Below are 57,671 nucleotides of genomic sequence, written 5' to 3'. Positions count from 1 at the left end.
TTCATATACATTTTTTACATTGAAGAAATCCTTTATGTCCCTCTCATAACTTTTAGCCGTATTTTCACTTTTTATTGATTTAATTCTTAAAAAGTATTGAATAAAATGAGGTTTTTCTTTTTTTTCTATAATGTTTTTACTATGACTATCTATAACTATATTTTTCTCCAAAAGAATCCCCCTCTTTATACTTTATTTTTATAAATTAAATTACAATGTATGATAACTTGGTAAATTTATTTGTTATAATAAAAATCCTAAAGCCTTATGCTGAGTTTCTATATATTCCTCTAACTCTTCACTGGTTTTTGCTGAAAATTCGTATACTAAAAACTCAGGATTTATTTCTTCCAAGATTTCTTTGGCTCTTTTACTTTTAAAAGGCTTGTGCCAATCTATATTAAAAATATGGTCGTAGGCTAATTTAAAGTTTTCATAAAATTCATCCATATTTTTAGGTTCTTTATATGGCGATGGCTCTTGCAACTTTTTCCTCAAATAAGGTCCTGAGAGAGAAAGGTTAAAATGAATTCCCTTTATATACTTTTTTAAATCTCCTAGAGCTTTAAGATTTTCTAAAATATAATCTATACCCTCTTCTTCACTATTTATGTTTATATTTGTGTTCATTAAATGTGCTGTATCTAGCATAAAACCTTTGTTCTTAAAATTCACTTCATTTATTAGTCTTTCTGCAAGAGTAATATCTAAAAGATTAAGTCCTGGCCACCAAAGGTTTTCAAATAAAAAGTAAAAATCTGCTTCAAATCCATCCAGAACTTTATTTAAAAAGTCTATAGTATATTCTATAACCTCTTCACTACTATATGTAAATTTGTAGTCAAAGGTATGAGGAAGTTGAACATGAGCAACATGAAATACTATGTATTTCGCACCTACTTCCTTTGCAAAGTTCAATTCATCTCTATATGTTTTTATTAATCCTTCCTTGCCACGGTCTCCATAAAAGGACTTTATAGCTTCTTCACTTCCAAATTGTTTTATAAGTTCCTCTTTGTCATCTTTCCAAAAATCAAGCCAAATAGGATAATATCTAAGGTGCACACCCTTAATTAATTTTTTGTCCAAAGCTTCTTGATCTAAAGGACCACATTGAATAAGTTCTACTCCAGTCATCTTGTTTTTATTTAAAAACTCTTCTAAGAGTAATGATTTATTTCCAAATCGTTCAAGATCTGATATATAATTTGATGTATTTATTAACCTTTCCATTTAAATTACCCCTTGATTTCAATTTTTCTTTAGTACAAATACAATTATTAGCTTATCATAATATGATAATATAAACAATTAAATATAAAATAACTTGCAAACAAAACCGAAACTTAAACAAAATTCATTATTTTGTCTAATAACAGCAAAGTTCGCAAGTTAATTATCTTTTGTTATATTTTATTGTAGTTTTTTGATAAAACTTTCTATCCTGTTTAAACCATTTTCTATATTTTCCATAGAGGTTGCATATGATAATCTTACAAAATCATCAGTTCCAAATGCCACACCTGGAATTACAGCTACTTTTTCTTCTTCTAATAAATATTTTGAAAAATCTAATGAACTTTTTATAATTGCTCCATTAAACCTTTTCTCTAAGCATTTAGTTATATTAACCATTACATAGAATGCACCTTTCGGCATTTTGCAAGATAGATTTTCTATAGAATTTACTCTATCCACCATAAAGTTTCTTCTATTTTTAAATTCTTCAACCATAGAATTAACCTCTTTTTGATCTCCTGTTAAAGCTTCTACAGATGCATATTGTGCTATAGAATTTGGATTTGAGGTTGTATGGCTTTGAATATTAGACATTAACTTAATAATTTCTTCAGTAGCCGCAGCATAGCCTATTCTCCATCCAGTCATAGCGTAGGCTTTAGAAACACCATTTATAACTATAGTTCTATTAAAAGCATCTTCTGATATAGATGCTATACTTATATGCTTCTCTTCACCATACAATAACTTTTCATAAATTTCATCTGAAATAATTATTAAATCATGTATTTTTGCAATTTCACTTATTTCCACAAGTTCTCCTTTAGTATATACAGCACCTGTAGGATTGCTTGGACTATTTAAAACTATTGCTTTAGTTTTTTCTGTAATTTTACTTTTTAAATCATCTATTGTAACTTTAAAATTGTTTTCTTCTGTGGAATTCACAAATACCGGAACTCCATCCGCAAGTTTTATAAGTTCAGGATAGCTTACCCAATATGGAACTGGTACTATAACTTCATCCCCAGGATTTAATATAGCTTGAAATGCATTACCTAAACATTGCTTTGCTCCTGTGGAAATAATAATTTGACTATTTTTATAGTTAAGTAAATTATCTTCTTTGAATTTTTTTACTATAGCTTCTTTTAATTCTGCAATTCCCGATGCAGCAGTATACCTAGTTCTCCCCTTTTTTATAGCATCTATAGCAACCTGTTGAATATTCTCCGGTGTATTAAAATCAGGCTCACCAGCACCAAAGCCTATAACATCTACACCTTCAGCTTTCATTTTTTTAGCCTGGGCAGTGATTGCAAGCGTTAGAGATGGTGATATTTGCATTGCTTTCTTTGATAGTAACATTATAAACCCTCCATTTTACATTAGTACTCATTTATTTCTATGTATAATAATTTCATAACTTTATACTAAATTGAATGTAATCCTTCATATTTATAATATCACTTATTCATTTGTCTGTAAATATAATATTATATGCTATACAATATACGTTATATAATGTATATTAAATATATAAAAGCTAGGATGTTACATATCCTAGCTTTTATATACTTTATTATTTTCTCATGAAAAATGCCATTTTTTGTTTTGTTTCAGTCTCTATTCCTATAGTTCTTTTATGAAGAGAATCTTTATTTTCTTCAACTAAACTATCACAAACATATCCTTCATCAGTATTACCTTCTTTTACCCACCCCATAAATATATATACGTGTGATGGATATCCCTCCATATTGGACATATCTGTAGTAAAACATACATCACCTTTTTTTAATTGTTTTGGATCCGTATACTTTTTCCACCCTTTATTAGTTAAATCTTCTACTAAAGCTTTAGTATTTGTAACCTTTTTAGGTACAGATACTTCAGCTTTTCTTAAAAGTTCTGCTATAAATATAGCCGTTATGCCAGACTTATTATTTTCATTTATTTTTATAGATTCTTCTATGCTTTTCTTTCTATTATCATTTCCCACTGCATATGTATATGTTTTATTATTTTGTTCTGGTAAGTTCTCACTATTATTATTCTTAGACTTGTTCCCTTTTACTGCTTCCTCTTCTTTCTTTTCTTGAGCTTCCTTTGATTTTTTTTCTACTTTTGCCTTATCATTAAAAGAAAAGTTCTTTATAGGTGCTTGCATTATCTTAATTCCAAGTCCTACAACTATAGCTAAACCAAGTCCAACTACTCCAACTACTATATAGTTATTTTTTCTTGAAAGTTTATCTTCCATATCTTGCATTTCTTTTATATACTTTTGCTCTTCTAAATCATTTTCCATTCTTTCTATATATTTAGATTTTGCACCAAAGATATCAATATCTTTCATATCATGTAAATGTTTTATAATGTCTTCTTTAGTTTTTTCAGCTTTATTACTTAAGTTGTTTTTTTCATTAGTACCTTTATTTAAACTGTTCTTTTCTTCTTTATCCATTTTTCTCACTCTTTCTATAGCTATTTTAAAAAGAATTTAGTACATATATTTTAATTTAAATTTAAAATTCTTTCAATATGATATTATATATAACTAAATATTTTCTTACATTTAGTTTATTGTATTTTTGGTTAAATTTCAACAGTTTTATACTTTATTTTATTTCTCATTTTTCCCTTTACATGTTTTCTTCGCATATTACATGCATAACTAAATCCTATTATTCCACCAAAAATATTAAAAATAATATTATCTACATTAAAATATCCTAATCCGTAAATAACTTTAGAAAGTTCTATTATGAAACTAAAAATAAATATTAATTTTACTGTATTACTAACCATTCTATGCTTTTTGCTAGCAAATGGAATTAAAAATCCAAATGGAATAAATAAAGTTAAAGGACATATTATGTTTTTAAAAAGATACAGTATATTTAGTGGAGCTTTAAAATATGCTTTAACACTATTTAGTGGTATAAAATTACAATATGTAATTCTATATTTTATATGCTTTATACTAAAGAAATTAATATTATTTTTTATATCCTCTAATGGTGTAAACTTAAACAAAATTAAATTTACCAAAATTAAAATATAAAGAATAAAAAAACACCAAATAATAATTTTTTTTAAAGTAACCTCCCTTTTCATACTCTCCCTCATTTCCCTATATAAATGAAAAATAATATAAAAACCGACATAATCAGCTTTTATATTATTATAACTCATAGAAAATAACATTTCCATATATTATATATAATATATTTTTTTGTATTATTTATTTAATTTAAAATTAAATAATAATAATTTTTTCAGCAATAATACTTCTTATTTATTGAAAAAAATCCTTTAATATGCTTATCATTTTCTCTTTCTCTTCAATAAATGGATAATGTGCTGCATTATCTATATATTTAACATCTGATTTTTTTATATTACTACTTAGATATTCCAAAGAAGAGTGTGGTATAAAATCATTCGTTCCAAAAACGATTAAAGTTGGACATTTTATCTTTTCAATATTAATATCTTTAAATCTTATATTGTACATATACTCATTAATTAATTTAACATTAATATTTAAAAAGTTTTTATAGTGTTTACCTTGAAAATTTAAGTTTTTTGTAAATTCATATGCCCTATGATCATTTATAAAGCTAGATTTCTCTAATATACTTATGTATTGCATAAAAATCTCTTCATTATAATCTTTAAATTTCTTTGAATTTTGTAACTTTATTAGTTCTTTAAAATCCATAGGATGAATTTTATTTCTTTTAATTACATTCATTTGATTAAAATCCTCAAACCTTAAGGGAATTGAGTTTGAAAGCACCAACTTATTAACATTATCTCCATACTTTAAGGCATAGTTTATAGCCAGAAATCCTCCCATAGAATGTCCAAAAATATTTAATCTATCTATATTTAGAGAAGTTCTTATAAATTCAATATCATCTATAAAAGTCTCTAGACTTATTTCATCATCATTACCTATTTCAAAAAAAGACTTACCATTCCCTCTTTGATCATAAAATATAAGAGTGTTTTTATCACTTAACCCCTCTAAATATGGAAGGAAATAATTATGGCATAACCCTGGTCCCCCATGAATAAATAAAATTGGTTCCCCTTTCCCCATTGTCTTAATATATAGTTTATGTTTATCTATATTTATATATCTTTCCATCTAATTACCCCCTATGTTTTTAATCAGTACAATTGTCACTTGTAGATGTACTTTTATCGAATTCTTCCTTCTTAATATTATTATTCTTACTTTCTTTATTATTTAATGAATTTTTATTAGCATCTTCTATAGCAGCTATGGCTAAGAAGTTAGTCCCAACAGTAACCAAAAAGTTTCCCAATACATTAAGTTCATCTATGGTTTTATTTTCCGAGAATGCTAAAGTAACAATACTTGCAAGTATTATTAACTCTTTAGCATTAAGATCGCAAACCCCACTCACTTTGATCACCTCTAAATATTATATTTAACTCTGTGTACATTTATTAATGGATTATAATAAGTTTTTATGTTTATGTTATAATAATTTTATTAAAAATAAAATAGAAGGAGTTATTATGAAAGGCCTTAATTACAAATTTATCTTAATTTATTTTATCACCATAAATTTTATAGGTTTTATTACAATGTATATTGATAAATATAAAGCTAAACATCACAAGTGGAGAATAAGAGAAAACACTTTGCTTTTAATTGCTACTTTAGGTGGAAGCATAGGTTCTTACTTAGGTATGCAAAAATTTAGACATAAGACAAAACATGGTAAATTCATATATGGCATACCATTTATATTATTTCTTCACATTATTATTATTTATATGTTATTTTAAATATTATATATTTATAATTTATTTAATAACTTTAAAACATTAATATATTATTTTTATAGAAAGGATGAGACAGTAATTGATTTTAAATAACCTACTTTCTAATAATATAAAAGTTCCAAAAACCTTCTCCAATATTTATAGAGAAATATTAAGCATACTAAAAAATAAAGCTTTTATTTATACTTTTTTAGCCATTATATTTAAAACCATATTGTTTTTTTCTATTATAGTAGACGATAATGCCTCCAAGGTTAACTTTAGAATTATTTTTTTTAGTATACCACCGATACTTGCTTATATTAGTTTTATTTGTATATTTCTATCCTCAGCATACCTTTTTAAAGGAAAACTTCATTTATTTAGTTTTGTAGTTTTGGATATGTTATTAACCATAATAATTATTGGAGATCTATGGTACTTTAGGAGTAATCGTTCTTTTTTAACCTTTCATATGTTAAAGTATACTGCCAACTTGAAGAATCTTTCAGATAGTATATTTTCTATGTTTAGGCCTGTGGATTTATTATTCCTAATAGATATAGTTATATTATTTTTATATTTCCTAAAAATAAAAAACATTTATAATAACTATAAAAGAAAACTGTCGGGCTTTTTAATTTTAACTCTTCTACCCACAATTTATCTTATATACGCTCATTATAAGGTTGATGTTTATAAAAAAAGCTTTACAAATCAACATATTTTTTACACTGCCTGGGCTCAAAATGAAACTATGTTTAATTTGGCACCCATAGGTTACCATATTCATGATGGTTATACATATTATAAGGATAGTAAAAAATATGAATTAAGTACTAAGGAGATAGATGAAATTAATAACTGGATGAAGCTTAAAGCAGAACTACTTCCAGATAATAAATATAAAAGTCTTTTTAAGGGTAAAAATCTTATTATAATTCAAGTAGAGTCTCTTGAAAATTTTATAATAAACAAGAAAATTGATAACTCTGAAATTACACCTAATTTAAATAAGCTATTAAAAAACAGTATCTATTTTAAAAATATAAAAGAGCAAACTTTTAATGGAACTACATCTGATGGTGAACTTTTAACAAATACATCTATTTTCCCAGTAAGACGTGGAAGCACCTTTTTTAGATATCCTAATAATACTTATAGATCCTCTCTTCCTGAACTTTTAGAAGGTTTAGGATATAATACTTTAGCTATTCATCCAGATAGAGGCTCCTATTGGAATTGGCTACCTTCTCTAAGTTCTATAGGTTTTAATAAATGTATTGATTCTAGCTATTTTAATTTAGATGAAAAAATTGGATTAGGTCTTAGTGACGGAAGCTTTCTAAAACAGCTTGTTCCTATACTTAAAAAACAAAAAGAACCTTTTTACAATTTTTCTATAACCTTAACAAGTCACGCACCTTTTAATATACCTGAAAAATATAAAACAATAGTTCTTCCACCAAATATTAAATATAGTGCTCTTGGGAGGTACTTCCAATCTATAAATTACACAGATAAAGCTATTGGATACTTTGTATCTAACCTTGATAAAAGTGGAATTTTAGATAATTCTGTTTTAGTATTTTACGGAGATCATGAAGGACCTCATAGATTTTTTAAAGATCAGATAGCATCTATGAAAGATATTCCAGAATGGATGAGAGATAATAATTCTAAAGTACCTTTAATAATTTATTCTAAAGGTTATAAATCAGAAGTAATAGAAACCCATGGTGGACAAGTTGACATACTCCCTACACTTTCTTACCTAATGGGAGTAGATACCAAAAACTATGTATACACCTCTATGGGAAGGAATATTTTAAATACTAAACGAAACTTTGTTATATTACCAAATGGAAATATAGAATCTACTAACCTAAGCAAAAACGAAGTAGAAATATTCTCAAAAGCCACCAAATATAGTAATAAAATAATTGAATCTAATTATTTTAGAAAGGAACATTAAATATGTATTTACCCTTGTTTTCAATTCTATTTATAATAATACTTATTTTAGTGCCAGTTTTATCTATTGAGGCAGTGACCATCTGGTCTATTTCCATATACTTTATATACAAAATAATTAAATATTGTAAGGATACAAATAAATCCAATAAAGAAAAGCTTAAAATGTGCATTATAAACACTGTTTTAGGATTATCTTTTAGCCTTATATTTAATATAATCTCACAATACATTAATAAACTATTTTGATAATAAAATATTAAAAATCCATAAATCGAAAAAGGACACTCATAATTATATGAGCATCCTTTTTTATTTACTGTAACTTTTATATAAAAGTTAATGATTAATACATGCTACAATACGTCCTAATTTATATGTACATATAATTAAAAAAGCATTTCATAATCTTTTGATTATCCTTTATATAGCATATTTACCTTATATGATCTTTATTGTTTGATTTTATTGCATAAATGCTATAAAATTAATTTATAGATAAAATTTGCTTAAGGGGCATTGAAATGAAAAAAATAATTTCTTTACTATTAGCATGTATACTTTCTCTATCTTTAGTGGCTTGTTCCGGAAAAAATAATAATGAGACATCTAAGGAAATAAAAACCGTTAAAGAGTTAGTTGATAAATTCCAAGAGGCAAAACTTCCAGTAACTGAACCTAAAAATATGGAGGCAAAAGATTTTGGAATTATACCAAAGCTTACAGATGATGCCATGATATTTAAAATTAATGCTAATGAAGACCAAAATGCAAGAGTATTTAACTTTAAAAACTCTGATGATCTGAATAAAGTAAAAAAGGCTTATAATGAAATGGGTAAGAGTTCTGCAATGTTATTCTCACATACATATGCTAAAGGAAACTTTTTAATACAAGCTAATGGGCAGATTGAGAAGGATACATTCGAAAAATATAAAAAAGTACTGGATGAAAATATTAAATAAAAATAAGACCAATTATAATTTTATATTATAATTGGTCTTATTTTTATTATTCAATGTAATATCAGTATTACAAATTCAAACAAGGAGTAGAAAAAAATAGAGAGTAAAATTAACTTTTTCTCTTTGTCAAATTTAGAAGTATCTTTTGTTACATAATCCATGAATAAATAATATATGATACAAAGTATGTCAACAAAATAAGGTTTCAATAAAAAGTCTTTTTCATTAACCCTGTAAACATGATTTATTATCGTTATACTAATTAAAAATATAGATAAAATATAAGATCCTATTTTAAAAAAGTATTTTTTACTCATTTTAATCCTCCTCTTGAATATGAACTAATATTACTGATTTTACTTACTCTTTAACTTGTTCATATAAAGGTTTTCTATTTTAATTTTCTTAAATTTATGTTTTATTTATAGTATCTTGAATAAAAGGTCCACAACATTTACCTAAAGGGTTGTTAATTTCACATTTCCCATTTTTCATTGCTCCAGTAAGTCTAATTATATCCTTCATATTTTTTGCTCCATCATTGAGAACAGCATTAATTATTTGTTCCTCTGTTACTTGATTGCAATAACATACATATTTAGGATTAGCATTTTTTTTATACCATATTGGTATTTTAATATCCTTATTCCAAAATATTAATCTTTTATCTAAACTATAATAAACAACGTCACAATCCTCGTTCAAGCAAATACGGTATTCATCATTATGTACCTTACTCACTATATCATTAAGAACAAAATGTTTAACGGTTATCTCTTTAACCTCTTGAGTATGTCCTTTACATATAGGACATATAGAATTTTGCTCTACTGTACCAGTAGAACTCTCTTTACTTCCTCAACAAGATATTTTAATATTTTTATTTCCCATACCTTTTCCCCTTTATAACTACCGTTGATTCAAGTTATTCAATTATAAACTAATAATATTAAATTCCTTTATATAGTTTATTATAAATACTATAATAGCACAAACTATATTATATGTAAGATATATTATAAAACACTATTTAATTAACTAAGCTATATTTCTTAAGTTTAAGTATAATAAAAACACCTAATATTTTTACTTAGTAAATTATATATCCTATTTTCTAAAATATTTTGTACCACTTACTAAGATACTGGTAATTTTCAAATAAAAAATACCGTAAAGTTCCTTTATGAATTTTACGGTATCAAGATTAATTATTATCACTTAATATTTTTATTAAAAACTTCCACGTTTCAAAAGTTTTATTCGTCAATAAACTTTACTAATTCTTCATTGAATTTTTGACGTTGATCATAGAATGATGCATGACCACTGTATTTAAAGGCTATAAGTTTTGAATTTTTAATACATTGTTTTTGTACTTCAGCTAATGAAAATGGAACAACTTTATCATGAATACCATGAATAATTAGGGTTGGAACATTTATCATTCTTAAATCAGAAAACAACACTTCATTTATCCAAGTATTTGCAATGGCCGCAGTTGCCCATCCTGCTGCCTGTAACCCCAATTGGAAAAACCAATCAGAGAAGGGCTGTGTTATATATTGAAAGAAGAATATATCACCGAAATCTCTCAACATTTTAGGACGATCAGTATATGTTCCCTGGATGATTTTGATTACCTCTTCCTTTTCTAAACCATATGGAAAGTTTTGACGCTTGATAAGACTTGGAGCTGCTGCAGCAAGAAGAGCAAGTTTAGATACGCCGTGTCCTTTATGACGAGCCATATATCGAATAGCTATAGCTCCTCCAGTTGAATGTCCTGACAATGTAAAATCTTGTAACTTCAATGCATCAACAACACATCTAACATCATCTGACAATCTATTATAGTCATAACCTTCATAAGGCTTATCGGACTTTCCAAATCCTCTGATATCTATTCCAATGCACCTATATCCTTTTTTCGGAAGTTGATCAAACTGATATTCAAATAAGTTATGGTTACCTGGCCAACCATGTATAAATAAGATTGTACGCTTTCCCCCTGGATTTAAATCCTCTACATATATTTTTACATTTGGTTCTACCTTAACATAGTACCCCACTTATAACCTCCAATAATTAAATAGCTTTAGTGATAGTTTATTCACTTTGGTATAAATTTATGAATAACTAAATGGACTCTTAAGCACCGCACTTATCCATTTTAAAAAGAAAAATGCTTAAGTGCTATTGCTATGAAGTCTATGAATTAGCATATTTTCCTATTTTTACAGCCCTTGTATCTCAGAAATATATTGATATTAATGCATCTCTTAATCCTAAATAATTCGATTCCTTTTCATACCTATTAATTTTAGTATCTACCTATATGAAATCTTATGCTATGTACCAAATCTTGATTAAATCTACATCAAAACTAAAATTAGAAACATCAAGCAAAATTAAAAAATGTATAGATGAAAAATATATTTTAGAGTCAGTTAATTTATTAATAATATATAAACGGAGCCTATAAAGACTCCGTTTATATCCATAAATCAAATTATTGTTGGCTAGTAAATTCTGAATTAACTGTATTTATTTCAGTTTGAGTTGCTGGTTGAGCAGGTTTATAATAACCTTTTTGTTTAGCAGTCTCATAAATTGTATATTGACGAATTTCATCTTGATTTCTCATTTGTTGAAGTTGTTGACGTAAGCTTTGGTTATCAGTTTGCGCTATCATATTAGCATAAGTTGATAAACTGCCATTAATCATAGTTAAATAATCATTCATTATATCTTTTTCGTTCATTTTATAACCTCCTATTTTAAGAATGACATTAATTTTTGTTTACTATTTCTTGCCTCTTGAGCATCAGTTTTAAGCATTTGCACTAATTGCTGATCAGTACATTGTTTAGCATAAGCATCTAATTTATTGGCTACTGTTTCGTGTGCTCCAATAAGATGACGAAGATTTTGTAGTTCCATTAAATTTAAATTTGACATAAAATCACCTCTTAAATCATATTTCAATTATATTATTAGAAAGAGCATTAAAAATTATTCTTGATAATGACTAATTTTTATCTATAAGTAATTTATACTTAGTATAAAAATAAATGCTCAACTATGTTTAGTTTCTCTAGAATTTCTCACTAACTCAATCAATATGTGGTTTATATTAATATAATATCTATTTTATATTAAATAAATCATAATAAAAATATAATACCCTATTGCTATACAGTGAAAAATACTATATAATATGATATAAGATATAAGCAAATAAGTAAATCAATAGGATTAGAGATTATAAACAATACCATAAAGTATCAAGGGGGAAATCTATGTCTTTTATCATGTGTTTAGTGGTTATATTATTTTTAATATGGCTGATAAGTTTGAAATTTGCAGAAAGAATAGGAAATTTAACAATAAAATATATAATTAAGCCAATAAAAAATATATTAAAAGGGGATAAATAATATGAAAAGTAAAAGATTAGGAGCAATAGTTTCAGCAGTAGTTATAGGGTTTTGTGTGATTATAGGTGTAAAATCAGCCGAAATAATCAAACCAGGATATGTGGGTATAGTATACAGCATGAATGGAGGAGTTCAAAACAAAGTATTAACACAAGGACTTAAATTTACATCTCCTATAAAATCAGTTAAACAGTATTCTGTAGCCACAGAACAAGCTTTTTTAAGTAAAGACAAAAGAGAGGGTTCAGAAGATGATGATAGTTTCATAATACCTACTAAAGATGGAAAAACAGTTAATGTGGATTTAGAATTTGCTTATCATTTTGATTCAGAAAAACTTCCTAAGACGTTTACTAGGTTTAAAGGCCAAAGTGGTAAAGATATTGAAAAGACTTTTATAAGAGGAAAAATGAAATCATGGGCTTCTGAAGTCTCATCTAATTTCTCTGTTATAGATATATATGGAGAACAAAGAGGTAGATTGAATAAGGAAATGCTAGAATACAGTAAGAAAAAATTTGACGAATATGGTATAGTTATTGATTCTGTTAACTTTCCAAGGATAGGTTTAGATAATGAAACAGAAAAAGCAATACAAAATAGAATAAATTCTCAACAAAAGTTAGAACAAAGTAAAATAGAAAGAGATAAATCTAAAATAGAAGCTGAAAAGAAAAAAATAGAAGCACAAGCAGATGCAGATGCAAAATTGATTAAGGCAAATAGTGAGGCACAGGCTAATAAAAAATTACAAGAGAGTCTAACACCTACAATCGTAGAATACAAAAAAATAGAAAAATGGGACGGTAAAATGCCACAAGTACAAGGTGGAAATGCTATCTTAGATATGAAAAAATAAATTATTAAAAATATAAAATTTTTTCGGAACACTATTAAAAGCAGTAGATTAAATTCTATTGCTTTTTTATTTATAAACATAGGTGCAAATAAATATAATAAAATAAAAATTACTATATTTATAATATAATTATGTTAATTGTTTAAAAATATCATAAATATGAGCCAATAATGGAATTTACTTTTAAACTACATACTATATAATGACTTAATAAAGAATATACTCGACAATTCTATTAGTATAAATAGTACTTAATATCATTAATAAACCACTTATTGCTAAAATTAAAATTATAATTATAACAGTAGCCACTATCTTTTCACGTATTCTCAAAATACTTATCATACTTAAATTTTTATAATAATAAAGTTCATCAACACTAAAATCCATATAGCACACTCCATATATTAATAATTATTTTTCCTAATTAAAATTTAAAATAGATTATTACTTTTATCTAATAATAATTCGTTTTTCTAAAATATTTGCTGACATAGCCCATAATATCCTTATCGTTTAAACTTTCTCCAACCTTAAATAACATTCTTCGTCCTCAATTCTATCATATTAAGAACTTAATTCACATTTTTATTTCTTCATAATATTTTAGCTGCTCACCTCCTTTCATGTAAATTAAAAGCACTCAACCAGAGATACCTGGTTAAGTGCTTTCTTATACATATTTAGTTTATTATATAAAAGGATTTTAATATTTATTTTTCAATCATTGTTATTATTTTCTTCTAACAATCATCATTTGTTCTTCTTAATACTTCAAGTGCTTCTGCTACTTTCCTAGCAAAATCTAAAGGTCTATCTATAGATTCAAAATGAATATACATTAGTCTTGGTTCCTCAAATAACCAATGATTATGAAGTGCAGTAACTAATATTCCCTTCTCTCTTAATATAGATATAAATTCATTTATTTCTTCTTGAAGTATAACTGTTTCACCTAAATTAAGAGTTCTTCCCCTATTATCAGGAGATTCAAATGAAAACAATGCTGATAAAGCTAATGGTGAATGAGTTGTTCTTCCTAATATTTCTGCATCAATATCTCTCATAAATGTTACTGTACAAACATTCTCAGCTGTACTTAGAATTTCAGCTCCAAGTATATCAGCAAACTCATTACAAGTTCTACAAAAATTTCTCATAATCAATTCCTCCTATATTTTTCAGGTTAAATTTCATCGCTAGTTAATATATAGTCTCTCTATTAACATAATATGAAACTTACTTGTAAACGTGAGTAAATATTAGTACCTTACGGCATTCTCATAGAGTTCTAATACCTTATTCATATCTATTACTTTTTTGTTTATAAACAGACCTAGTGTACAGTTAAAATATCCCCTAACATGCCTTTATAAGATTAAAACAAGCCACCCATTTGCGGGTGGCTTGACTTACAGTAATTTTTGCTTAAATATATCAGTTAATTCTAGTCTATCTATTCTCTCTTTTATTTCTTCTATATTTGTAGTATACATTCCAAGCTCCTTCATTCTAGTAAAGTATATGGAACCTGCAAAAGTATATCGGCTCTTCTTATCATTTTTCTTAAGTAGTCTATAATTTGCATAAGATATAATATCTCCAATACAACTTTCCTTTGGAAGAATTAAAAGAGCTTTCTTAGCTAAGCATCTAGCAGCATTGGCTCCAGCTAAAGAACCAGTAGCAATCGCTTCTGCACGGGGAAACAAAGAACAACTTTTACACAAAACTTAGTAATTAATCTATATATAACATTATGTGCTAATTTACCTGAAAACACAATCGGAAAAAGAATTTATAAATCTAGACTTGAACTTAACCTATCACAGAAAGAATTAAGTGTACTTTGTAATATTAGCCGTGGAGCTATAAATATGTATGAAAATGATTATATACATCCTTCAAGAATTGTCCTTTACAAACTGGGGACCGTATTAGATTTAGACTATTTGTGTGATGATTATTCTAAACTACTATTATCTAACTATATAGATCAATTAAAGAAATGGAGAATTAAAAATAACTTCAGCATGAGAAAAGCAGCTAAATTTTTAGAAGTTCCACCTAATACATATATTTCATGGGAAAATGGTTTGTATGACATAGGTATAAATAACTATAATAAAATAAAAGAAAAGTTATTAGATATATTAAAGGAGCCTTAATTGGCTCCTAATTTATTGGTGGGGGTAGCTTAGATATAAAACTAGCATATCCACCGGAATAATATATTAAATTTAGACTATGAAATTGCTTCATGTCCCTTAAATCTTCATATTCATATTCATTTAACTTGGATTTAAAGTGATTAAAGTCATTTTCATTGCAACCTTTTAACAACATATATGAGCTTCCACTAGCTTCTAAAGTATCAAATATACCATCTAGTTGCCTTATATATTGTGTAGTAAATATAAACTTGCTACCAAACTTTCTGCTCTGCGGTAATATATATTCCAACTTCTTCATGCTTGTAGGAGCTTGGAACACTTCATCTATCAATATATTACATCTTAAAGGTTTTTCACTTAACTGCCCTCTTATTTGACTTGCTAACCATATTTTACTTATCCAATAAGTTATTAATATATTTTTTATCATCTTTGTAGGGAAATCGGATTCTTTCATTTTTATTAATAAAACTTTTCCTTCTTCCATGATATTAATTAAATCAATATTATTTTCAGTTGATTTATTATACATAAATTTGAGCTTAAAATCTTCTCTAAGCATAGAAATTCTATCTAATATGTGCTCTATTTTACTGTGTTTAGTGCCTATAATAAGTCCATTTTTATCATAGTCATTCAATTCATTTAAGGTTCTTATGTCATCCTCTAGTGTTTCTTTTAATTCACCATCTAAATTACTAATCATTCTTGACCTTATAATATCATCTTCTAGACAAGATATAACATCTTTTACACTTGTATAGCCTTGTACAAATACCACATTCGCAGCAGCACTTAAAATTCTTCTCATTCTACTAGATAATGGATCACCTATGCTTATACTATCTACAAAATCCATAACTTGTTGTGCTTGTAAACTAGCTAAATTCAACTTATCAAAATTGCTCATATCATCCTTAAGTGTTATTTCATTAAATCCAAACCCCTGAATGTCCTCTTCTTTTGCTAAATCTAAAACAATTAGATCTTCTTTCCTTACTGATTTCTCAATATCATCTGATAACTCACAGTTTTTTATAAAGTCTAATACTATCAAGCTTTCTTTAGCTTTATTACAATACTTAGAGTAGTTTTTTAAATAGCTTGTCTTTCCACTGCCTTGCGCTCCAATAGCAACCAATGGTAAATTGCCTATATTGTATTCATCTTGGAAATAAGCTTTAATCTTATTGCCTCTATAAGTAACTTCTCCTAAGCTCTTGATACCTTGTTGCAATTCCTTTGGTATTAAAGTTTCTGTAGTATTTATATGCTTTATACCATGTTCTTTTAATAGCTCTCTTCCTGGTAGTTGTATAAAATTAGAACATTCATCTACACTGAACTTATTAACCTCCATGGGGAATATAACATCATCTAAATTAAAATCTTTTTTAATTTTTTTATAAGACAACTCATTATCTTCTTTAATAACATTATAAGCTTGGCATATTGATATAGCATTATTTTCTCTTCTAGTCACATCTTTACTTGAACTTATAACTGCTATTTGAGTGTCTATTATTCTATTATCCTTTTTCTTTTTAGTTGTATTGGATAATTCTTTCCTATCCTCATAACCATTAATAAAAGCTCTTAAGGTGTTGTCCTCTTCTTTTTTAATATCATTGCCCATTAGTTCAGATAAGCCATCTTTTGCACCTTCCACAAAATCCAATATAAAATTTGCGACTGATATCCCTATATATTTAGCATTAAACTTCTCTTTATCTACTGACTCACTATTATTTACTTTTTCTATAGTATCTTTATATATTTTTCTCCATCCTCTTTGAGATGCCGGAATAAAATTATATACTATAGATACTCTATCATCATCTTTCATAATTTCGAGTATGTTTAAGATAGAGTTCAGAGGTTCATTGCTCTTTTTATCTACTCTTAAAGATAAAGCATCTTCTTTAGCATACTGTAATTCATATATACATTTATCCGCACTTAACGGATTAATACTATCTGATTTTTCTATGGTAGCTTTGGGCCATGTTTCTTTTACTTTTTCCATAAGTATATTTTCAAAAAACTCTGGGTACATGAAATAAAAAGATATATCATCTTTTGTTATGTCTATAATGTAAGAGATCTTGTGCCTACATTCTATTATTAATTTCTTTTCTTCTTTTCTTATTCTCTTAGTGATATTTTTATAAGTATGTGTCATAGCTTTAGCTATATTGGAACTATTATAGTTTCTTATGCTCTTATGAGGTATTATCTTAATATATTTATAAGTTGGCTTTTGTAACTTAAAATAATCTTTTAGTTTTATGCTTTGCATTTATATCACACCTTTAATTGATTCGCATAGGAAATAAATAATAAAACTAATTGGAATATATTTTCTAGCTTTTTTTAATCCCCCAATATAAAGGATTAATGATAGTAAGCAAGCTGCTAAACATAATGGATAACTACAATTTATAAATAATTTAACCAAAGATTTTAAAATAAATAATATGCCATCTACTGCCTTGTCTTTTATAAAATCCATATAGATCCCCCTTTACTTAAATATGCTTTTTATGATATCAAATATCCAAGGAATAAAATAAAATGCTGAAAAAGCAACTACATATCCACTTACTATTTTACCTATATTCTTTGTATTACCATCAAATAAATGCTTTAATAGATCTATAATACATAAAACTATACATGCCCAATAGCCAAATGTTTGTACTATATTTAAGATTACATTGCCAGCTTTGTTGACCTTAGATAAATCGGCATTGCAAGCCATAACATTTTGACAATACATCAAAGAACCCAACATAAACACGAATACTTTTTCCATGTTTTTATTCTTTGATAAATAAGTTTCAATTTCTTTTACCTTCTCCATTTGTAAAAATTCTTCAACAGTCATAACTTCTTCTTTTTTAAACATGCATATAATTCTCCTTTCATGTAAATAATATAAATAAATTTAAAAATAGAAGGTGATAACATGACTACTCCATTTGTAATAGCATTAGTTTGTATGGGAATAAGTGCCGGAGCAAGAACAGCAGTTATATTAATGAAATAAGTCTTTATTGTTAATTCTCTGTTAAATAAACTTATAACTAATCAATTTATGCAACTTTGGTTTTTCTATAGCATAGACTAGGAGTGCAACGAAGTTAGCGGAGTCTACGAAGTGCACTAATAGTCATTGGACTAAGTCTATTCTTTTTTGGTAGGCTTTATTTTTTTACTCCTTTTGCTTACCTAATAGGTAAACCGTACATAACTATTGCTTATTTTTCTTTACTTAGCTTTTCTAAGTGCATTAAATAATGCTCTATGGCTTTCTTAATGAATTCACTCTTTTCTTCCTGGGCTATCGCTTCTGCGTATAGCTTCATATCCCTAGTGGTTTGCTTAAAGCTTACATTAATCTTAGGCAATTTTTATACCCCCTTTAATCTTTCTTTACTAATACTATATGTATCCATTGCTCAAAAGTTTCTTATTTTTTAAGAAATATCCTACATTTTAAGAAATGAAATTAAAAAAGAGATATGGCTACTCATTGAACCATATCTCTTTAACATCTTTATTTAATTTTTCAGCTATAGTTAGCGCTCTTTCTAAAGTGGGTTTGCTCCTATTGTTTTCCCAGCCTGAATAAGTTTTTATGCTTACTCCTAGGTATTTTGCAAATTCTCCTGGAGCCATAAGATATTCTTTCATTCTAATTTCTTTTAGTTTATTCTTTACCCCATAGAATCACCTCCATATATGCTATGTAAGTAATTCTACATAAGTGTATTTTTCCCTTTTAATGCCGTTTACTTATTTATCTATTAGGTCAACACTCATTAATTTATTTTTTTAATCCCTCATTGATTTTGCAATGAATTTAAAATTGTCATTTAGAACTTTTATATTCACTTTTCTATGGGCTATTAAACTAGTTTTTATATTGTAATTGCATAAACTATTTAAAAATACTATAAACATAAAACAATAAAATCGTTGACTGTTTTAATCATGTTACATATAATAACATTATAGGTAATTTATATAATACACAATGATGTTATAATCAATTGTATAGTTTGGGGTGATTTCATGATTTAAAGATATAGCGTCTTATAACAGTTAATATTGTAATTGGATATTTAATGTAAAGTGGGGGAAAAGATATGTTTAAAAAATTATTATCATTAGTCCTAGCGACTTCTATGGTATTCAGCACGGGAACAAGTGTATTTGCCGCAGAATCAACGCAAACAAATTCTAGACAGGTTGCCCTAAGTCAAAGCGAAGATCTGACAAATCAATTAGTTAATAAAGTTGATCCATTTGTAAAGTTAAACAATGATGGTGAATTCTATATCACCAATGAAGATAAATTATCAAAGCTCATCACTCAAGAAGAGTTGGAAATTGTAAAAAATCAAATTGTGCAAACCAACTCTGGAATTAAGGAATCTTTAAAGACAAGTGATACATTTCATATCAATCAAAAAATTAAAAGTGTAACAGTATCTGAATTTGAATCGAACAATAATCAAACTCTGTACCGTGCCGCATCAAAAGAAGGAGTAAATAAGGTTGAATGGGTTTGGTTTGGCGTAAGAATCTATTTATCAAAGTCAGCAGTTAATCATATCTTAAATGCAGGTGTTACTGCTGGTGCAACATATATAGGTATTAAATTTCCGGGAGTTGGAAAAGCTATTGCCACAGCTGTTTCATCATATTTAATTACTGAATTTGGAACAGGTTATGTTTCTAGAGCTATATACATTGATGTTGGTCTTAAAGTTCCAAGCATGCTCAACCCTGGGGTTGTTGGTATTAGAACTATAGGATTTCAATAAGGAGATATAAGTGATAAAATTCGTACAGTTTTTTTTATTTCCTCTTATAGTAGTACTTATTGCAATAGGACTATCTGTTTTTAATATCAAAGAAGTTTTTAGACCTATTATATATATATTAACCGTTCTCATACTTATCATAGTTGGGCGTTTAGTATATAAAAAGTAGGAAGCTGTGGCAACCATAATATAGAATTATAAAGTGCTAAACTTAATTAAAAAAACGCTCTGAAAAATTAGAGCGTTTTTCTTTCTGCTTAATAAAAGCTACTTATCCATCGTTATATCTACACTTAAAAACACTTACTACAACGTTGAATGTTTTTATTTTGAGCATCTGAAAGTTTTATCTGTCTAGCTTTTTTAGGATCCATATTCCCACAGTTAGGTTTAGAATGATACTTTTTACCACTTTTCGGTATCCAAACCATTCCTTTAGGTTCAGGTTTTGTTTCTTGTGGTTTATTTTTAGTGGTATCTTTTTTAGGTTTAGTTGGTGTTACTGTTGTAGTATTATTACTAGACTTATTAGATGAATTTGTAGTATCTTGTTTTTTAGAATTATTATTAACTGTTTTAGGTTCCGCACTCTTTTCTGTTTTTTTCTGTTCTTTTAGTTTTTTCTCTTCTTCTAGCTTTTTATCTTCTTCTAATTTTTTCTGCTCTTCTTTTTTTAGCTTTGCTGCATTTATTGCCTTTTCTTCATCTGTTTTCTTCTTAGCCTCAATTTGCGCTTTTTTCGCTGATTCTAATTTTTGTTGTTCCAATAATTTAGGATCATTAGCTACTCCTCCCATGCCAAAAAACAAAAACACTGCCGCTAGCCCTAAAGAAGTTAAGGTTTTAAATAACTTTCCTTTTGCTTTAAATGCTTCATTTTTAGTAAATAGATAAAATAATAGTCCTCCGACACCTAACATAGTTAGGATACCAGTAACTTTTGGAGAAATTCCATATAGTATAATGTACAAAATAATAAGCACTGGTATAGATACCTTTTTATTCTTTAAAAAATTCATTAATACAGCCCCCTAATATTAACATTATTCATAACTATTTTACAATAATTTTAAATATTAGTAAAGGCTATGGTAACATTTAGAAATTTCAACATAGGAAATAATTAAGTTAGAGGTGATAATATGAAGAAAAATTTTGTTAGAATAGACCTATGTTTAGTTATTAGCTTGATAATGATAATATTGTTTGTAAAGTAAAAGATGATAGGAAAAAAATTAAGTAGAGCTATGCTTTTAACCATAGTTCTACTTAATTTTTTATATATTTTTTAGGTTCATTTAAACATCTATATGCATTATCCCAAAATAAATTATTAAACGGAGAACCATCTAAATATTTCAATATATTTCGTATCTCCTCCAGGTTAGTATAACAAAGTACAGAAGTTTTACCATTTGGAGTAGTATAAATACTTTTCTTTTTAGTTTTTACTTCTATAGCTAAAATACTATTTATATTCTCTATAATATTAAAATTCCCATAGATCCTTAACCTTAATCTATAATATTTTCTATTCCCAGTATAAGTTGTACAATAATCAAACCTACTATGAATTTCTAAATATGCTCTTAAAAAGTCTTTATATTTTTCTAGGATGGGTAACTTTCTTACATCTGAATTTCTAGCATTCCAATTTAAATTATCTAAAGTTTCTATATTAATAGAAGCCTTCATAACATATTGTTTCCCGCTATGAACCTCTTGTCCATATATAGTATTAGGAAATAAAGTTTGAAGTTGCTCTAAAAAATATCTTTCTTTGTGCCTAAATGTAATCCGCGCATCTTCTTTGTTATAAGATCCTATAGAGAATATTATACCTAATTGATATGCTGTTGCATTATTCATGCATGTAATGCCATTCACCTTCTACTAAAATATCATATACAGTCTGTAAATTCCAATCCGGATGCATTGCCTTTCCTTTAAATGCTCCTGCACCATGAACTGCATTTAAAGCTTCTAGTAAAAATTCTCTATCTTCTTCTACTCCATCATATGCCCTATTTACAACCTTATCTATTATGTCCAATTCCTCTTCTGACATATCTCCTGTACCTTCTACTTGTAGCATTTCTTTAATATCCTCTATAGTAGATATATTCTTCATAATTCTTATTTCCTCCCCATCAAATAATACTTTAACCGCTCTATCTTCTTGACTTATTCCCATTTCTTTCAACCAAAGGCTAGGAAGGACAACCCTTCCAGTGGTACTTCCACTTCCACTCTTGACTAAGCTTACATTCAGTATTCTTTTTTGCATTCTATATCCTCTCCAATTTTTCTAAATATTTTTCGATTTCTTCCTTTGTGTCAAATTATTTTTAATTACGGTTTATGGATAACCGTAAACCATTTAACTCTCTAACTTACCTTAATGATTTTTTATATCCAAAAGCACTTCTCCATAGTGCTTTTACTTTTTGGTCTTGAATCATTGCTGGGCGGATACTTTCAAACATATCCTTATGCCCTCCTATGATTCTTATGTCAGCTTCAACTCCTCGAAGTTGAAAAATAACCTCCTTGTAATTCTCTTCTGTAAGGGCCATATAATATTTTCTACCTGTAATAGTATTTTCTGATACCGCCCCTTCTCTTTTGTTTTTTAGTAGTGCAACTACTAATTGTTCCCCTTCTTTTCTTACCTTTTTCACTTCTTTTACCTCCTTTTTTTCTGAAAGAAGGAATGAAAGGCATATTCCTAATTGAGTCTTGTAATCTACTTCTGGGTATTGAGTTTTAATATCTTTTGTTAATTTGTGAGCTTCTCTTATTACTTTACTTGTTAGTTTCATATCTTTCATTCTCCTTTCCTTATCTTAATTATATTTTAACGTACTTGTTGACGTACGTCAACAGATTTTTTAAATATTTTTGTTTTTTATAATAAAAAGATCAGTAGGAGCTACTCTACTGATTTCTGTATCTGCTTTAACACGATTTTAGGATTTGTATTAGACTTTAAATAAACTACTTTTAAATTATTTTCTCTTGCTATATCTATAACCTTATAATACATAGCGTGGTTAAGATAATTAGTGTAGATAAACACTATATCTGCAGTTAGTAATATATCTGTATCAAAATTTAAGTTTTCTACTGAAATAAAGTTACTGTTTTTAAGGTATTCTTTCATTTTGGTTTGCCACTGCTGATGTCCTCCGATTATTATTGCATTTAGTCCTTCTATCTTGTTATAGTTTATATCTTCTTCTTTATAACCCTCTCTATTATCCATATTGAATATAAACTCTCTTAGAGGTACTATTTCTGACTTATAATCCTCCCTATTTTTTAATTCATTTTTTAATTTTTTATTTTCTCTCTCTAATTCCTCTATCCTTAGCTTAAATCTTTCGTTTTCATCTTGTAAAAGTAAATTAGATTTTTTAACTTCTTTATTTTCTATATCTTTTTTATTTATTTCTTCATAAAGCTCTTCATTAAAGTTTTTGAAGAAAAATTCCTTTGATTTTTTATATTGCTTGCACAAATATCTAATTTGTATAGCAGGATATATATATTTTAAAAACTCATCATAATTAAATTCATCTTTCTTTTGAAATTGAGAATAAGCATATATCAGTTCCTGTGTTTCTTTTGATTTAAGAAGATCCTCTCCTACAATACTAGTCAATGACATTTTTTCAAAGTCATATATATATTCAAAAGGTAAAAAGAATTTATCCTCTTTAGATAATTTATTTAGATTAAGATTAAGCCCATCATGTTGATCTGTTAAAGCTCTATAAGAGCACGGTATACTAGGATTAATATTAGTGTTGTTTTTTAACCTTAGTTCTAAATTTCTTATTAACTGTTTTTGTTCTTTAGTAACATTATTCAGATTTATTCTATTTTCAGTTTTGTAATGTTCAAGCCTTAAGACTAATGTTTCTATACACTTATGATAATAGATATCTTCTTTTATTATATTCTTATCTAAATTATAAGCTAAAAATATAACAATGGTACAATTAGAATTCAGATAATCATCTTGTATATTGTCTATACCTTTATTTTTCTTTATAAATCTATCAAGAAACTCTGACATAATTATTTTTGAATGATTCTCTACATATGTAAAAGTATATCTCCAGCCTTTTTTTAAAATTTTAAATAATTCTTCTCCAATTTCTTGATCTTCTTTAGAAACATTTACAATCCCCAATGCTTTTTTAAAATAATATTCCTGCTCCACATCTCCTTCTTGTGCCATTGGATGTGTATAAAATTCATCTTCTTTTGCTGATTTAATAAATCTAAGTTTATCCCTGTTATATATTTTATCTATATCCTTATATATTCTTTTATTAGTAGATAATGCTTGTACCAATAAAGGTATAATATTTAATTGCATAATATCCCCCACTTTGTTATTTATAGTTAAGTTAATTTTATCATATATTTTAACAAAAAATAAGAAAAAGACCAGTAAAGACTAATCCTTTTCTTATTTTTAACCTGGTATATTGGTATCAGGTACTAAATATCCCATCATTGTTTCAATGTCTTTTTTAAACTGTTCAAAGTTGCCCTCCTTGTAGGCAATTGAATCCAGTGACACATGATTTGTAAACTCTTGACCATTTGAGTTTACGAAACCACTTTCATGGATTCTGAACTTCAAAGTATCTAATGATATTGTTCTAGATACATTGAAGTGGGAACCATAATCTCTATCAATAAAATCTGAATCCCATTTTTCTGAAATATTGCCCCATTTTGTGATAAATCTTCTAGTAATTTTATTTTCCCAAAGTAATTTTCTATATTTATCCTTTGGTTTTTTCATAACCATAACTCCTGGGAAACCTCCCCAGCAGTCAATACAAATTGTGTCACCTTCTTGTACTTGAATAATAGAACTTTCGTCCTTCCATAAAACTAATAAGTTCTTTGTTTCAGCTGAATATATTGCTTCAGTACTCCAACCTATTTCTGTTTCAAAGTCCTTATTCTCAATTTTTATAAAGTGTTTAGCCATGATAATGCCTCCTGGATTTAAATTATTTTTAATTTCCTTAACCTTTAACTGTATTATAACGTACGTCAATAGGTACGTCAATAGGTTTTTTAAAAATATTTTAGAAAAAAATAAAAGCACCTATAAAGGTGCTCTAAACCATGACAAGACATAGTGTATACTTACCATCTTCTATTTTAGTGGATATATTCCACTTGGAGTATTCTATGTTTTGACCTTGTATTTCACGTTCTCCAAACTTAAATAGAAAGCTAAAATATCCATTACCTTCTACAAGTTCAATACTGTCAGCTTTCCTTGAAGACACAGCTTCTATCGGAGTGATTTGTTCACAGAATATTTTTTCTCCTTCATGGTTATTGTATAAATCTATAAACTTTTTAATTTCTTCTAATACAACTGGATCCACTATATTTTTCTTTCTCAATGCTATATGTTCCCCATCAAATATAGCATGAAGGACTGTACCCTTTTCTAAATTTAATGCTCTTGCCCAATCTGCAGGTATCCCAATTCTATAATTAGTACTACCACTACCACTGGTACTTGATAAAACTACTATATCTTTATTTTCCATTGACGTCACCTCTCCTTAGTATAAATAATAACGTACGTTTTTCAAGACGTCAATAGGTCGCTTTATATAAAAATAAAAAAGATAGTTGCAGCATAAGCCACAACTACCCTTTAACTATTCTATACTATTATTTATTTTTCCATCATCCAAATAATCCTTACCTTTAACATATAGAAAATGTACTATTTTTTTCATAACCTCATCTGAAATAAAAACAGTTAATGTTTTCGGTAAAAATTGATACATCTTTTTAACTACCCATTCTTCTTGTTGCTTTCCACTTTTAAGAATTTTATCTTTTGATAAGCTTTTAGCTTGGAGCATAACTCCATATGAAATTCTTTTGAATTTTTCCCACTCTAGAATTATATATAAAACTATTGATATTAATAAAACTATAATAAATCTATATTCCCAAAGTAAATTTGATATATTTTTCATAATAACACTCCTTTTTCTTGTTTAGACTTCTAAAACTTTATATTTTAGCTTGTATTGATTTATTTTTATTTCTTAATACAAAAGGATTAGAAAATTTTTTTATGTTCTCTAATCCTCTACTATGAGCTACTTATTTTTACTATTACATTCTTTTTACATATTTTGAACTTACCCACCCTGTTTTAGTTGAGCCACTATAGGTAGTATAAGAAATCTTATACCAATCTCCATTTTGCTCATGCAGTTGAAGTTCTCCTCCTGGATAAACCACACCTATTTTTTCGAAGTTTGTTCCTGGTCCAGACCTAACATTTAATTCTGATGTTGGAGTACATTTACCACTTATTTTATTTGCGGTATTGGTTTTATTAATAATCTGAACATAATTTTTATGGACATATGCTTGGTTATATCCAGCAACAGGAGAATAAATATGGTACCAATCTCCTTCTCTTCTCCAAAGTGTAATTTCTTGTCCATTCTTCAATGATCCTATAACCTTTCCTCCTGGTGTATGCCTAATATTTAAGTAAGATTGAATGTTAACTATTTTAGCCTTTTTATCTCTTACTGAATCATCAGAAATACTTTGTTTAACTGGACCTGTAGAATTAACATATCCAACTAAAGCTTCAACTATGGCTTTAGCTATAGCCTTGTAACCAACTTTTAAATAATGATTTGCATCTTCTGTATCTACAAAACATACTTCTATTAACATACTCTTAGCTTTAGTCCTTCTTATAACATAAAGACCGGTACCTTTCTTCACTCCTCTGTTAGTAAAGCCTAATTTAGATATATTAGAACATACTTCTAAGGCATCCTCATATTGTCTACCTTCATAAGTATATACTTCTGTACCTCTACCTCCTCCAGCATTAAAATGTATTGATACAAACCAATCTAAGTTAATATTGTTGGCCACATCAGTAATTTTAGACAAGCTTTCTGTTACATTATTTGCATAATCAATTGTGCAATCAATTACTTTATGTCCAGATTCTTTTATTAACTTCATTACTTCATATCCTACAAGTCTTGTATGTTCTGATTCTGAAATTATTCCCACTGCTCCGGATCCATATCCGCTTTTTGTATGCCCACAATTAATACCAAATGTTTTCATAATTCATTCCTCCTAAATTTATTTATTTATTAAAAAAAGCTATCACTGCAGTAACTATACTTGCAGCAATAGCCCAAAATTGCTTTGTATTATAGAATTTTAAATCTCCATCTTTCTTATTTTTATCTGTAAATGTACTTAAAATTTTTAATGTAAATTCATTAAGTGTCTTCTGTTGTTCTTTAGATGTTTCAGAAATCATAGATTTAATTTCTGATTGACTTTTTTCAATGTTAGATAATTGTATTCTTTGTTGTAAATCAGATTCTTCTAACTTCCTTATTCTTTTCTCATGGTCTTGTAATACCTTATTTTCCATGTCACACCTCTCTTAATTTCGAGCACTAAAAAAGACTATCTCTAGTCCTATTCATTACTTATCTGTTTTGGTTGTAGTCCTGTAAATTGTCCACTTTCATTAAAACATAATTTATAGTCAAATATGTGTATACCCATTTCATAAGGTAAGCATATAATCCCTTCACTTTTCCCCTTATAAAATTTAATTTTATTTTCTAAGTCTATATTTAAAGGTAAAACAGGCTCCATAGTGTTATCCTCTGTTCTTTTTATTTCTTTAGTTTCTAAATCGTAGTATATAACCATTTCGCACCTCCTAAAATGCAACTTCTTTATAAATAAAGTACTTAATTTTAACTCTATACTCTGTTTGAACCAAATCGGCTGCCCTTTTCATATCAATATATAGATGTGTATTGTCTGCTCTAGCTCTAATAATAAAGTTAAACCCTACAATACTTGTACCACTAAAATTATCTGTAAAAGCTAGAGCAGGCAAAGGAACCATACTACCACTACCATCAACAATTGAAAAGGCACTGAAAGCAGGCTTATATCCTAAATTATGTTCTACTGATACCGTTCGCTCTTTTATAGTGTTAGATACTGGCATTGATGTGTTTATAACTCCAGAGGTTAGTATTTTATGCATATTGTACTTACCATCAATAACCACTTCTGCATTATTATTCTTAACATTCAAAGCACCATTAATAATTTCAAAGGTACCACTATTTGATAGGTTTACATTAGGTGTTATAGCATTAAATCCAATTTTTACTGAGCTTGGATTTTGCTCTATAAAGGATTTAACACCATTAACATCTACTTTAGACCTTATTTGGTTACTTAGCTGTTTTATTTCAGATTCTGCACTATTTATTTTAGTTGTATTTTCTATTGTCACATCTTCAGGTGCTGGTGTCCAGTCTGTTGCTTTATTACCTTTCTCCAGTTTTATATTTTTTATCCAATACTCGTTTATACCTTCGTTTATTTGAATTCCAAATATAAAGGTTCTAAAATAAGATGCATCTTCACCAGAATTAAACTTTACTAATATCTTAACCCATGTATTAGCAGGTACAAAAGTATCCTCATTTAATAAAACAGCATTACGACTAGCATGAAAAGTAAGATCTTCACGTAATACATGGAAATGTAAAGGGGTAATATTCGTTAATTCCATACCAGTACTACACATAATAGTAGCACTATAAATATAATCTGTGTTTTGTTCAATAGGGATTAGCCTAGGTTGCCTAATTGATTTTTTAGCATGAATAACACTATAACCATTCTTTTTAACAATTTCCATAGTGGCACCAGTAGAATTAGTTGCCCACCCAGTTAAATCTTTAAAATTACCACTATTAAATATTAAATTCTTACTTTTCTCACTTACTTCTACTATCTTTTTTTCTATATCTGTTTTAGATACTTTAGAACTTATCTCACCTTTTAGCATGTTTATAGATTGCTCTGTAGTGCTTAACTTACTTTTAGAGTTTGTGATTTCATTATTTATATTGGCCTTAAAACTTTGAAATTCTGATGTTTCTACCTTAGCTGATATTTGATTTTTTAATAAATCTATAGAAGAATTAGATGAATTTATTTTAGTATCTATAGTATTTATAGCTTGATCTATATCTTCAGGAGCTGGTGTCCAATCCGTTGCTTTATTTCCTCTTTCTAGTTTGATATTTCTAATATCTAATACGTAAGGATCCACCTTTGGTGTAATAAAATTAACTATCCTCTCATTACCAACTTCTTTAGACTTGAAGTTATATATATACCTTTTCCAATTTTCAGTTGCATCAAAACTATCATTTAAGACTGAATTATAACCATCTCTATCGCATATTCTTATTCTAATATTTTGTGCTTTATTTGCTTTAGCTTCAAAAGAGATTGTATAATCCTCGTCAACATCAAACTGTCTATTTTTTAAGGAATGATTTCCTAACCAAGCACCCCAATTAGAGAATTCAGTACAATTCCATGATAAATAGTCATCTATAACTGAAATACTCCCATGCGTAACTTCCCACCCAGTTAAACCTTTAAAATTACCACTATTAAGTATTAAATTCCTTCCACCAACCTGGATACTATTAATAGAATTATCTATATCACTTTGCCCTACTTTAAGCTTAATCTGTCCTTGTAGCATACTTATATCACTTGTGGCCTTAGATAGATTAGTATTTATAGTACTTATATTTCCTTCTGCAGTACTTTTAAAACTATTAAAATCTTGCTTATCTATTTTTATCTTTAAAGCATCATCTAAAGCATTTAATTGCAATTTTTGTTCTTTTATATCCTTTGTATTTTCTTCTGTAGTTATTTTCTGTGTCTTAAGCTCCATATCTAAGGTTCTATCACCTACATTAATTTTAGTACCATTAATCTGTGTAGTAGCACCATTAATATTAACAATAACATCATTAATATTTAGTTTACTACCTGCAATATTTGCATTATCAGCTACTTTAGAATTATCTATAGCCCCATCTTCTAGGACCTTACCATTAATACTTTTAGCTTTTATATTATCTGCAGTTAAATTTTTTACTGTTATAACTGCTGCATCTATAACACCTGCTGTAAGTTTAGTAGCACTAAGAGAACTTATTTGAGCATCTCCTATAGCTCCATCTGCTATTATTCCTGAAGCTGCAGTTATGGTTCCAGCCTTTATGTTTTCTGCGCCTATATTACCAGCAAGTAAGTTTTCGATACTTGCAGCTCTACTTTCTAAAACTGTTATTTTCCCAGTGTTTGCTTCAAGGTCTTTTATAGTTGCTTTAGTTGCGTATAAATCTTCTATCTTAGCACCTTGTGCATCTAATTGAGCTATATTAGCTTTGTTTGCCCTTAAATCCCCTATACTAGCTTTAATTGCATTTAGTGACTGTATATCTGCTTTTCCAGTAGATAAATTTTCAATATTTGCATTTATAACATCTAAATTAACTACTTTAGCTGTATTAACTGCAAAATCTTCTATTTGTTTAGTCTTAATACTATCTATTTTAGAACCATTTATTGTTCCATTATCAGTAGTTATATTATTTACTGTTTCCGTTGTATCCTCAAATTCTTTTTGTAAATCTTCAAATCTAAGCATAGTATTTGCTATTTCACAAGTATTTGAACCTGGTTCATCTAACCATTCTACAGTTTTAACAATTCTTTGTTTTTCTTTAACTTTTTTATGTTTAGATATAAGGCTTATAGTATCCCCTAGAGAATAATCTAAAATATTCTTATACTTTGAATTTAAGTTTGCTAAGTCAATTATGTCAGCCTTATAACTCCTATATGGTTTAGATAGCTCTTTTAGTTTTAATTCAGCATCTTCTTTTAAACTTGATACTACAGTATATCTGTTATCTTCCCAATATCTAGTTATAACTTTGCTAGAATATTGATGATTTTCTATATACTCTTTTCCCCCATTAACACTCTTAATATTCATTCCATCTTTACCTATAGGGATTATCCTGGTACAAAAATCATAAGAATTTCTTTGTATCTCCAACTTTTTCAAGTTTAGTTCTTCAATAAAGTATGTACCCTTATCAGAACCTAATTTATTATATATATTTACCTTTTTATTTAATGTATCAAAGGTTATATCACATCTATATACCTTCCTAGCCTCCTGGATTATCTCCCATGTGCTACAATTTGCCTTTCTTACAGTTCTCTTCTTTATTACATCACAGTGTCCTACTGTCCAAGGAGTGCCTGCAAGTGCTAGAGTTACACATGATTTTATAGTCTGCTCTTTAGATTCAAAATGTTGAAATGGATTACCCTCAAGTTCTTCTACATTAAGTACTGCCTTAAACTCTGTCCACTCATCAAGTTCATGAATTTCCTTAACTACAAATTCATCTATTTTAGTCCTTATATAGCATTCTTCTTTTATTTCATCATAGTATCTCTTATTAATTGGATAAGAAAAATAGAGAGTAGAATCTCCATTCAATTCTCTCTCTATCCTTGCATCCTTATATTTAGTTAAAGGTGCTATTTTATTATGTTTTAAGTTGTAAAGTTGTAACATTTAATCACCTATCTTTAAAATATCACATAGCCTAGAGTTGTAGCTCTATTCTCTATTTGTTTTTTAAATTCTGCATATTTAGCTTTCATCTCCATTGCATTTTCCTTATATGCCTCTTTGTCCATTACATTTACAGAAATATTTACTGCAAATGTATCGGCATTAAGATTAGCACTTAAATACATCACTTGTTTTGATACTCCATTACCTTCTTTAATCATTACATTTGCACTTAAATTAGTATTTTCATTTATCAACATTGTTATATTATTTTCCATAAAATCACCATTCCTTTTCATTATTTTGCATTAAAAAAGAGCTCTTAAGCTCTATATCCATCTAGGTTTATATTTTATTTCTATTTTAGAGTTTACTTTATCTGTAGATATAGTGTTTACTCCTGGTTTTAATTTGGGAAATTCCCAAAATTCAGTATCATTGAATTTGTTTAATCCTTTCTCTAATACTGTTCCTTCTTCACTATTTATTATCACTGGTACATTAGCTTTAAGATTCTTAACTTTTATGCCTTCTCCTAATCCTTTTATAGTTAAGTCTATCGTGTCTATTGGAACTGTTATAGTTATTACAGCTGGTGTTTCTGTATTACCTGGAACATTTATAGTTTTGGAGGTTACATGGTCCATTGTCTCTGTTATTTCTGTTTTATATTTATGTCCTGAAAGGAATGTGACATCTATAGCTTGTACTTCCATATCATCTGATGTATTCTTGCCTATATAATCATTTTGTTTACTTTGAATAAAAACATCATAATAGAATTCTATATCATCAAATTTCACTGTACATTCTTCTATAATTTTAACAAAATGACTTAATTTTTCTTCTAAGTCCTGCCTTGTATCTCCTTTTATAACGAATATGCATTGTATTGTAGTATATCTATGTTCTTTGTCTAAGATAAGAGGCTTGCACGCTCCTTTAAGCCACTCATTATTTATAATAGTTTCTGCAGTTCCTATTTTCTTTTCTAATAGTTCTACTCCAAATTTTTTTATATCTATATTATTTACAAACATATTACCTCCTACCTCTAGTGTTTAATGCTAGCCTATTACTAACTCTAGGTATAATAACTCTATCTATTTCTTCTCCCGCTATATTTATAGGCATTATTATATCTCCATTTGATATACTTCTTGTATCTTGAAGTGCTTCAGGACTTCTAAATGAAGGCATATCTGAGTACCTATTTAAATTATTGACTTCTGAAGCTATACTTCTCATAAATTTAGCTCTATCTCTCATACTACTAAGTATCTTCTTAGATTCCGAATGATTGTAAACTTTTTCACCACCATTAAACCATCTATGTTGCCTGCTCGCTACAATTTCAAACCCTTCTTCTGCAACTTCATGTAATCCAGTTGTAGCATATTTAGTACCATTCGCATATCCCGGCCCCATAAATTTACCATTACCTATATGCCTCATACTGTCATAGACTTGCGATGTATCCATCTTTACACGAAACGTCTTGGTTGAAGGGTGCCATCTTTCCCAACTTCCTGAAAGTCTATCCCAAGTACCTACAACTTTTCCTGTACTAGCATCAACATTATCAATTAATTCGCTATTCATTTTAAAGATTGTGTCCACTGCCTGTGAACGAGTTTGATTTGCAGCCTCTATCGTTTTATCTCTTTGTCTCTGAGCATCTTCTATTAATGCAGTAGCCTGTTGATCTGTAATTTCTTTAGTTTCATCTCTTTGTCTTATTACTTCCTTGACCACTTTATCGCACTGTTCTTCTGCAGCCTTTTTTGCTTTATCCCTTTGTTCATTCAAAGCCTTTATATTTTCACTGGCCATTTGCTTAGTTATTTGTGTTCCGTGTTCTTTCATTCGCTCCATTATAACTTTAGACTCAAGTTCATTTTCAGAAAGTATTTTTATCGCATTACCTTTCATTTTTCTTTGAACTTCTTCTACTTCTTTCATTGCGTGTATATCAAAATGTCCACGTTCTTTCATTGCTCTGTCTATAATCTCATTTATCTGTTTTGTATACCCTTCTGTTTCTTGTCTTTTCTCTTCATTATGTCTTTTTATATTTTCTAATATACCTTGCTCTTCTTTATCCATTAAAGCATTACTTTTAGCAAAGAAATCCCCTAAAGTTGTCAATTCTTCTTCTTCTCTTTTATTTATACCTTCAATCACTTGTTTGTTCATTGCATTATATTTTTCAACAATTTGATTTTTATTTTCGTCTGTTATTCTAGTAGTATTAATATAGATACTTTGCAGTGACCTTGTCACATCCTCATCCATTTTCATATAAGCTCCTACAGCTTTTTTAGTACTTTCTGAAATCTTAACAGTAGTTTTATCTATACTGCCTTGCATCTGCATACCATGTTTATTTACTATTACTGCTGTACTTTCTACCTTATCCGCAAATAAATCTACTGCCGGATTAGCATCTTGATTAAGAACTTTGTAAATTCCGTATCCTGCAGCTGCTACTCCTGCTGCACCTAATATCCATGGTGCAAATGGTGCTAGCGCTGCACCGAAACCACTAGCTAATCCTAATATTCCTCCCCCACCTGCTGATCCTTTAGCAACTGTGGCTGCTACTCCAACACCTTCAACTGCAGTTGCTGCAGTTTTTGCACCTTTGAATAGTCCAAAGAAAGTTCCTATCTTTTTACCAGTTTTAAGTAATCCACCTACTCCTTTTATAGCTCCACCAATTCCACTTGTAAATGGTCCCAATGCTGCACTTGCTAGTGCTATCTTTATTATCCACTCTTGTGTAGCAGGACTTAACTTACCCATCCAATCAGCAAACTTAGATATTAAATCTATTCCTTTTTCAACAATTGGTAATGCCTTTATTCCTAATTCCATAAGTGCATTTTTAGCTTTATTCATAGCCCTTCCAAATTTAGCTTCTGTAGTTTCAGACATTTTGGTATAAGCATCATCTAAAGCTGTAGTATTAGTTTTCATCTCTTGCATTGATTCATTATATTTTGCTACACCAGTGTCACTTGTAAGCATAAGAACTGAATTCAGTCCTTGTACAGATCCAAACATTTTAGCGAATCCAGAAATCGGACTATCTTGAGCTTTTGCTAAATCCTCCATATTTCCTCTCAGTTCTTGTTGTCTTTTAACTAACTTCTTAAATTCTGATGAGCTTTCTTTACCTGCTGCTCTTAACTTATCCATTTGTTTCGCATTTCTTCCCATTGTTTCACTTAATGTTCTTATAGTTGGGTCACTATTTTTCATAGCATCAGTTATTTCTAATAAAAATTTTTTCCAGCCTTTAGTTTTTAAAGCATTTGTGTCAAACTCTATACCTAATAAATCTGCAGCTTCTGCAGCTTCTTTACTAGGTTTAATAATGTTACTCATAGCTGCTTTAAGTGCTGTTACAGATTCGGAAGTTGCTAAACCTTGTGCTGTTGTAGTCGCAAGAGAACTAAATAATTCATCTGTTGTAATGCCTAATTGTGCTGCTATAGGCGTAACCTTACCAACTGCTGTGGCTAATTCTCCGAAAGTTGTCTTACCTTTATTTTGGGTGATTAGCATTTGGTTAGCTATTGAATTAGCTTTATCAGCTTCAAGTCCATAACTGTTTAAAACTGTAGTTAAACCATCTACTGCAGTTGATGTTTCCGTGAAACCACCTTTAGCAGCTTTAACTGCAACATCTAAGAAATCAACCGCCTTAGCTGTATCTATTGAACCAGAAATAGCTTGATATAATGATTCATTAAGTTCATTCGTGCTCATACCCGTCTTATTAGAAAGGTCAATTACTCCTCTCTTTAATTGCTCTATAGGAACCTTTGTTGTATCCGCAATAGTTGATACCTTAGCAGCCCCTTTTTCAAAGTCAAAAGCAAATTTAGTTGCTGCAGTTCCTGCACCTAAAACAGGTAAAGTAACATGTGTTGTTAATTTTCCTCCAATATCTTTAAACTTATTTCCAACAGTATCAAAAGCTTCATACTTTTTATCTATTCTCTCAAACTCTTTACCCATTAGTTTGAGTCTACCTGCAAACGTGCCTGTTTCTTTTTCAGCTTTCTTTAGCTCTGATGTAAGTTGTGCATGAGAGGTTTTTAAATCTAGCACATGAGATCTATAAGTTTCTGCTTCCTTAGAACTTTTACCGCATTGTTTTTCTATATCTCCTAAGACCTTTTCAGATTTTTTAATCTCATTATCTAATAGTTTTATCCTGTCCTTATAGCTATCTATCTTTTTACTATTGTTATATACACTTTTTCCCGTACGTTCGTTGGCTTTTTCCCATAGATTATAAGACTTTTCTATATTGGAAACTGCGGTATGCACACTCTTATCCATTAAAGTACTAGCCTTTTCAGTTCCCAATTGTAGCTTATAAAATCCTTTGACAGCTTTATCTATAGAACCATCAAATTTATCTAATTTAAGATTTAAACTGGAGTAAATACTCCCTAAATCCATTCCTATATCGTTTCACCTCCTTGTTTAGGGACATAAAAAAAGAACCGCCATAAGCGATTCTTTTAATTTTCATTATTTAGTTTAAATAAAATCCAACAGGTTCTGATTCACTATTAGAATTTAATAATACACTATCAGAAATATTCATATCTTTAGGTACCTCGAATACTAAATATGTTTGTTTAGTTGTATTAGGATTAACATCTTTATATACACCTATAAACTCACTATTTTTCTTATAAATTGATTCCTTAGAATTAGCAGATTGCATAGCATCAAAGGCTATATCATTTATGTTGTATTGTGCTTTATCTTTCATATTACCTAGCATAAATTCTCTTTCACTGTATTGTATAGGTTCTTTGGATATATTTTTTATTTGTAATTTAACAACAATAAACTTATCTTTTGTTGTTTTGTTATCTGAACTATTTCCGCCTTGCACTGTATTCGTTTCTTTTACTTCTAAAACTTTCATATTCCATTTACCAGATTTGCCTTCTTCGCCTAACTTGGAAATTTTAGTTTCATTATTTTTCTCTTGATTATTATCTTTTGTATTAGATACTTGTTGAGTTGCATTTTTTGTGCTATTTTCTTGTTTATTTTCTACCGTTGTACTTATCGTCTTATTTACCCTATTAACAGCTGAATTATCACCAACAAGAAAACCAACTGCAAATATTAAGATACCGCACACTACTTCAATTATTAATCGTTTCTTCATAATATCCCCCTCCAATATAAAATTCAACTAAATTATATATTATAATGTACAAAATGTAAATATTACCTACCAGTCAACATACTAAGTCCTGGATTATGTCCTTTAAAATTATTCTTTTCTTTCTTAATTTTAAACCTAGGCTTCAATCCTTTTTCAATATTCATAATAAATTCAGCTATAGCTTCATCTAAACAATACCCAATATACTCATCACTAATCTTCATTAACTGGCTTGGTGTCATCTGGTACATCTGGACCATGTTCGCTAGGCCCATCACCTTTGGACTTTCTAGAAAAGGGTATTAGAGCTTTAGCACCCCCCGTTGCAAATTGATAAATTATATATTTTTGTTCTTCTGTTAATTCTATTCCAGCTTCTTTTAACTCTTTAAATGTTGGTTCCATTAAGCATAACTCACAAAATAAATTTTGTACTTCACTAAAACTTTTAAGTCCTTGAATCTCTTGTACATTAATGCCTTCTCCTTTAAATAAATCTAATACTGGGCCTATTAATGGGTTAGGAATATTCCCCTTACTAGCTGCATCTAATAAGCTAAAATGTTTTAATTTTACTGTTATTGTATCATCTATCCCCCATCCAGGAAGTGTAGCTTCTACATATTGTTGTTTTTTCATATCATCTATACTTGTTATTGTCATTTATTTTCACTCCTTAAAATAATATTTTACTCTTCACCCTTTGAAACTGCTGCACCTGTGTCGGATGGTAAAGTTTTAACATAATCAAAACTATACACTGACTTTTTAATCTTGGTATTTTCCGTTGCTCTAATTTCAAACTCAGGTGCAAAGAAATCCTTTTTTAAATCAATTTTCACTGGCTTTCCTTTACATTTCCAAAACGTAAAAACTACATAATTAGCTACATCATCACCCTCATAATTCTCTACGTATGCTTTTAGTCTAAAATACTTTTTGTTTTTAACTCCTTCCGCCATAGTTGGTGCATCATAACCGACTATCTTTTTAGGCTCTGATGAATCATATCTTAATGTGCCTCCCTGTATCATTGGTATTACCTCTGCAGGAAACTTAACTGTACTAAGTTTTAATCCCATTCCTTCAAGTAGGTCCTCTTCTTTGGCCTGTGCTAATATTTTAGTTGCATCTCTTAATACCTTTTTCTCACCTTCATTGATCTCTGGTTCCAATCCTATTTCACTATCACATTCAATTACAAATGTTTTACTACCTTTTTTCACATCACCAGTTAATGTATCAATTTCCTCTACTTCAACTCTTTTGACGTTGTATAAAATATCTCCATCAGCTTGTGCATAAGAAACGTTATCTGACATTTAAACTACCTCCTTCGGTATTCTATATTTAATTCTTCTTGTATAAGCTTTATTTTCATCTTCAACCATCTCAGGTGTTATATTCCCTGTAGCTTCTAAATTACATTTAAGAGCTCTTTGAACATTTTCTAACATATCATCTAATATAGTTATATCTCCTAAAGGTGCATATAAAAAAACATGAACAACCTGCCAACCACATTTACTGTTATTCATGCTTACTAATTGGTTATCAAATTTTAAAACTAAATAAGGTTCGGTACATTCACCTTTATGTTCTCCTATTGCATAACAAGGATAAATAGGATCTAAAATATCAAATATTTCTTTTCTGGTCATTTTAAATCCCTCCCGCTGATTGTACTATTTGCTTCCAACCTTTTTTAAATTCTGGAGCAAATTCTTGAATAGCCTGTTCTAGTATTGCATATCTACCTTCATTACATAATTCTAAGTAAACCCCATAGTCCACATGATGACTCATAGCAATCATTAATTCATTACTATTTTTCCATTGAACTGTAGCTTTAAGGAATTGCCTTGCATCTGATGTTCTATCTATCCATTTGGCATTAGCTTTAGCCCATCTTTCCATGTTAGCAGCTATATTTTGAGCATCCAAAAATAAAGCTGCTCTAAGTTTAGAAGTAAATCTCTTTAAGTTTCCTATAGCTTCTTCTATACCCTTAGTCTCTATTTTACAACCATCACTCATTGTTAACTCTCTCTATATCTGCAATATATACATCTTTAACTACTTCTCCTGGATAGGTTACTACATATGTTTGGCTATCAATGGAAAAATAATCTTTTTCTTTTATTTGAAATCCTTCTGTAACACATATAATACCCAGACTTCTAACTTTTTTTACATGGCCTGAATCCCTAAATGTATCAAATAAATTGTTTCTTTTAAAATCATCAAAGAATACATCAAGTTCGGCCACTTTAATTTTCTTCTCTTTTCCACCTCTCATACCATTACTTGTTTTTTCTTTTCTCATAAGCACAATATAAGTAGGTTTTATTTTTATAGCTTGTAATACCTTATTTTTAATAAACTTCTCATTAAGTTTCATTGTCCATCAACTCTTCTCATAGAAGTTTTATAACCACTTCCACTATTACAATGAGTATCTTTTTCTCTTAGTTTTTCTTTAAAGACATCTATTAAAGATAACCAGTAATCTCGATTAGAGTCTATCTTTATGGGACCTAACGTAAAACTATCAACTTGAGCCTTCATCTGTAAACCTTGAATAGTTGCTTTTAATACATCATTATCATTTTGTTCTAATAATAACTTAAGAGCATCTTCTTCAAAGTGTGGTGAATTATTTTCTTGTAAATTAAACTTTAAAATATCTATTGGTGTGGCCATAACTATTCACCTTCCTTAGATAATTCCCCTTCACTATCTTGATTTTCTTCAGGTGTTTCCTCTAGTAATTCTGCATATCCTTTTTCGTGCATTTCTTTTACATCTTCCACTCTTACTTTTAGTTCATCACCTACAGTAAAACACTCTTTATCGTATTTTAAATTAACTAAAGCTTTAACCTTTATACTTTTTTTAGCCATATTTATCATTCCTTTCAAACTAAATTAAAAAGAGAAGGCTCTGAACCTTCTCTAAGATACTGTAGTAAAAAAACACTCATCCGCTCTTTCAAAACTTGGTATTACTATTTGTGATACTTTAGTATCTACTGCTACTGGATCCTCTTTAACCATAGTTGTAATTGCTATACCAGTTTTAATTACTTGTGTATCTATTTTCCCTGAACCATAAGACTTATCAAACTCTTCTGGAGTAACTGCATAAATAGTTTGTCCTAAAGTTCCCTTTGGAATTAATGTAACTAATTTATCTTCATAGTAGTTCATAGTTTTATTTTCTTCGTTTACAAATGTACCATTTAAGAAAGCTATTTCTATCCCTAACTTCTTTTTTAAATATGATACATAATCTTCATCTGTTATTATTACTTCACCCAGTACTCTACTTTTTAAATCCTTTGTTATAGCTACATTCTTGCATACTGTATTTAAAAATGTTTTTTCCGTTATAAGTAATCTACTTGGCTTTTCCATGCCTTCATCAGTAAATACCCTTTGCCACCTTTTTATATCTCCTACTATATCAGCTGTCGGATCACTCCATTTAGCAGTACCTTGGAGTACTTCTTTGTGGTTAGCAGGTATTCTATAGTCCACTACTATATCTCCATCTTCTGTTTCAATGTTTATTTCACCTTTTTGCATTAACTGTGCTCTCATTCTAGTTGATTGAATATCGGCACCAGCAACAAGAGTCGCATAATTTTCAAATACGTTCTTAACCATAAATTCAACAAGATTCTTATTGTTAGACTTTTGAGCTAAGATAAGATCCCTTCTATCCTTTTCTTTAATACCTATAGCTTCTTTGAAGAATGGCATTTCCTTCTTTTCCACAGATACATCTGCTTTTAATGCTCTAACCTTGGCAGCTACATCAAAAGTACTCATTCTTAATGCTACCGGTCTTTGTTTAGCACCCTTTGCTATCTCTATTTCTGTAGATATTTGTTTTGTGACTGGAAATAGTAATTCGTCTAGTTTAATTTGTGGCGGTAAATTTTTAATATATAATGCTATTTCCTTTGAGTTTATAAAATCCTTTAATTCCATACTATCACTCTCCTATAGAAATTTAATCATGTTCATAGCTTTTATAGCTTCTTCTGTTACTTCTTCACCGGTATATTCTTTTAATTTAGCTTTGTTTACAAAACCATGTATCATAACAGGTAATATTTCTGTTCCTTTAGAATTATTAAAATCAACATCTGCAAACACTATCCCAAATGAAGTTGCTCCATTTTCCGGTTTACCCTTTGGATCTACTGTAGTACCTGCTGGTAATACTCCTTCTTTTAGCTTATCTGTAACATCTGTCTTTCTAACTTTAATATTTATATTTACATAATGATCCCCTGCTATTTCTCTAATATCCCTTTGTCCTACTGAAATCTTATAATTACTTTGTCTCATGACTTTACCTCCTAATATTTTTTACTTAAAGAAGTTATCTAATTGTTCATTTCCTTTTAATTGTTCAGATTTTTCCTTTGCAAGCCTCTCTCCTAAACTTTCTGTTTTTGTATTATTTATATTGCTAATTAAAGATTGACCACCTCCTATAACTCCTGTCCCTACTATAGTTTCTGTTACTTGTAAGTTATTATCTTCAAATAGATAAGAGTCCGATTCTTTTAAAGCTTTTACCTGCTCTTCTAATCCTATAAAAGTATCATCAACTAGTTTTACCTTGTCCATGTCTAAAAGAGCTCTTAATGCTTTTGGATTTTTAGTTTTATATGCTCCTATAGCCTTATCAAACTTATAATCAAATTCCATTTGAGTTGTTTTTGATTCATAATCCTCTTTTTGTTTCTTGTTAATTTCCTCTAACTCTGATACTTTTTCCTTGAGTCCATCTACATCCTTATAGTCCTCCTTGAACTTTGTTATTTGCTGATCTCTTTCTCCAACTTGTTTCTTATATTCCTTAGCCTGTTCATTTATTTGATCAAATCTTTGTTTTGGTATGTAAGCTCCCCCAGATATATCTTCTAAGTCTTTATCCTTAAATTCCTTTTGTTTATCTTCTGGAAGTTTATTAAATAACTCTTCTCCTAATATCTCTTTAAGTTTTGCCATACTATTTACTCCTCCTGATTTTCTCTAATTCACTTTTTTACATGGTTGTGGCCAAGATTAGAGTTTTATTATTTCTTCTTTAAAAACTAAAAATAAAAAAAGCCTTATTACTAAGACTTTACTCAACTATTTCATATGTTTTTTTAAATATATCTGGCTTACAAGGATATATTTCCTCTTGCACTCCCTTAATAACATAATCACCAACGCTTACATGATGATTTCCCCCTAATGTTTTAATGAATAATTCTCCTGGCTTTCCTTCAAATTCATAAAAATATAATGTTCCATATTTGCAGGCAACTTCTGCCCACTCTGGGGCGTAATATTCCCCTTTGCTATTTATTAAATCGCCATCATACTTGAATGCTTCAATTACAACTGGTTTCTTTCTATATTTAGCCATTATTTTTCATTCCTTCCTAATACATTTCTTTCAATTCTATCTTCAACTCTTTTATTCATCCAGTATAATGCTTCATTAATAGCTTTAAGTGCATTTTCATTCTCAACACATTTATATGGTCCATCTTGGAACGCTCTCAATCTATCATTTACTATTTCTAATAAGTCACTATCGATCACTCCATGTTGGCTATCTTTTTCTTTACGTGGTCCCTTTTGGAAATAAATATCCTCTAATACCCCAATGTTATTACTTCCATCACACCAACAAGTTTCATCATGCTCACATATTATATATCTATGATAAGCACCTCCTGGACCAGCGTTATCCACTGCATAAACATCATTTAACTTTTCTCTTTTTTGAATAGTAATTAATTTTTTCACTTTCTTTTCCTCCTACTTTTCTTTAATTCTTGTCCACATAGCAATCACTCCAGATAAAAATCCAATAAAACCTTGTAATTCTAACGGAACATATCTATAAAAAAATGAAAATGCTACAATTAACATAAAGAATATTAAATCCTTAATCTCATTTTTATGCATAAACTCCTCCATTAATTTTAGACATAATAAAAGCACCTACCATTTAACTTAGTAAGTGCTATCCCTTATTTATTCTATCCATCTCTGCTTTAAGTTCTTTTTGAATATTATCTATGTCCTTATCAGCTACTACTGTATTAATATTATTAGTATCCTTAAATCTTCTTAAAATCCGTGTTTCCATCTTCCTTTTTAAGTGCCTGCATTTAGCATTCATTACCCCTACCAAATGTTTTATACAGCAATGAGGACAATTATAGAATACCTCTGTATACATTGCACCTAAATACTTTTCCTCTAGTTTATCCTGTTTCATTTCAAATTCTCTTTTACAGTTATCACATATTACTTTCATATAACCCTCCTATACCATATTCTTCTCCATAATCTTCTAGCCATTTATCTAGCTTAGCGTTACTTTCTCCATTAAGCCATTTTATAAGTTCGGCCCTTGCATCCTCTATTGGGATATTCTCTTGTGTAAGATAACAAAGACAATTAGGATGCGCTACTGGATATTGACTTGATGGATATATCCCAGCTCCTAACTCATAGTTATTTTGTATTGCATATTCATCACAGATATCTTCACCATATTTAGCAACCTGTCTCTCATAATGACTAGGACTAAGATTCCATTTAAGCCCCTGACAAAATGGATTCATCTTTGAACCCTGAATATAAGTTTCTGTATTAGCATGAGTTAAACTTGTCCTTGCTAATCTTTGAGCTTGATATGATATATTCTTACTCATGCCTGATTCTAAAGTATTAGGAGTTAATTTGTTTAATGGATTAATATAAGCATCTAATTCCTTAGCAAGTTCTCTAGCATTAACACCTTTAGATACATTAATTTTTATTAAGCTATCTATGTCCCTAGCATTTTTATTAGTTATGTTCCAAAGTCTTTTATCTAATGTTTTGCCATCTTCATAATAGCTACCACTTATAAGTTGCTTAGTAATATTGTTAGGCAACTGAGTAAACATTTTATTGAAGGAACTCCTAATGTTTTGATTTGGAGCAATCATGTCTAAATAACTCAACTGAACATAAGATGCTATTTCTGAACTTGCTTTTATAACTTCTTTTGAGTGTTTATATAATTCTCCTTTTAGTTCAATCCTGTACCTATTTATAGATTTATTTAGTTCATTTAAATATCTTGATGTTAAACTTCCTGGTTTAGCTTTGGAAAGTTTATATGCTATTTGCCTTCCTGCTTCTTTATATATATTGAGTAATTCTTTTTCTTGTTGTTGTGTAAGTTTTAAGAATTCTTTTCTTCCCTGTAAAACTCTCCTTTGATATTCATTCATTATGAATCACCATTAGATTTATTAATTTCATCTTCCACAGCTTTTGTCCATGGATCCTGTTCAGCCTCATTAAGTGCTTTACTATCTTCTATGATTTCTTTAAAGTGTTCCTCATAATCCTCATCATTGCTCAATTCTTTTATATAATTTCTATGACTTCTAACTTTAAGATTAACCTCTTCCATGCCGAGTCTTTTCTTATCCTCTTCATCTTCAGGTATAGGGTAGTTCTTTTCTAAAACTATATTATATAATAACTTATCCCATTCATGATTCCATTCACTATAACAATTTAATTTACTACAAGCTTCTACTATCAATCTTATTAGTTGCCTAATAGAAGGTTCCCAATCATGCCATTTTTCTTCACAACGTGCTACTAGTTCCGTATACATATATTTAATACTCTTAGCACTTGGTATACTTTGTAATTGTTCTGGTCTTGGTATGCCTAACTTTTCATACATACTATCTTCTAAAATTTTAAGAAACATTTTTACAGGTTCCGCACTAGTAAAATTACTTTCTACCCTTTGTACCTTAGCCTGTTTATTACTGTCTGTATCCTCAATACTTTTTAAAGCCATAAGTGAATTAGGTGCTATATTACAGCTATTAACCGTATCTTCTGTTGCATCTATAACAGCTGTTTGTCCAAACATTAAAAATCTTAAAGCATCATCAAAATCACTTAATCGCCTATTGTATCTCTCTTGCAGCGGTCTTAAATCCTTTATATCAGTTAAGCCTTTAGGGTTAACTATACTTTGTTCGTTTGCAATTACCCAACATGGTATTTTGCTTAATCCTGTACTAGTTTCTTCTACAGATATTGGTTCCTCTAAATTATCTCCTTTAAAAATCTCTGTTTTTAGATGACATAACTCATCTTTATCCATATAGTAATTAAATCTATACCATATCTGATTATTAGTTTCTTTTTTAATTGTACTGGAGTCTTGTTTTACTAATGTAGCACTCTTAAGTCTTCCTATATTATCAGGATCTAGTTCATAGTTAAAATCATTAATATCATGATAATATATCTTTATAGGTTTACCTGGATTAGCTTCCATTCTTAACATTACTCTTTTAGTTACAGTTGCAAGTCTAAATATCTTTAAAGTAGTACTCCAAAATTTATTAGCACTTAATATGGAATCGACGTATTGCCTAAGCTCTTCACACATTTCTTTACTATTATCTTTTAAAGGTTTAAACAATAAGTTAGGTTCTTTACCAAACATAAATCTTGCCTGCTTGTTAATAAGAGGTTTAACTTTATTATCTATTATTTGGCTTGGAACATAATCTAAATCATCTAATGTAATCCAGCTTTGACCTAATAATATGGGATTATTCTTAGCTTTCTCTATATCTTCACATTCCCCTAAGTAAAAAAGGAAGTCTTTTAATGCACGTTCTCTTTCTTTTTTCTCTTCATCACTTAGATTAAGTAATCTTTCTTTTATGTTATTCATTAGAATATCGTACCTCCTTTCTTATATGGTAATGGTACATTCTTCTTAAGACCCATACCTTTGTTGTATATTTCTTTGTCATATTTAACTTCAATATTACGTTTAAGTATTGTATATATAAAATATCTCATTGCATCCATGCAGTGGTCTTTATCTTTTAAAGGTTCTTCCATGCCAATAGATGCTTTCTTAGGGTCCCATACATAAGAAGTAAACTCTTTCATGGTTTCTTTGCAGCAATCATTAACTTTAACAATATCTAGTGATAATGCGCTTGCAACTGTTCTTATACCATCTAAAACATCATTTTTTGCTTTTCTTATTTGTGTAAATCCATCACCTTTTAATTGAGCTATAAAGCTTGCTGCGGAAGGATCTATAATTATTTTTACAGGTACTATACCCCCTAAGAATTTTTTTAAATCTTTAGAGTATTGAACATCTGTCCTTTGTAAGCTTTTATCTCTACCACTGTAGTAGTATTCTTTTACAATATACCACTTACCCTCACATAGTCCCCAAAGAAGAAATACAGTAGCATTTTGAGTACCATAGTCTACAGATACATAATACTTTTCATATTTTCTAGGAACTGTTTTAACTTTATGGAAGTCTTCATTGAACATATCATAAATAACTCCCTCAGCTAAACACCATAAACCTAAGATATAACGCTTATAGAATATACCTGAATACATTCTCTTATATCTTTCTTTTACCTTTTCACTTAATGATAAATTATCATCCATAGTAAAATGTAGATGTACAGCATTCTTTTCTTCTAGCTTATCTAAATACTCCACTTTAAACCAATGATATGGTCCATCTGGATTACAGTTAAACCACATCTTGGCACCATCAATAGAACATCTTGCAGTTGCCTGATTTACAAATGATTGAGGCATTAAAGCTACTTCATCAAATAAAACCCCTGCTAAGGTTATACCTTGTATAAGATCCTGTGAACCTTCATCTTTACCACCAAATAAGTAAAAATCATTACTTACACCATTCCTAGAAATAGTTATGTAATTATCTGCCCTGTGTTCCTTACACTTGTATCCTCTACCTTTTAACATTCGCTTTAGTGGTTTAACTACATTACGTCTTAAGGAACCTATTGTTTTGCCACATAAGGCTAAATTTTCGCCATCAAATACTTCCATTGCCCACATTACAAAACTTAAAGACATAACTACAGTTTTACCTGCCCTTACAGAACCATCTGCAATCAATATATCTTTATCTGATACAGGAGAACTTTCCATCCACCAATTTAAAACTTGTTTTTGTTTTTTAGAAAATGGTTTAAATTTAAATAGAGCAACTTTCTTTTTACTCATTACTCCATACCTCTTGTACTTCTCCTTTTAATGCCTCTAGGAAACCATCATCTCCAACTTTTTCATCTGATCCAACAACCTTTGATTTTTCAAGTTCAAGTTTTTCCCTAGACTGTTTTACTTTTTCTTCTTCTATCTTTCTCTTAAAGTTATCAGGGAATAAATCAAAGTATTGAGATAGCTTATCTAACGCTTTCATTCTATCCTCAAATTTAATTGATACCCCTTCTTTGCCTTGTCTAACTTCACTTACAATAGTTCCATCTATTATGCTACTTTCTTTAAAATCAACGTAATTTACTACCTTAGTAAGTTCATTGCCTTCTTCATCTTTCATAGGCCCAAATGGTCCAATAATAGGTACTTCCTTTTGTCCAAAAGTTAAGTAATCTGTTATATCTGAAAAAGCTATCTCTACATATTTATTTAACACATCCATGGCATCTATAAATAACTCTTCTGTCATTTTACCTTTTAATTCTTTAATATAAGCCTTTACCTTACTATTTCTTACTAATTCACTTCCAGTTACATGTGCCCTTTCAGGAGAATACCCTGCTTTTATAGCTGCCATTGTTTGATTGAAAGTTTTAATATAATAAAGACAAAAAAGCCTTTGCTTATCAGTAAGTTCGGAGTTATCCAAAAATTCCTGTTGCATTGGCTCTTGTACACTTTTTTTATTATTCTTTTTTTGTATGCATACCTTTTCTTTTGTATGCACCCCTTTTCTATTCCATTTATATCTTTGTTTCCAACTCTTCACTGTATTTAAAGATACATTATATTTAGCTGCTATATCTTTATATTTCATTCCTTTGATATAATCTTTTTCAGCTAATTCCTTTATATCTGGTCCTCTTATGTCTTCCATAACACCACCTCATGCTAATTGCTTATTTGTTTATTTTGTAAAGTAAAAAGAGAATCCCTTTAAGAGTTCTCTTTATTAATTAAACAATTTACAATTGACTCAATATCTTTTAGTGCTTCTTTTTCATAATGGCTAACTATAAAATTATAATTAGAATAAACTTTTCTAGTCTCTTCATTAGCTAAAACTTCATAACCTTTACTTCCAGCATCTATTCCAATATTAAAATAATTTTTAAGGCTTACGGCTTTCTCTTTTGGTATATTAAATCCTATATACCATCTTGAAGTAAGTTTATCTTAAACAATATTCATACATTATCACCTCCTTAACTGTATTTTCTACATTTTAGGAGATTCCCCTCCAACAATCATTCGTACTTTCCCTCTATAACTTGTATAAAAAGGAGATATTTGTAACAAAACTATCAAACTTATTATATGTGCCTATACATATAAATCCCAACTCCTACAATAATTATTGCTATAATCTTGTATTTAAGCAATACCTTATTATAAGTATTGACTGCAGATAACAACAACTTTTTAAGGCACCTTTTTATTTGTAAAATTATCTTTTTTAAAGTTATTTTAATATTAATATAAACTTTCCATTGCTTAAGTTGCTTAATATTATATATTTCTCCGATTTTCAAACCTTCAGCTTCAGTAATTTGCATTTTATCTTTATCATTTATGTCTTTTACGACATATAATGTATTAATTTGACTTTTTGCTATATATCTAAACTCATCCTTTATCCTAGCAAAATAAAAATTATCATATTCAAACCAAATCTGCCCAACATAATCTGTATTTGAACACCTTATTACATACTTTCTTATATAATGAAACTTTCTAAAAGTCAGATATATACCTAATGTAATAGCGACGGTTGATACTGGTATTATTATTATAATCATTTTTTCAATTATGTTAATCCAATGACCATAAACTTTATACCTATCTTTTACAATAAGTTTACCGTTCTCTCTTATTTCTATAAAATCACCTTTTGAAATATTAAAAAGTTTATCTACATATAGATTCTTATTAATAGAACTAATGGTAATAGTATTTAAAGTTTCTTTTTCATCTTGTTCATCATATAGTTCAAACTTTTTACCATTAACATATATAGAGAGATTTCTTTTATATCCTTCTTTGAAACCATCTATGCTTATTTTAGTATAAACCTCATTACCACCATAAGTAATTATTACATTTCTTCCAAAAATTAATTCTATGCAAACAAAACTTATAAGCGCCCAAAAAACCCCGAATAAACTTGTTATTATTAATCTTATCATAAGTTTATTTTTTATTTTTTTTCTTTTGTTATATGATATGTCAGTAATATATTTCATAGAAATCCTTATTGATCTACCTACAAAAAAGATTATTATAAGTAATGATACAATCCAAAAAACTATAAACGTTAAATTCACTAGATTATTTACTTGTTCTGTTTTATTTAACTGCGGATGTATTATAACAGCAAGAATGGAAAATATCATTATTATTGAATACAATATAACTAAAAGTACTGCCATAATGCTTTCTACTTTGGAATACCTTTTTATAATAGGATTGAGCTCTCTTTTAAGCTCGTTGTAGAAAAAATTTAATAGAAAATATATAGAGGATATCGCAAGTGCTCCTAATGCTGATACTATACCTACTAATTTGCTTAGTTCATCCAATAATCCCACCCCCATAAAGTATAAATTTCTACACTTATAGAGGTTTACCTTCAAATTTCATTCGTCATATATCTTTTAAATTTACATATAACGGATATTTTTATATTAACTTAATAAAATTTATTTCTTATGGATGCATAGTTGTTTATAATATTTTTTACCTTTATCGCTTATTTTTACATAACTTTCAAATTCAGATTCCATAATATTTAGTAACCCTAATTCTTCAAAGTAATATATAATTTTATTAAAGTCATCTGTATGTATTTTAATTTGTGTCAGTTCATCAGATTCTAAATATTTTGATAACATATGTTCAATACTAGACTTAGACATATCAAATTCAACATAATCATAAAAATATCCTTGAAGATTTTTAAATAGTATATTCCAAGTCAATTTAATAGATTTCCCACTTAATTTAGAAGTATCTTTCCTAATAACATCATAAAAAATTATTATGCTTCTATCACCTTTAATTAAAACATCACTAAATTCATCTTCGCTTATTTTCGCTTTTAATTCTTGTACTAGCTTCTGCAATTTTTCATTTTCTTTCTTTATATTTTCAATATCATTATTTATATTAGAAAGATGTCCTTTAATCCACCCATTTCTTGGATCATCTTTAAATCCCTTCCTTAGACTTTTCTCTACACCATTACTTAATTGATCTTTATTTTCCCAATAACTACACATTTTATCTTTAGATACTTTTTCTATAAAGCTCTTTAATTTTTTAAGCTTTACCTCGCTTTTATCAGTCTTTCCTCTTTCTATCCTATCAATATTTTTATATATAAATGAATATACTGGTATACCTTTGCTTCTAGCATAGTCATATTCTTTCTCAGTAAATCCTATACAATCAGTATCTTCTGTACCATATCTTCCTGCAATAATTAAAATATAGTAATCACTCTTATCGATTATTCTCTTTATATAATCAAATTGAGATTGATTTGATGCAGGAAATAACTCCATACCAGCTGGAAAACAATCTAAACTTAAAATTGCTTTCATTACTTCCTCTCTTTCTTCTTTCAAATCCACAAATGTAGAACTAATAAATACTTGATATCTTTTTTCCATAAAAACACCCCCAAATATGCTATTCCATGCTTTAGGATGTTTTCCTTTAACAATCATTCGTCTTTTTCTCTTATGAATTCCACATAAAGGGATTATTTGTTTCTCGCAAATTAAATATTACCCAATTAGGTAATACCCATTCTTAGTTTTCTTAATCTTTCTTCCCACTTTTCTTAGTTTCTTTGCTGAGTTTCTACTTACTCTTTTCATTTATTCCAACTCCTTTGTTTTATACTTCCACCTTTACCCCTATAATAGCTATCCTTTTTCATAAGTTGCCTCAAATCAGAAAAAGAGAGGTTTTCTTTCCCTCTCTTCTCTTTCTTATCACTTTTTAACTTTTTATATACTTCTGGTTGCTGGTCTTTTAATATTTCACCTATTCTCATATTCTTTCACCTCTATATGAACATTGATTATAACAACTTTCTATATCTATCTTGCACCCTAAATAATGCCTACAAAATCCATTCTCACCTTTTTCAAATCCTTTGCAGTACTTCTTTTCTCTTCTAGTTGATTTCTTAACATTCATATCGCATGCTTTAAATACTTTATCCCAATAATTCATTATTCTATCTCCTTTTATGTATATGAATAAAAATCTCTTAGCCTTTGCTAAGTATGTAGAAAAAACCTTCAAGTTTAATCAAACCTGAAGGTCCTATTTTATATATTCTAATAGTTAGTAATAATCAGCTCCTTATACTTTCCTCTAGCTTTCTGTTCCCTGGATACTGAATAATTAACTTCTGTTTCTTTTATATTAAAATCTTTATACCATTCTCTTACCTGGGAATGGTCATTTATCGTTAAAAGAAACTTACCTTTTAGACTTATAAGCTTATCTCTTAATAACAGATGTTCCTTTTCTCCAAACTCATTCCCATATCCTGTTGTTTCAAAATACGGTGGATCACAAAAGAAAAAGCTATGTTCCCTATCATACTTTTCTATTATTTTTTCAAAGCTCAAGTTTTCAACATAGGTATTTCTAAGCCTTTCCTTTAGATCTCCCAAAACTCCTGTATAGAAAACTTGTGGACTAGGTTTAGTGTTTGTGCCATAGCCATAATGATTTCCTTTCCCAGCAAAACTCTGGGATATTAAATATAGAAATCTAATGGACCTTTGAATTTCAGTTAAATATCCTATGCTGCAATTCTTATATTCCTCAAATATGTCTCTACCTGAAAACTCATACTCTAGCATTCTTTCTATCTCTGGAGCATGGTATTTAATCATTTTAAACAAGTTTATTAACTCTCTATCTATATCATTAATAACCTCAACCTTTGAAGGCTCTTTACCAAAATAAACCCATCCAGCTCCAAAGAACAGCTCTATATAACAAGTATGTTCTGGTATCATTTCAATAATTGTTTTTCTTAGTTTTGATTTCCCACCCATTCGTGGTATTGGTGGCTTTAACATTTACATCACTCCTAGTGTTTATGTTTTATTATATTGGGTTAAAGTTACACACCGCCACCAAGTAAAAAGCACCTATACATTCAGTAAGGAGCGAATCACTCACCTTGTATAAGTGCTTTTTTTATACTGGTACCTGTAGGTAAGGATTTATCCATAGTTACATTGTTTCACTCCACTTATACCACCTACAGAATATAAGTATCGTCATTACTATTCGTCCGCCTAAACGAGCCATGGGAGGATTTGACTAATTTATATTGGTCTATAATACTATAATAACACACTGAAATTCCTTTTGTTATCAACTCACTATCAACTCACTATCAATAAATCTAAACCAATTTGCTATATCATAAACCAATTTCTTTCTTAACCTGAAAGCTGTAGCTGATGACATATTTAGTTTAATTGCTATTACCTGTACCTCTAAACTTCTTTTATATTTTAATTCTATAAATCTTTTATCCTCATCATTTAGCATATTTATATTACTTTCTATAGTTATAGCTAATTCATTTATATCTCTAATTTCTTTTTTTAATTGTTCTATTTTATTTTGCTTAAAACTCCATTCTTTTTCTAGTCTTGTTATTCCTTTTATAAGTTCCTGTTCCATAAAGCTTGTACCAATTGTTGACGTTTGAACCTTTTCATCATAATTTATAGATTTTAAACCTGTATCTAGTCTTACATTATTATTTTTAATGTCAGATTCCAACTCTTTTAACTGTGTGCTATATAAGGCTATTAACTCTTCTTTTTTCTTTATGATATCTTCCCTATTAAAATGATCGTATAATCTCTTTTCTGTTTTTCTAAATAACTCTCTATCTTCCATTTAATCACCTACTTTTAATTATTAAATAAAAAAATACCGCATATTCATTTGTGAATAATGCGATACTTTAATATGATGTTTATTTTTATAATTCTCCTTAATATAAACCTGAATACTCAAAACTCAGTATAATAAGATCTATAAAAATCACTTTCCACAACATCTTTTGTACTTTTTACTACTTCCACAGGGACAAAGATCATTACGACCAACTTTTTTAGCATGTCTTTTAAAATAACACCCTTCTCGCCACGCAAATTTAATATTACCTATTATTTCATGATAAAACTTCCTCCAAATACTTTCTGGTATTCCTCCATTTTTAAGTGTAGTTTCTCCTGTTAAATTATAATCTACAAAGCAAACAAAATTCTCATTACTAGGAAATAAATCCTTATTTCTTCTATAATCTTTTTTATAAACATTAATATATAAATCATCTGCTTCCATTAACCCGTGCTTTTGTTGCATCTTTGGTGATGGTGGATTCTTGATATCCTTTAACCAATCGATTGCATTAGTAACAACCTTAAGAATTTCTTGCTTATTTTCAATATCTCCGATAAATAAATGGGCTTTTAACCGCTTTCGAGTCTCTGTACTGACATCTTGTATATTATTAATTTTATATTTGTCACTTGTATAGTTTGGAAAACAAAAATATTTTACTTCATTTAAATCTACAGCTTCAGTTGAAGGTTCAAAAATAATGAAATCATTTCTATCAATCACACTTTTTAATACAACATCAAAATTCTTTTCTTTGGTATACATATCAAGAATCTCTTGATTTGTATACCGTATCCATCCAGTAATCATTCTAGGATTGCTGAAAGAGAACATGTATTGCTCATATTCTTTGTAATGGTCAAAAACCAATATAGCCATTAACGTTGCAATTTGACCGATATAACCTCTGTCTGTATTTTCAATTTCTATATCAACATTTAGTTGTTTATTACTACCAGTATCGCTAATACTACGACAACAAATCCCAGGCATACTAAGTTGCATTGCAAGCAAACAAAAAGCTGGATACTCTCTTTTTGCAGTATCAATATTTAATAATCCAACGTGCTTATTAATAAAAAGGGACAATCCTAGCAATACTCCACTAGCTGTGTCAAATGCAGAATCTATTACATTATCAAATTTATATACAGGTAACTCAAGGCACTTAGAAACATGTTTTTCAACATAATAAAAACATAATTTATCACCAATTGCCTCCCTCTTTACTGCTACTTTTCCGTGATTTATTGCATTTCGTAAATTCACATTAATATTTTTTGTAATTTCCTCATATCCATTTGCCTCAATTACTGCAACTAACTTACCTAGCGTATTTTGAGAGGTATAATCTTTATTTATTGCTTTCCCTGTCAAAAAAGCAATAACTCTTAAAAAGTTTGATAAACAACTTTCAAGAATTGCAGTATAGGTAGGTAAACGATACAGTCGTGTTTTTATTTCTTGAGATATATTAAAGTTACGCAAATCTAATATTATTTCAGAAAGCTGTGAGTATGAATTATAACCCATTAAGAAATACTCAAAAATTGTTTCATCAATTTCTAAAGTGTCATTATGATTATTATATAAGTCTTCCAGTAATTCATATACTTGCCCACAAACAGATGTGTTCCAATACGAACAAGGATCTGTTGTCACTATCTTATCTAAAAGATAGAGCATTTCATGACTTATTTCAGTAATAAATGGATTTATGTTTTTATTAATTTGATCCAATAGCTTATCTGAATCAAATTGAGAGTAAAAATTATCTTTACAGTATTCTACAACCAAATTCACAATATCACTCCTTTAAAATCCACATTTATAATTTAATACCAATCAATGTAATATGAACTTGTCCTAATAATTAAATTATTTTTTATAATAATCAACCTTAAATTGGAATTTGTTTTTTACATAATCATTCTTTGTGATTTACATATACAATCATTATCTTTTCATTACATCTATTTAATTTTTAAATCGCCAAGTCTATAACCTTCTTTATTTAAAAACATAGTTATTGGATAACCTTCTTTATCAAGTAAATCTAATGAGTTAAGTACAAGATTTCTATTAATAAAAGTTTTGTCCTTTCCCTTCATTTTTTCTTTAAAAAGTTCAAATGTATAAGGTGTACCTGAGTCATTATCTATCATATGTTTTATAGGTGCCATAAGGAAGCAAGATAATTTTAGTAATGAAAAATCTTGATTAAATTTTTCAAGAATTAAAGTTCTATCTGAATCTAATGATTTAATTTCTTGCTCTTGGTTTGACATGACATCCTGAACATTTTCTAACACATACGACAAAAATAAATATTCTTTATTTTGTGTTGTAACTGTATATACTTTTTTACCAAATATTTTAATTTGAATTTTAATTAAATTCCCATAATGAGGATGTTGTATCCCAATACCTATTTTTTTCTTCGAATATATCGAAAGAATTTCTAGCCCTCTTGGAAATAAAAATATTCTCTCTCCTAAAATATCATTAAGCTCAGAGTTAACAAAATCTTTTGTCAGAGAAATTTTAAAATTATGTTCAATTATATACTGATTACTAAATAACATCCAATGTCCTGCTAATTTAATTGCAAAATAGGCTTCACAATTATAATTTTCAGAAAAGTTCTTTTTCTCTAATACTAATTTTTTTGAAAATTTAATTTGATACTTTTTTGATGATTTAACCTCAATAGCTAATTTTTTGCCATTAATAGTCTCCACTAAGAAGTCAGATGTCTTTGCTCCTGTCAAAGGAGAAGCACTTTCATCTATCGATGTAATCTTCTCAGCCCAACCAAGAAGATATATCATCATTAAAAACTCTGTTTCATTTTCAAGTCCATTAATTCTACTTTCATCATCATTTGTTATTCCTAACATATCTTTAAGTTTTATTTTTTGAGTATCATTTAAATATTTTGAAATTTCATAATAGTTCCTAATTTTTTCTATAGGAGTTTGTTTATCTACCATAAATGCTCCTCCATGCAATACATAATATTTTACCATCAGTTTCTACAAAATAAGTTCAACAAATCGTCAAATTACTATTTATATACCTACCTTAAGTAAATTATAACATATTTCCCTAATACCGCATTATTCAATTTTCAAAGAACATTATTTACATTTTAATTTTCATAGTTATATCACAATATTTTCAAATTAAAACATTAACACCTTTCTAAAATCATATAAAAATGATTCCATTTTCCGCTTATTGAATTGATATAGTTTATTACTTTCTAACACTGGTCTTTCTATTTGTAACTGATTTTTTCTGATTGATAAATATCCATTATTGTCAAATTGCCTATCATAATACTCCTCATAATCAGCACCAAGACTATCAGCTTCTTTTGGATTTATATTGCTCCAAGATTTGTTTGAAACTTCTTCAAGATACTCAAATAAATATTTAAACGTATCAGAATTAAATCTTAGGTGAAAATCAAAGTTATTTTCCTCATGATTATTCCTTATTTCAAAAATCACAGCCGATTTTCTGTTTATAACAAGCAATTCTAAACCGTCTATTGTTTTAAAAATCCTTTTATTCGATTTCATACTTTTTCTCCTTTATATTAGTTCCAAACTAACATTACTGTATTGCCATGTATTTTTACTAGATCAACGCCACTTAAGCTCATACATTTCATGCATGTACAACTTGTTGCTTTTTTAAAACTTTTTGCTTCTTTCAAAGACTCTGCATCGATTTTATATATAGTTTTACATTCATCACATTTTACTTTAACCTTCAACTTGATTCTCTCCTTATTCTTTACTACATAATTCCGGATTTTCAGAGATATTACCTATAACTTCAATATTTTCTTCCCCAGTCCATACTAAGAAAGATTTAATATCATCTTCCGTATTATTTTCTGACCAACCACCACCTGGATATTTTCTTATTTTGTCTCTCCCTATATACACTATTTCAAATACACCTTGATTAAATGCTATATATCCTTTATATTCCCCTGCTTCTCCCCAGCAACTATCTTCTTCCCATAGAAATTTAATGATATCCCCCTCATAAATTTCTTTTCCATTCTTATCTTTAAGGCCTGTATATTGCATTATATTGTTAAGTTTTATATCTCTTCTTTCTTCGATTCTTACACAAAGCATACATCCACTGTTATCAGTAAACCATCCGTATCCTTGGTTGCCATCATCACTATATGCCATTGTTTTATTTTTCTTATCCCATGCTTTAAACTTAATCTCTCTCATAATTAAACCTCCTTAACTTTTCTCATTTATCTTTTGATATATATCTGCTATGATTACTGCAGTCCTTGTTAAGTCAGCATCTTTTTGTATTAAGTCATTCCTATTTAACATTAATAATTGTTTCCTTGTTACTAAAATCAAATTATCAATATCAAAGTTATATCTATCCCCATCACCAAAGATAATTACACTCCCCTTTGGTTTAGGTCCATTGTACTTTTCCCATATTAAAACATGCTTTTGTTTCCACTTCTTTGAATCCTGAATCTTTACCCATACATATCCATCATGTTTAATCT

The 57,671-nt window shown here is 28.7% G+C and carries 71 protein-coding genes and 1 pseudogene (1 of these 72 running past the window's edge); 6 read left to right on the top strand and 66 right to left on the bottom strand.

The annotated features are described in order from the left end of the window. The 7 genes from FGL08_RS06445 to FGL08_RS06415 all read right to left on the bottom strand — a co-directional run. Window positions 1–171, bottom strand: the beginning of a protein-coding gene (locus FGL08_RS06445; protein ID WP_138210000.1) for a tyrosine-type recombinase/integrase. The gene continues 813 nt to the left of window position 1, outside the view; only the first 171 of its 984 coding nucleotides appear in the window; the start codon lies at window positions 169–171; its stop codon lies off the left edge, out of view. 72 nt (window positions 172–243) lie between these two features. Next, window positions 244–1,233, bottom strand: coding sequence for a TIM barrel protein (locus FGL08_RS06440; protein ID WP_138209999.1), 990 nt, complete (start codon window positions 1,231–1,233; stop codon window positions 244–246). Between the two features lie 180 nt (window positions 1,234–1,413). Continuing rightward, window positions 1,414–2,607: a pyridoxal phosphate-dependent aminotransferase gene (locus tag FGL08_RS06435; protein ID WP_138209998.1), complete on the bottom strand. Its 1,194-nt coding sequence runs from the start codon at window positions 2,605–2,607 to the stop codon at window positions 1,414–1,416. Between the two features lie 214 nt (window positions 2,608–2,821). Continuing rightward, window positions 2,822–3,706 (bottom strand): hypothetical protein, encoded by an 885-nt coding sequence (locus FGL08_RS06430; RefSeq protein WP_138209997.1) that lies wholly within the window; start codon window positions 3,704–3,706, stop codon window positions 2,822–2,824. Window positions 3,707–3,837: 131 nt separating this feature from the next. Then, the gene (locus FGL08_RS06425) at window positions 3,838–4,359 is read right to left on the bottom strand and encodes a VanZ family protein (protein WP_171011997.1); all 522 of its coding nucleotides are present in this window, start codon (window positions 4,357–4,359) and stop codon (window positions 3,838–3,840) included. 181 nt (window positions 4,360–4,540) lie between these two features. Further along, window positions 4,541–5,398, bottom strand: a complete 858-nt coding sequence (locus FGL08_RS06420) for an alpha/beta fold hydrolase (RefSeq protein ID WP_138209995.1) — start codon at window positions 5,396–5,398, stop codon at window positions 4,541–4,543. Window positions 5,399–5,417: 19 nt separating this feature from the next. Continuing rightward, the gene (locus FGL08_RS06415) at window positions 5,418–5,681 is read right to left on the bottom strand and encodes a hypothetical protein (RefSeq protein ID WP_138209994.1); all 264 of its coding nucleotides are present in this window, start codon (window positions 5,679–5,681) and stop codon (window positions 5,418–5,420) included. 115 nt (window positions 5,682–5,796) lie between these two features. On the opposite strand from FGL08_RS06415, the gene FGL08_RS06410 reads away from it, so the two are divergent. The 3 genes from FGL08_RS06410 (at window position 5,797) to FGL08_RS06400 (ending at window position 8,984) form a co-directional block, all read left to right on the top strand. Continuing rightward, the gene (locus tag FGL08_RS06410) at window positions 5,797–6,069 is read left to right on the top strand and encodes a DUF1294 domain-containing protein (RefSeq protein ID WP_138209993.1); all 273 of its coding nucleotides are present in this window, start codon (window positions 5,797–5,799) and stop codon (window positions 6,067–6,069) included. Window positions 6,070–6,145: 76 nt separating this feature from the next. Further along, window positions 6,146–8,020 carry an LTA synthase family protein gene (locus tag FGL08_RS13780; RefSeq protein ID WP_512698492.1) on the top strand — a complete coding sequence of 625 codons (1,875 nt, stop codon included), beginning with the start codon at window positions 6,146–6,148 and terminating at the stop codon, window positions 8,018–8,020. Between the two features lie 523 nt (window positions 8,021–8,543). Next, window positions 8,544–8,984, top strand: a complete 441-nt coding sequence (locus FGL08_RS06400) for a hypothetical protein (protein ID WP_138209991.1) — start codon at window positions 8,544–8,546, stop codon at window positions 8,982–8,984. Window positions 8,985–9,395: 411 nt separating this feature from the next. On the opposite strand, the gene FGL08_RS06395 is transcribed toward FGL08_RS06400, so the two are convergent. From FGL08_RS06395 to FGL08_RS06380, 4 genes are all read right to left on the bottom strand, one after another. Further along, complete coding sequence (locus FGL08_RS06395) at window positions 9,396–9,875, bottom strand: Csac_0668 family 2Fe-2S cluster-binding (seleno)protein (protein ID WP_341255974.1); 480 nt, start codon at window positions 9,873–9,875, stop codon at window positions 9,396–9,398. Between the two features lie 365 nt (window positions 9,876–10,240). Further along, window positions 10,241–11,053: an alpha/beta fold hydrolase gene (locus FGL08_RS06390; RefSeq protein ID WP_138209989.1), complete on the bottom strand. Its 813-nt coding sequence runs from the start codon at window positions 11,051–11,053 to the stop codon at window positions 10,241–10,243. Between the two features lie 440 nt (window positions 11,054–11,493). Then, window positions 11,494–11,745: a spore coat protein gene (locus tag FGL08_RS06385; protein WP_138209988.1), complete on the bottom strand. Its 252-nt coding sequence runs from the start codon at window positions 11,743–11,745 to the stop codon at window positions 11,494–11,496. A gap of 11 nt (window positions 11,746–11,756) precedes the next feature. Then, complete coding sequence (locus FGL08_RS06380) at window positions 11,757–11,942, bottom strand: hypothetical protein (RefSeq protein WP_138209987.1); 186 nt, start codon at window positions 11,940–11,942, stop codon at window positions 11,757–11,759. 480 nt (window positions 11,943–12,422) lie between these two features. Here FGL08_RS06380 and FGL08_RS06375 point away from each other — a divergent pair, with 480 nt between their 5' ends. Continuing rightward, on the top strand, window positions 12,423–13,280 hold the full coding sequence (locus tag FGL08_RS06375) for a prohibitin family protein (protein ID WP_138209986.1): 858 nt from the start codon (window positions 12,423–12,425) through the stop codon (window positions 13,278–13,280). A gap of 207 nt (window positions 13,281–13,487) precedes the next feature. Here the strand turns inward: FGL08_RS06375 and FGL08_RS06370 are convergent, their stop codons facing one another. The 3 genes from FGL08_RS06370 to FGL08_RS06360 all read right to left on the bottom strand — a co-directional run bounded on the left by FGL08_RS06370 (window position 13,488) and on the right by FGL08_RS06360 (window position 14,992). Then, entirely contained in the window at window positions 13,488–13,670 is a 183-nt protein-coding gene (locus FGL08_RS06370; protein ID WP_138209985.1) for a hypothetical protein, read from the bottom strand. Window positions 13,671–14,023: 353 nt separating this feature from the next. After that, complete coding sequence (locus FGL08_RS06365) at window positions 14,024–14,440, bottom strand: DUF1259 domain-containing protein (RefSeq protein ID WP_138209984.1); 417 nt, start codon at window positions 14,438–14,440, stop codon at window positions 14,024–14,026. Between the two features lie 252 nt (window positions 14,441–14,692). Beyond that, window positions 14,693–14,992, bottom strand: coding sequence for a hypothetical protein (locus FGL08_RS06360; protein ID WP_138209983.1), 300 nt, complete (start codon window positions 14,990–14,992; stop codon window positions 14,693–14,695). Window positions 14,993–15,019: 27 nt separating this feature from the next. Between FGL08_RS06360 and FGL08_RS06355 the strand changes: the two genes are divergently transcribed. Next, window positions 15,020–15,448: a helix-turn-helix transcriptional regulator gene (locus FGL08_RS06355; RefSeq protein ID WP_341472374.1), complete on the top strand. Its 429-nt coding sequence runs from the start codon at window positions 15,020–15,022 to the stop codon at window positions 15,446–15,448. A gap of 7 nt (window positions 15,449–15,455) precedes the next feature. Here FGL08_RS06355 and FGL08_RS06350 read toward each other — a convergent pair whose 3' ends face one another. The 5 genes from FGL08_RS06350 to FGL08_RS06335 form a co-directional block, all read right to left on the bottom strand. Then, window positions 15,456–17,753: a type IV secretory system conjugative DNA transfer family protein gene (locus FGL08_RS06350; protein WP_138209981.1), complete on the bottom strand. Its 2,298-nt coding sequence runs from the start codon at window positions 17,751–17,753 to the stop codon at window positions 15,456–15,458. Further along, entirely contained in the window at window positions 17,754–17,966 is a 213-nt protein-coding gene (locus FGL08_RS06345) for a hypothetical protein (RefSeq protein ID WP_138209980.1), read from the bottom strand. A gap of 12 nt (window positions 17,967–17,978) precedes the next feature. Then, entirely contained in the window at window positions 17,979–18,362 is a 384-nt protein-coding gene (locus FGL08_RS06340) for a hypothetical protein (protein ID WP_138209979.1), read from the bottom strand. A gap of 352 nt (window positions 18,363–18,714) precedes the next feature. Then, a complete protein-coding gene (locus FGL08_RS13370) occupies window positions 18,715–18,864 on the bottom strand; it encodes a hypothetical protein (RefSeq protein WP_171011995.1) in 150 nt (49 codons plus the stop codon). Window positions 18,865–18,982: 118 nt separating this feature from the next. Next, window positions 18,983–19,156, bottom strand: coding sequence for a helix-turn-helix transcriptional regulator (locus FGL08_RS06335; protein ID WP_279232967.1), 174 nt, complete (start codon window positions 19,154–19,156; stop codon window positions 18,983–18,985). Window positions 19,157–19,605: 449 nt separating this feature from the next. On the opposite strand from FGL08_RS06335, the gene FGL08_RS06330 reads away from it, so the two are divergent. Continuing rightward, on the top strand, window positions 19,606–20,286 hold the full coding sequence (locus FGL08_RS06330; protein WP_138209977.1) for a hypothetical protein: 681 nt from the start codon (window positions 19,606–19,608) through the stop codon (window positions 20,284–20,286). A 293-nt stretch (window positions 20,287–20,579) separates the two neighbouring features. On the opposite strand, the gene FGL08_RS06325 is transcribed toward FGL08_RS06330, so the two are convergent. The 47 genes and pseudogenes from FGL08_RS06325 to FGL08_RS13775 all read right to left on the bottom strand — a co-directional run bounded on the left by FGL08_RS06325 (window position 20,580) and on the right by FGL08_RS13775 (window position 57,558). Then, complete coding sequence (locus FGL08_RS06325) at window positions 20,580–21,305, bottom strand: hypothetical protein (RefSeq protein ID WP_138209976.1); 726 nt, start codon at window positions 21,303–21,305, stop codon at window positions 20,580–20,582. Window positions 21,306–21,555: 250 nt separating this feature from the next. After that, a complete protein-coding gene (locus FGL08_RS06320) occupies window positions 21,556–22,155 on the bottom strand; it encodes a hypothetical protein (RefSeq protein WP_138209975.1) in 600 nt (199 codons plus the stop codon). Next, window positions 22,148–22,573, bottom strand: a complete 426-nt coding sequence (locus FGL08_RS13480) for a hypothetical protein (RefSeq protein ID WP_179951326.1) — start codon at window positions 22,571–22,573, stop codon at window positions 22,148–22,150. The genes FGL08_RS06320 and FGL08_RS13480 overlap by 8 nt, the downstream gene beginning before the upstream one ends. Window positions 22,574–22,679: 106 nt before the next feature. After that, window positions 22,680–23,108: a hypothetical protein gene (locus FGL08_RS06310; RefSeq protein WP_138209974.1), complete on the bottom strand. Its 429-nt coding sequence runs from the start codon at window positions 23,106–23,108 to the stop codon at window positions 22,680–22,682. Window positions 23,109–23,218: 110 nt separating this feature from the next. Next, a complete protein-coding gene (locus FGL08_RS06305) occupies window positions 23,219–24,673 on the bottom strand; it encodes a DUF2325 domain-containing protein (protein WP_138209973.1) in 1,455 nt (484 codons plus the stop codon). A gap of 99 nt (window positions 24,674–24,772) precedes the next feature. Next, complete coding sequence (locus FGL08_RS06300; RefSeq protein ID WP_138209972.1) at window positions 24,773–25,369, bottom strand: hypothetical protein; 597 nt, start codon at window positions 25,367–25,369, stop codon at window positions 24,773–24,775. Window positions 25,370–25,433: 64 nt separating this feature from the next. Further along, window positions 25,434–25,877 (bottom strand): AbrB/MazE/SpoVT family DNA-binding domain-containing protein, encoded by a 444-nt coding sequence (locus FGL08_RS06295; protein WP_138209971.1) that lies wholly within the window; start codon window positions 25,875–25,877, stop codon window positions 25,434–25,436. A gap of 114 nt (window positions 25,878–25,991) precedes the next feature. After that, the gene (locus FGL08_RS06290; RefSeq protein ID WP_138209970.1) at window positions 25,992–26,318 is read right to left on the bottom strand and encodes a hypothetical protein; all 327 of its coding nucleotides are present in this window, start codon (window positions 26,316–26,318) and stop codon (window positions 25,992–25,994) included. A 142-nt stretch (window positions 26,319–26,460) separates the two neighbouring features. Further along, a complete protein-coding gene (locus tag FGL08_RS06285; protein ID WP_138209969.1) occupies window positions 26,461–27,447 on the bottom strand; it encodes an N-acetylmuramoyl-L-alanine amidase in 987 nt (328 codons plus the stop codon). Between the two features lie 22 nt (window positions 27,448–27,469). Next, on the bottom strand, window positions 27,470–27,766 hold the full coding sequence (locus FGL08_RS06280; RefSeq protein WP_138209968.1) for a hypothetical protein: 297 nt from the start codon (window positions 27,764–27,766) through the stop codon (window positions 27,470–27,472). 47 nt (window positions 27,767–27,813) lie between these two features. After that, window positions 27,814–28,053: a hypothetical protein gene (locus FGL08_RS06275; protein ID WP_138209967.1), complete on the bottom strand. Its 240-nt coding sequence runs from the start codon at window positions 28,051–28,053 to the stop codon at window positions 27,814–27,816. A gap of 10 nt (window positions 28,054–28,063) precedes the next feature. Further along, complete coding sequence (locus FGL08_RS06270; RefSeq protein WP_138209966.1) at window positions 28,064–31,831, bottom strand: phage tail spike protein; 3,768 nt, start codon at window positions 31,829–31,831, stop codon at window positions 28,064–28,066. Between the two features lie 14 nt (window positions 31,832–31,845). Continuing rightward, the gene (locus FGL08_RS06265) at window positions 31,846–32,109 is read right to left on the bottom strand and encodes a hypothetical protein (protein WP_138209965.1); all 264 of its coding nucleotides are present in this window, start codon (window positions 32,107–32,109) and stop codon (window positions 31,846–31,848) included. A 51-nt stretch (window positions 32,110–32,160) separates the two neighbouring features. Next, window positions 32,161–32,871, bottom strand: a complete 711-nt coding sequence (locus FGL08_RS06260; protein WP_138209964.1) for a phage distal tail protein — start codon at window positions 32,869–32,871, stop codon at window positions 32,161–32,163. Between the two features lies 1 nt (window position 32,872). Beyond that, window positions 32,873–36,307 carry a phage tail tape measure protein gene (locus FGL08_RS06255; protein WP_138209963.1) on the bottom strand — a complete coding sequence of 1,145 codons (3,435 nt, stop codon included), beginning with the start codon at window positions 36,305–36,307 and terminating at the stop codon, window positions 32,873–32,875. Window positions 36,308–36,383: 76 nt separating this feature from the next. Continuing rightward, the gene (locus FGL08_RS06250) at window positions 36,384–37,034 is read right to left on the bottom strand and encodes a DUF4352 domain-containing protein (protein ID WP_138209962.1); all 651 of its coding nucleotides are present in this window, start codon (window positions 37,032–37,034) and stop codon (window positions 36,384–36,386) included. Window positions 37,035–37,096: 62 nt separating this feature from the next. Continuing rightward, a complete protein-coding gene (locus FGL08_RS06245; RefSeq protein ID WP_243117952.1) occupies window positions 37,097–37,258 on the bottom strand; it encodes a hypothetical protein in 162 nt (53 codons plus the stop codon). After that, the gene (locus FGL08_RS06240) at window positions 37,248–37,697 is read right to left on the bottom strand and encodes a hypothetical protein (protein WP_138209961.1); all 450 of its coding nucleotides are present in this window, start codon (window positions 37,695–37,697) and stop codon (window positions 37,248–37,250) included. Before FGL08_RS06240 ends, FGL08_RS06245 begins: the two co-directional genes overlap by 11 nt. Window positions 37,698–37,723: 26 nt before the next feature. Further along, window positions 37,724–38,356, bottom strand: a complete 633-nt coding sequence (locus FGL08_RS06235) for a hypothetical protein (protein ID WP_138209960.1) — start codon at window positions 38,354–38,356, stop codon at window positions 37,724–37,726. Beyond that, the gene (locus tag FGL08_RS06230; protein WP_138209959.1) at window positions 38,357–38,695 is read right to left on the bottom strand and encodes a hypothetical protein; all 339 of its coding nucleotides are present in this window, start codon (window positions 38,693–38,695) and stop codon (window positions 38,357–38,359) included. Between the two features lies 1 nt (window position 38,696). Continuing rightward, window positions 38,697–39,071 (bottom strand): hypothetical protein, encoded by a 375-nt coding sequence (locus FGL08_RS06225; protein ID WP_138209958.1) that lies wholly within the window; start codon window positions 39,069–39,071, stop codon window positions 38,697–38,699. Then, on the bottom strand, window positions 39,064–39,435 hold the full coding sequence (locus FGL08_RS06220) for a hypothetical protein (protein ID WP_138209957.1): 372 nt from the start codon (window positions 39,433–39,435) through the stop codon (window positions 39,064–39,066). The genes FGL08_RS06225 and FGL08_RS06220 overlap by 8 nt, the downstream gene beginning before the upstream one ends. Next, window positions 39,432–39,737: a hypothetical protein gene (locus FGL08_RS06215; protein WP_138209956.1), complete on the bottom strand. Its 306-nt coding sequence runs from the start codon at window positions 39,735–39,737 to the stop codon at window positions 39,432–39,434. The genes FGL08_RS06220 and FGL08_RS06215 overlap by 4 nt, the downstream gene beginning before the upstream one ends. Before the next feature lie 2 nt (window positions 39,738–39,739). Then, window positions 39,740–39,937 (bottom strand): DUF7210 family protein, encoded by a 198-nt coding sequence (locus tag FGL08_RS06210; protein ID WP_138209955.1) that lies wholly within the window; start codon window positions 39,935–39,937, stop codon window positions 39,740–39,742. Window positions 39,938–39,988: 51 nt separating this feature from the next. Beyond that, window positions 39,989–41,029, bottom strand: a complete 1,041-nt coding sequence (locus FGL08_RS06205) for a major capsid protein (protein ID WP_138209954.1) — start codon at window positions 41,027–41,029, stop codon at window positions 39,989–39,991. A gap of 12 nt (window positions 41,030–41,041) precedes the next feature. Next, on the bottom strand, window positions 41,042–41,392 hold the full coding sequence (locus tag FGL08_RS06200; RefSeq protein WP_138209953.1) for a hypothetical protein: 351 nt from the start codon (window positions 41,390–41,392) through the stop codon (window positions 41,042–41,044). Window positions 41,393–41,413: 21 nt separating this feature from the next. Further along, entirely contained in the window at window positions 41,414–42,061 is a 648-nt protein-coding gene (locus FGL08_RS06195) for a phage scaffolding protein (RefSeq protein WP_138209952.1), read from the bottom strand. A 118-nt stretch (window positions 42,062–42,179) separates the two neighbouring features. Then, window positions 42,180–42,467 (bottom strand): hypothetical protein, encoded by a 288-nt coding sequence (locus FGL08_RS06190; protein ID WP_138209951.1) that lies wholly within the window; start codon window positions 42,465–42,467, stop codon window positions 42,180–42,182. Then, on the bottom strand, window positions 42,467–42,853 hold the full coding sequence (locus FGL08_RS06185; RefSeq protein WP_138209950.1) for an Acb2/Tad1 domain-containing protein: 387 nt from the start codon (window positions 42,851–42,853) through the stop codon (window positions 42,467–42,469). The genes FGL08_RS06190 and FGL08_RS06185 overlap by 1 nt, the downstream gene beginning before the upstream one ends. A gap of 12 nt (window positions 42,854–42,865) precedes the next feature. Beyond that, a complete protein-coding gene (locus FGL08_RS13365; RefSeq protein WP_171011994.1) occupies window positions 42,866–43,015 on the bottom strand; it encodes a hypothetical protein in 150 nt (49 codons plus the stop codon). A gap of 58 nt (window positions 43,016–43,073) precedes the next feature. Then, window positions 43,074–43,370, bottom strand: coding sequence for a hypothetical protein (locus FGL08_RS06180; protein WP_138209949.1), 297 nt, complete (start codon window positions 43,368–43,370; stop codon window positions 43,074–43,076). Beyond that, entirely contained in the window at window positions 43,354–44,337 is a 984-nt protein-coding gene (locus FGL08_RS06175) for a hypothetical protein (protein WP_138209948.1), read from the bottom strand. The genes FGL08_RS06180 and FGL08_RS06175 overlap by 17 nt, the downstream gene beginning before the upstream one ends. Further along, a complete protein-coding gene (locus FGL08_RS06170) occupies window positions 44,337–45,818 on the bottom strand; it encodes a phage portal protein (RefSeq protein ID WP_138209947.1) in 1,482 nt (493 codons plus the stop codon). The genes FGL08_RS06175 and FGL08_RS06170 overlap by 1 nt, the downstream gene beginning before the upstream one ends. Beyond that, on the bottom strand, window positions 45,818–47,161 hold the full coding sequence (locus FGL08_RS06165; protein ID WP_138209946.1) for a PBSX family phage terminase large subunit: 1,344 nt from the start codon (window positions 47,159–47,161) through the stop codon (window positions 45,818–45,820). Before FGL08_RS06165 ends, FGL08_RS06170 begins: the two co-directional genes overlap by 1 nt. After that, complete coding sequence (locus tag FGL08_RS06160; RefSeq protein ID WP_138209945.1) at window positions 47,154–48,035, bottom strand: terminase small subunit; 882 nt, start codon at window positions 48,033–48,035, stop codon at window positions 47,154–47,156. Before FGL08_RS06160 ends, FGL08_RS06165 begins: the two co-directional genes overlap by 8 nt. A 436-nt stretch (window positions 48,036–48,471) precedes the next feature. Further along, the gene (locus FGL08_RS06155; protein WP_138209944.1) at window positions 48,472–49,737 is read right to left on the bottom strand and encodes a hypothetical protein; all 1,266 of its coding nucleotides are present in this window, start codon (window positions 49,735–49,737) and stop codon (window positions 48,472–48,474) included. A gap of 120 nt (window positions 49,738–49,857) precedes the next feature. Further along, complete coding sequence (locus tag FGL08_RS06150; RefSeq protein WP_171011993.1) at window positions 49,858–50,829, bottom strand: DUF4062 domain-containing protein; 972 nt, start codon at window positions 50,827–50,829, stop codon at window positions 49,858–49,860. 206 nt (window positions 50,830–51,035) lie between these two features. After that, window positions 51,036–51,218 (bottom strand): hypothetical protein, encoded by a 183-nt coding sequence (locus FGL08_RS06145; RefSeq protein ID WP_138209942.1) that lies wholly within the window; start codon window positions 51,216–51,218, stop codon window positions 51,036–51,038. Beyond that, window positions 51,215–51,400 carry a hypothetical protein gene (locus FGL08_RS06140; protein WP_138209941.1) on the bottom strand — a complete coding sequence of 62 codons (186 nt, stop codon included), beginning with the start codon at window positions 51,398–51,400 and terminating at the stop codon, window positions 51,215–51,217. Before FGL08_RS06140 ends, FGL08_RS06145 begins: the two co-directional genes overlap by 4 nt. A 107-nt stretch (window positions 51,401–51,507) precedes the next feature. Continuing rightward, a complete protein-coding gene (locus FGL08_RS06135) occupies window positions 51,508–52,263 on the bottom strand; it encodes a DNA adenine methylase (protein WP_138209940.1) in 756 nt (251 codons plus the stop codon). A gap of 301 nt (window positions 52,264–52,564) precedes the next feature. Next, on the bottom strand, window positions 52,565–53,101 hold the full coding sequence (locus FGL08_RS06130) for a sigma-70 family RNA polymerase sigma factor (RefSeq protein ID WP_138209939.1): 537 nt from the start codon (window positions 53,099–53,101) through the stop codon (window positions 52,565–52,567). A gap of 147 nt (window positions 53,102–53,248) precedes the next feature. Beyond that, window positions 53,249–53,332, bottom strand: a pseudogene (locus FGL08_RS13755) (SEC-C metal-binding domain-containing protein); the annotation flags it as partial. Window positions 53,333–55,083: 1,751 nt separating this feature from the next. Beyond that, on the bottom strand, window positions 55,084–56,103 hold the full coding sequence (locus FGL08_RS06120; protein WP_171011992.1) for a PDDEXK family nuclease: 1,020 nt from the start codon (window positions 56,101–56,103) through the stop codon (window positions 55,084–55,086). 192 nt (window positions 56,104–56,295) lie between these two features. After that, window positions 56,296–56,697 carry a hypothetical protein gene (locus tag FGL08_RS06115; protein ID WP_138209937.1) on the bottom strand — a complete coding sequence of 134 codons (402 nt, stop codon included), beginning with the start codon at window positions 56,695–56,697 and terminating at the stop codon, window positions 56,296–56,298. Window positions 56,698–56,714: 17 nt separating this feature from the next. Next, window positions 56,715–56,894, bottom strand: a complete 180-nt coding sequence (locus tag FGL08_RS06110) for a hypothetical protein (protein WP_138209936.1) — start codon at window positions 56,892–56,894, stop codon at window positions 56,715–56,717. 13 nt (window positions 56,895–56,907) lie between these two features. Further along, window positions 56,908–57,372, bottom strand: a complete 465-nt coding sequence (locus FGL08_RS06105; RefSeq protein ID WP_138209935.1) for a YopX family phage-derived protein — start codon at window positions 57,370–57,372, stop codon at window positions 56,908–56,910. A 12-nt stretch (window positions 57,373–57,384) separates the two neighbouring features. Then, the gene (locus FGL08_RS13775; protein ID WP_512698494.1) at window positions 57,385–57,558 is read right to left on the bottom strand and encodes an HNH endonuclease; all 174 of its coding nucleotides are present in this window, start codon (window positions 57,556–57,558) and stop codon (window positions 57,385–57,387) included. Window positions 57,559–57,671: the final 113 nt, after the last annotated feature.

Source organism: Hathewaya histolytica (assembly GCF_901482605.1).
Lineage (GTDB): Bacteria > Bacillota > Clostridia > Clostridiales > Clostridiaceae > Hathewaya > Hathewaya histolytica.
This window is presented reverse-complemented; position numbering and strand designations above follow the sequence as displayed.

Coding starts and splice junctions, on each gene's coding strand:
- FGL08_RS06440 (WP_138209999.1), bottom strand. CDS start 1,233: ATGGAAAGGTTAATAAATACATCAAATTATATATCAGATCTTGAACGA.
- FGL08_RS06435 (WP_138209998.1), bottom strand. CDS start 2,607: ATGTTACTATCAAAGAAAGCAATGCAAATATCACCATCTCTAACGCTT.
- FGL08_RS06430 (WP_138209997.1), bottom strand. CDS start 3,706: ATGGATAAAGAAGAAAAGAACAGTTTAAATAAAGGTACTAATGAAAAA.
- FGL08_RS06425 (WP_171011997.1), bottom strand. CDS start 4,359: ATGAAAAGGGAGGTTACTTTAAAAAAAATTATTATTTGGTGTTTTTTT.
- FGL08_RS06420 (WP_138209995.1), bottom strand. CDS start 5,398: ATGGAAAGATATATAAATATAGATAAACATAAACTATATATTAAGACA.
- FGL08_RS06410 (WP_138209993.1), top strand. CDS start 5,797: ATGAAAGGCCTTAATTACAAATTTATCTTAATTTATTTTATCACCATA.
- FGL08_RS06400 (WP_138209991.1), top strand. CDS start 8,544: ATGAAAAAAATAATTTCTTTACTATTAGCATGTATACTTTCTCTATCT.
- FGL08_RS06385 (WP_138209988.1), bottom strand. CDS start 11,745: ATGAACGAAAAAGATATAATGAATGATTATTTAACTATGATTAATGGC.
- FGL08_RS06380 (WP_138209987.1), bottom strand. CDS start 11,942: ATGTCAAATTTAAATTTAATGGAACTACAAAATCTTCGTCATCTTATT.
- FGL08_RS06375 (WP_138209986.1), top strand. CDS start 12,423: ATGAAAAGTAAAAGATTAGGAGCAATAGTTTCAGCAGTAGTTATAGGG.
- FGL08_RS06370 (WP_138209985.1), bottom strand. CDS start 13,670: ATGGATTTTAGTGTTGATGAACTTTATTATTATAAAAATTTAAGTATG.
- FGL08_RS06365 (WP_138209984.1), bottom strand. CDS start 14,440: ATGAGAAATTTTTGTAGAACTTGTAATGAGTTTGCTGATATACTTGGA.
- FGL08_RS06350 (WP_138209981.1), bottom strand. CDS start 17,753: ATGCAAAGCATAAAACTAAAAGATTATTTTAAGTTACAAAAGCCAACT.
- FGL08_RS06345 (WP_138209980.1), bottom strand. CDS start 17,966: ATGGATTTTATAAAAGACAAGGCAGTAGATGGCATATTATTTATTTTA.
- FGL08_RS06340 (WP_138209979.1), bottom strand. CDS start 18,362: ATGTTTAAAAAAGAAGAAGTTATGACTGTTGAAGAATTTTTACAAATG.
- FGL08_RS06330 (WP_138209977.1), top strand. CDS start 19,606: ATGTTTAAAAAATTATTATCATTAGTCCTAGCGACTTCTATGGTATTC.
- FGL08_RS06325 (WP_138209976.1), bottom strand. CDS start 21,305: ATGAATTTTTTAAAGAATAAAAAGGTATCTATACCAGTGCTTATTATT.
- FGL08_RS06320 (WP_138209975.1), bottom strand. CDS start 22,155: ATGAATAATGCAACAGCATATCAATTAGGTATAATATTCTCTATAGGA.
- FGL08_RS13480 (WP_179951326.1), bottom strand. CDS start 22,573: ATGCAAAAAAGAATACTGAATGTAAGCTTAGTCAAGAGTGGAAGTGGA.
- FGL08_RS06310 (WP_138209974.1), bottom strand. CDS start 23,108: ATGAAACTAACAAGTAAAGTAATAAGAGAAGCTCACAAATTAACAAAA.
- FGL08_RS06305 (WP_138209973.1), bottom strand. CDS start 24,673: ATGCAATTAAATATTATACCTTTATTGGTACAAGCATTATCTACTAAT.
- FGL08_RS06295 (WP_138209971.1), bottom strand. CDS start 25,877: ATGGAAAATAAAGATATAGTAGTTTTATCAAGTACCAGTGGTAGTGGT.
- FGL08_RS06290 (WP_138209970.1), bottom strand. CDS start 26,318: ATGAAAAATATATCAAATTTACTTTGGGAATATAGATTTATTATAGTT.
- FGL08_RS06285 (WP_138209969.1), bottom strand. CDS start 27,447: ATGAAAACATTTGGTATTAATTGTGGGCATACAAAAAGCGGATATGGA.
- FGL08_RS06280 (WP_138209968.1), bottom strand. CDS start 27,766: ATGGAAAATAAGGTATTACAAGACCATGAGAAAAGAATAAGGAAGTTA.
- FGL08_RS06275 (WP_138209967.1), bottom strand. CDS start 28,053: ATGGTTATATACTACGATTTAGAAACTAAAGAAATAAAAAGAACAGAG.
- FGL08_RS06270 (WP_138209966.1), bottom strand. CDS start 31,831: ATGTTACAACTTTACAACTTAAAACATAATAAAATAGCACCTTTAACT.
- FGL08_RS06265 (WP_138209965.1), bottom strand. CDS start 32,109: ATGGAAAATAATATAACAATGTTGATAAATGAAAATACTAATTTAAGT.
- FGL08_RS06260 (WP_138209964.1), bottom strand. CDS start 32,871: ATGTTTGTAAATAATATAGATATAAAAAAATTTGGAGTAGAACTATTA.
- FGL08_RS06255 (WP_138209963.1), bottom strand. CDS start 36,307: ATGGATTTAGGGAGTATTTACTCCAGTTTAAATCTTAAATTAGATAAA.
- FGL08_RS06250 (WP_138209962.1), bottom strand. CDS start 37,034: ATGAAGAAACGATTAATAATTGAAGTAGTGTGCGGTATCTTAATATTT.
- FGL08_RS06245 (WP_243117952.1), bottom strand. CDS start 37,258: ATGAAGATTAGTGATGAGTATATTGGGTATTGTTTAGATGAAGCTATA.
- FGL08_RS06240 (WP_138209961.1), bottom strand. CDS start 37,697: ATGACAATAACAAGTATAGATGATATGAAAAAACAACAATATGTAGAA.
- FGL08_RS06235 (WP_138209960.1), bottom strand. CDS start 38,356: ATGTCAGATAACGTTTCTTATGCACAAGCTGATGGAGATATTTTATAC.
- FGL08_RS06230 (WP_138209959.1), bottom strand. CDS start 38,695: ATGACCAGAAAAGAAATATTTGATATTTTAGATCCTATTTATCCTTGT.
- FGL08_RS06225 (WP_138209958.1), bottom strand. CDS start 39,071: ATGAGTGATGGTTGTAAAATAGAGACTAAGGGTATAGAAGAAGCTATA.
- FGL08_RS06220 (WP_138209957.1), bottom strand. CDS start 39,435: ATGAAACTTAATGAGAAGTTTATTAAAAATAAGGTATTACAAGCTATA.
- FGL08_RS06215 (WP_138209956.1), bottom strand. CDS start 39,737: ATGGCCACACCAATAGATATTTTAAAGTTTAATTTACAAGAAAATAAT.
- FGL08_RS06210 (WP_138209955.1), bottom strand. CDS start 39,937: ATGGCTAAAAAAAGTATAAAGGTTAAAGCTTTAGTTAATTTAAAATAC.
- FGL08_RS06205 (WP_138209954.1), bottom strand. CDS start 41,029: ATGGAATTAAAGGATTTTATAAACTCAAAGGAAATAGCATTATATATT.
- FGL08_RS06200 (WP_138209953.1), bottom strand. CDS start 41,392: ATGAGACAAAGTAATTATAAGATTTCAGTAGGACAAAGGGATATTAGA.
- FGL08_RS06195 (WP_138209952.1), bottom strand. CDS start 42,061: ATGGCAAAACTTAAAGAGATATTAGGAGAAGAGTTATTTAATAAACTT.
- FGL08_RS06190 (WP_138209951.1), bottom strand. CDS start 42,467: ATGGCTAAATATAGAAAGAAACCAGTTGTAATTGAAGCATTCAAGTAT.
- FGL08_RS13365 (WP_171011994.1), bottom strand. CDS start 43,015: ATGCATAAAAATGAGATTAAGGATTTAATATTCTTTATGTTAATTGTA.
- FGL08_RS06180 (WP_138209949.1), bottom strand. CDS start 43,370: ATGAAAGTAATATGTGATAACTGTAAAAGAGAATTTGAAATGAAACAG.
- FGL08_RS06175 (WP_138209948.1), bottom strand. CDS start 44,337: ATGAATGAATATCAAAGGAGAGTTTTACAGGGAAGAAAAGAATTCTTA.
- FGL08_RS06170 (WP_138209947.1), bottom strand. CDS start 45,818: ATGAATAACATAAAAGAAAGATTACTTAATCTAAGTGATGAAGAGAAA.
- FGL08_RS06165 (WP_138209946.1), bottom strand. CDS start 47,161: ATGAGTAAAAAGAAAGTTGCTCTATTTAAATTTAAACCATTTTCTAAA.
- FGL08_RS06160 (WP_138209945.1), bottom strand. CDS start 48,035: ATGGAAGACATAAGAGGACCAGATATAAAGGAATTAGCTGAAAAAGAT.
- FGL08_RS06150 (WP_171011993.1), bottom strand. CDS start 50,829: ATGGAAAAAAGATATCAAGTATTTATTAGTTCTACATTTGTGGATTTG.
- FGL08_RS06145 (WP_138209942.1), bottom strand. CDS start 51,218: ATGAGAATAGGTGAAATATTAAAAGACCAGCAACCAGAAGTATATAAA.
- FGL08_RS06140 (WP_138209941.1), bottom strand. CDS start 51,400: ATGAATTATTGGGATAAAGTATTTAAAGCATGCGATATGAATGTTAAG.
- FGL08_RS06135 (WP_138209940.1), bottom strand. CDS start 52,263: ATGTTAAAGCCACCAATACCACGAATGGGTGGGAAATCAAAACTAAGA.
- FGL08_RS06130 (WP_138209939.1), bottom strand. CDS start 53,101: ATGGAAGATAGAGAGTTATTTAGAAAAACAGAAAAGAGATTATACGAT.
- FGL08_RS06120 (WP_171011992.1), bottom strand. CDS start 56,103: ATGGTAGATAAACAAACTCCTATAGAAAAAATTAGGAACTATTATGAA.
- FGL08_RS06115 (WP_138209937.1), bottom strand. CDS start 56,697: ATGAAATCGAATAAAAGGATTTTTAAAACAATAGACGGTTTAGAATTG.
- FGL08_RS06105 (WP_138209935.1), bottom strand. CDS start 57,372: ATGAGAGAGATTAAGTTTAAAGCATGGGATAAGAAAAATAAAACAATG.